We start from the raw sequence: 42,689 nt of genomic DNA, 5'->3' as shown, positions 1-42,689 counted from the left end.
GGCCCGGCCCCGTCCCGGAGCCGCGCGGCCCTGAGCGCCGGGCTCATCCCCGGCGTCCCTTGCGCCGACCGCCGCCCCCGCCGCCGGCGGGCTGCGGGGCGGCGAGGCCGAGTTCGGTGGCGAGGGCCCACATCGCGCGGCGTACCGGGCCCTTGGCGTCCAGGTCCTGGATACGGCCCGCGTCCTGCGCCTCCTGGAGTTCCTTGAAGTTGGCGGGCACCGACTGGCGGGCGACCTGGGTGCCGGTGATCCGCGCGACCAGCTGCGGCTGGATGGCGCTGGAGCGGCTGAGCCGGTTGACGACGGTGACCACGCCCTCGGCCTTGCGGATCTGGAGCCGGTCCCACATGCGCACCATGCGGTTGACGGCGCGGACCGCGATCACGTCGGGGGTGGTGACGAGCAGGGCGGTGTCGGCGAGTTCGACGGCGGCGGCGGTGGCGGCGTTCATCTGGGAGCCGCAGTCGACGATCACCGTGTCGTACCGGGCCCGCACCGCCGCGAGCAGATGCCGGGCCGTGCTGTCGGTGACGTCCTCGCCGCGCTCGCCCTCGGCCGGGGCGATGAGCATCGCCAGTCCGGTGCGGTGGGTGAACACCGCCTCGGCCAGCACCTGCGGGGAGATGTCGCCGATGCCCGCGAGGTCGGCCAGCGAGCGGCGGAACTGCACGTCGAAGAAGGAGCCGACGTCACCGCTGAGCAGATCGAGGTCGACGAGCACCACGCCGCGTCCCTCGGCGGGCGCGGAGGTCTGGGCGGCCAGCGCCAGCTGGGTGGCCAGCAGGGTGGCCCCCACGCCGCCCTTGGCGCCGGAGACGGTGACGAGCCGGCCGCCGGGGCCGGTGCTCGCGCTGTCGCCCAGGCCCAGGTGGCGCCGCATCCCGGCGGCCCACTGGGCGGCGGCGGACAGCCGGGTGGACAGTTCCTCGAACGACAGCGGCAGTCCGGCCAGGCCGCGCGCGCCGGCGTCCATCGCCGCCGAGTACAGTCCGGCGGTCGGGTCGGCGGAGACCAGCACCACGCCGACCGCCGGGAAGCGCAGCGCCACTTCGCGGATCAGCTCCAGCGCGGGCAGCGGCCCGATCCGTTCGTGGATGATCACCACGTCGGGCAGCCCGGCCACCGACTCGTGGGCGAGCGCGGCCAGGGTGTCCAGCAGGGTGACGGAGTCGGGCACCGCGCGCATCGGTTCGCTGCCGGGCAGCTGGCTGAGCAGTGTGATCAGTGAGCGCGCGGTGTCCGGGTCGCCCACCGCCGGGAGAATGCGCGTCGTCATCCAAGCCACCCCAACCCCATGCTCGTCACGGAACCTGCCCCAGCGGGAGGCCGCTGTGCGGGCTGCCGGCCAGGTCGCCCACGATGGTGTACGTGCGCTCCTCCTCGGGGATCTCCTGCTCCTCCCCGGGAGCGACGAGGGCCAATCGCACCTGCTCGGCGAAGGCTTCGGCGAAGGTGACCCGCTCGGCGTCCAGGTGGTCGAGCGCGAAGGTGATCGGCACGGCCTCGGTGGTCCGGCGGTCCTCCTCGACCTCGGTCAGGTCGCCGACCTCGATCACCTCGGCGTTGTTGACCATGAGCCGGACCATCTCGATCTCGTCGCCGTCGTCGGCTCCGGTCTCCCGTACCCGGTACGCCGCGTACAGATTGATCTTCGCCCCGGGGTAGATCTTGCCCGCGACGCCGGTGGAGGCGTCGATGAGCACCGCGATCTCCTGCTGGCCGGGGGCCAGTTCCGGCCGGTCGGCGATCATGTCCCGCTGGAGCAGCGAGCCCTCGCTGAGCGGGGAGAGGGCGACCTTGCCCTCGATCTGCGCCAGGTCGGTGACCGCCGAGTCGGATATGTACCGCTCGGGGATGGAGACTTCGCGCAGCTGCTCGGCGCGCAGCTCGGTGTAGGGCTCGACGTCCTCGCTCAGCTCGTAGGCCGTCACCTCGGGGCCGACCTTCGACTCCACGTCGTTGATCACCGCGACCACTCCGGCGAACGCGCCGAGGGCGAGCAGGGCCGAGACGAGCAGCAGAAGGAAGCCGCGGCGCTGACGAGCATTCATGGAGTCTTTTTACCTTCTGCCTCGGACAGCGCGTCGGCCGTTGGGGATATCGGTGCCAAAATGCCGCTCACCGCGCCAGCGCCTTGCGGTGCCCGCCGCCGATCGCGGGGCGCTCCCGGCCGCTGGACACCGGTGCCGAACAGAAGGCGCAGCGGTCGCCGATGAGGGTGAAACCGCACCAGTGGCAGGGTTCCTGACGCATCGAGGACACCATCTGGTAGAGCAGCGAGGCGTCGTGGATGGCGGCGGCGAACTCCACCAGCTTGTGGGTGTGCCACCAGGCGGGCGACTGGGCGGGCAGCGGCACCGGGTGGACGCCCTGGACCTGCCACTGGCGGGCGAGCTGTCCGGTGACCCAGGCGCTGTCGAACCGTCCGGCGGCGTAGGTGAGGGTGGTGGCGAACTGCGGCCCGGCCAGCCCGGCCGCGCCGGAGCGCTCGCCCGCCCGTACCAGCTGGGCGGTGGGGCGGGCGAGGACGGCGTGCGGTGCGGAGACCACCGAGCGCGGCCCGGTGACCGGCGGCAGGGCGACCGGCAGCCGGTCGGCGCGCGCGGCGGAGCCGAGCAGCGCGCCCGCGTAGATGTAGTGGGACAGCAGCCGGGTGGCGGCACCGAGCACCCCGGGGCCGAAGTCGCACACCGACAACTGCCGCAGCTGGCGCACCAGGACGGCGGCGCCGAGCGGGGGCAGCGAGGTGGACAGCAGTGCGATGCGGTCGCTCTCCAGCATGGCGCGGACGGCGTGCAGCCGCTGGACGTGGGCGCGGGGGGTGGTGGCCGGGTAGACGGCGATCACATGGCCGTGCCGTTCCAGCAGTCCGGCGATCTCCGCCAGGGCGGTGGGGAAGTCCTGTTCGCCCGGCGGGGTGAGGACATGCGCGCCGGGGGTGTGCGGATCGGTGGCCGGCAGCACCAGGTCGGCGCTGGTCACCGCGATGGCAATCGGCATACCACCCCCTGTCGTCGGGGCGAAGCCTATCGGCAGCCGGGCGCGCTCCGGTAGCTGAGGGCGTAGGCCGGCTTGCCCGGCTTGCTGTCGCTCATCGGAGCGGACAGCGCGGCGAACTCCTCGCTGTCGAAGGCGTCGAGGCGTCCGAGTCCGGCGGCGGTGCGTCCGCTGCCGGGCAGGTGGGTTCCGGGGTCGAGGGCGACCATGGCGCGGGCGGTGTCCTCGATGAGGGCGAGGTACGTGCCGAGGTCGGTGCGGTCGTGCCGGGCCGGGTCGAGGGCGGGCTGGGTACGCAGCCACTGGGCCCAGAAGAACTCCAGGTACTCGGGGGCCGGTCCGTCGGCGAGGTCCGGCTTGCGGTAGCCGATGTCGCGGGTGAAGTAGACCAGGGAGCGGTACGGGTCGTCCGCCATGGTGCGCAGGCCGAGCCGGGTGGGCAGCTGGGCAGGGGTGAGGGGCCGGTCGGCGGCGTCGCGCAGCCAGAGGTGACCGCGGTCGTTCATCACGCGCCAGAAGTCGCGCTCGGAGAGCCGGCTGAGGTTGTCGGTGACCCGGACCCGGATCTTCAGGTGCGCGCCGCCGTCGGGCATCTCCAGGAAGCTGGTGAAGGTGTGGTGGCCGTCGGTGAGGTGGAGCCGGCCGCGCGGGCCGACCACGACGGTCTTCATGGCGGCGAGCGATGCGGCGGTCTCCTGGCCGAGCGGGATGGTGCAGGTGAAGCGGTGGGGCTTGTCGAGGCGGGCGCCGGGGCGGACGGTGGCGGCCGCGCCCTGCCCGTTGGCCTCGCACCAGTCGTCGTACTTCTTATTGGGCTTGCCCCGGTCCTCGTCCTTGGTGCTGGTGTAGCGGCCCAGCTTGTAGCGGATCTGGTCGTGGCCGAGCGCGGCCTGGGTGGGCCGCAGTTCGCCCAGGCGCACGGTGATCAGCTCCCCGGCGCGCGGCTTCGCCGCGGAGGCCGCCGCCGGGGTGCCGGCGGTCGCGGTGGCGGCGGTGGCCGTGCCCAGCGTGGTGAGTGCGGTCAGGACGGTGAGCAGCAGCGCGAGGCGCCGCGGGGTCCGGGAGCGGGTCATACCGGACACGGTCACAGGGGCCGGTGACCGCCGGGTGGCGCCCGGGTGGCGTGCCGGGGAAGCGGGGGGGCTCAGAAGAAGGTGCGGATGTAGTCGGTGACGGTGCCGTCGCCCGCGACCAGGGGGATCAGCGGCCACTTCTCGAACACGGTGCAGGGGTGGGAGAGTCCCAGGCCCACCCAGTCGCCGACCTCGGGCAGCCGGGGCTCGGCGCCGTCCCCTCCGGTGTCCGGGGCGGGTACCACGAAGGCGTGCTGGTCGGCGAGGCGGGACACCCGCAGTCCGGTACCGCCGCGGACGGTGCCCCGGGCGTCGCGCACGATCTGCACCTCGGGCAGGCCCAGGTCGTAACTGACGTCCCGCTTTCCGGCGTTGACGAGCGCCAGGCCCGGTTCCGGGCGGGAGACGACCTGGGTCCACAGCCGGAAGGCGGGCAGCAGCGAGCCCTCGTGCGGGGCGCGGCGGAAGGGGGTGGCGGCGCGGTAGCGGCCGTCGTCGTGGCTGATGTACGCGCCGGAGCGCAGCATTTTGCACACCGGCCGGGAGAGATCGGGCAGTTCCCCGAAGGCGTCGGCGACCGCGTCGAACCAGGCGCTGCCGCCGGCGCTGACGATGATCTCGTGGGTGTCGGCGAACCGGCCGGCCTTGTCGAACTCCACCGCCAGCGAGCACAGGGCGGTCAGCCACTCCCGTACGGTGTCGCCGTCCGCGTCCGGCAGTTCGCCCTCGTAGCCGCCGACGCCGACCAGCAGCAGCGATTCGGTGTCCGCCACCGCGTCGGCGACGGCGGCGGCCTGCCGGGCGTCGCGCACGCCGGCGCGGGCGCCGGGCGCGCCGAGTTCGACGACGACCTCCACCGGGCGGGCCCCGCCGGCGGCGCGCAGGGTCTCGTCCATCAGCTCGACGCCGCGCACCGAGTCGACGTAGCAGACGCAGCGGAACTCGGCGTCCTCCTCCAGTTCGCCGGCCAGCCAGGTGAGTGCGGCGGTGTCGACGAGTTCGTTGGCGAGGAAGACGCGGCGGACGCCGAAGGCGCGGGCGACGCGCACCTGGTGCGGTACGGCCAGGGTGATGCCCCAGGCGCCGGCGTCCAGCTGCCGCTGGAAGAGCTGGGGTGCCATGGAGGTCTTGCCGTGCGGGGCGAGGGCCAGTCCGTGCCGGGCGGCGAAGCGGTCCAGGGAGCGCACGTTGTGGTCGACGGCCTCGGCGGACAGGGTCAGGACGGGGGTGGTGAAGCCGCCGGTGTACAGGTCGCGGCGCTGGGCCCGCAGCCGGCCGACGGTGCTCCCGGCCGCGTCGGGCGGCAGGCCCTTGAACCGGTGGTCGACGATCTCGTCCGCGAGCTGTTCCAGGGCGGGGGTGCTCATGGCGACTCCAGGGAGCGGGGCGTGCGTGGGCGGGGGCGGGCGGGGCGGGGCGGGGGCCGTTCTCTTCCCTAGCACCGGGTAGCGCACCGGTCAACGCAGTGCGATCGCCCGAGGCCATGGGCGCTCGCTCCGGTGGGGGAAAACACAAGGCGCCCCGCGGCGGGCGGTCGTAAGGTGGCGGACATGCAGGTGACCCAGTCGGCGAAGCTCGCCAATGTCTGTTACGAAATCCGCGGCCCCGTCCTTGAGGAGGCCATGCGGCTCGAAGCGGCGGGTCACCGCATTCTCAAGCTGAACACGGGCAATCCGGCGGCGTTCGACTTCGAGTGCCCGCCGGAGATCCTGGAGGACATCCTGCGCAATGTCTCCAGCGCCCACGGGTACGGCGACGCGAAGGGGCTGCTGTCGGCGCGGCGCGCGGTGATGCAGCACTACCAGACCAAGGGCATCCAGCTGTCGGTGGAGGACATCTACCTGGGCAACGGGGTCTCCGAGCTGATCCAGATGTCGATGCAGGCGATGCTGGACAACGGCGACGAGGTGCTGGTGCCGGCCCCGGACTATCCGCTGTGGACGGCGTCGGTGTCGCTGGCCGGCGGCACGGCGGTGCACTACCGGTGCGACGAGCAGTCCGAGTGGATGCCGGACATCGCGGACATCGAGCGGAAGATCACCGACCGCACCAAGGCGCTGGTGGTGATCAATCCGAACAATCCGACCGGGGCCGTGTACAGCGACGAGATGCTGCGGCAGCTGGCGGATGTGGCGCGGCGGCACCGGCTGGTGCTGTGCTCGGACGAGATCTACGACCGGATCCTGTACGACGGTGTCACGCACACCCCGCTGGCGGCGATCGCGCCGGATGTGCTGACGCTGACGTTCAACGGTCTGTCGAAGAACTACCGGGTGGCCGGGTTCCGCAGCGGCTGGCTGGCGGTGTGCGGGCCGAAGGAGAACGCGGGCAACTACATCGAGGGGCTGACGATCCTCGCCAACATGCGGCTGTGCGCGAACATGCCGGCGCAGCACGCGGTGGCCGCCGCGCTGTTCGGCCGGCAGTCGATCGAGCAGCTGGTGCTGCCGCAGGGCCGGATCGGGGCGCAGCGGGATGTGACGTACGACCTGCTGACGCAGATCCCCGGGGTGACGTGCGTCAAGCCGAAGGGGGCGCTGTACGCGTTCCCCCGGCTCGACCCGAAGGTGTACAAGATCAAGGACGACCGGCAGATGGTGCTGGATCTGCTGCGCGCCGAGAAGATCATGATCGTGCACGGTACGGGCTTCAACTGGCCGGAGCCGGATCACTTCCGCATCGTGACGCTGCCGTCGGTGACCCAGCTGACGGACGCGATCACCCGGATCGGTTCGTTCCTGGACGGCTACCAGCAGTACTGATCAGGGCCGGCTCTCCTCCTGCTCCCGCTCCTGCTGTTCCTCGGCGGCCGGGTCTTCGAGGTCGGCCCCCGCCTCGGCGGCGGCGTCGGCCTCCCCCTCGGTGAGGTCGTCCGGGTCGTCGAGGGCGGCCAGGCAGAACGGCCAGTCGCGGAAGTCCTCGTGCTGGGCCCAGAGCCGGTAGGCGCTCTGGATGTTCCACTCGGGGTCCAGGGCGTCCCGCTGGGTGCCGCCGAGGTCGCGCAGCCGGGAGTCGGAGATCTGGAACAGGCCCCAGTTGCGGGTGCCGTTCTCGTTGGCGAGGACGTAGAGCGGGTCGAGCAGGGACTGGCAGCCGGAGATGCGGACCGCCTGGTCGCCGGCCTCCCCGGGGAACACGTCGCGGATGCGCTCGACGACCTGCTCCTCGCTCCAGCTGGTCATCGTGACGTCGGATTCGTACAGCGCTTCTTTGGTGCCGTCGCCCACCACTCCGTTGACGGGCAGGCCGGCCAGGACCTGGAAGGCGGTGACCCGGCGCAGGGTTTCGGGGCCGAACTGGGCGTCGATGTCGATGGAGACACCGCGGTCGGCGAGCAGGGTCTGGAGTTCTTCGACGCAGCCGTCGTGCTGGCCCATGGTGATGGGCTCGGCGCAGGGGTCGCGGAAGAGCATGCGGTCGTCCCCGCGGTCGTCGCTCTGGCCTTCGGAGGCGGCGCTGCCGGAGGGGGCGGTCCGGTCCCACAGCAGGAAGGTGACGGTGACGGCGAGCACGGCCGCCGCCGCTCCCGCCGCCAGCCAGCGGCGGGAACGGTGCGGCCCGGCCGGGCCCCGCGCCGGGTCCTGGCCCTGGTCGGGGGCCGGGTCCGGCAGGGGGGCGGCTTCGGAGCTGCCGGCCGGGCCGGGCGCCGGTCCGGCCCCGGTGGCCGGCCCGGGTGACGGGCGCGTGTCCTCCCCCGCCGTCACCTCCGCCGGGCCGGGACCGTCTCCCCGCCGGTACGCCTCGTCGGCCAGCACCCACAACCGGTGCAGCTCGGTCAGCGCGGCCCGGTCGGCCTTGCAGGCCCGCGCGAGGCGTTCCACGGTCGCGAACTCGCCCGGGACCCCCTTGCCCGTGCAGTAGCGGTGCAGTGTGGAACGGCTCACCCCGATGCGGCGGGCCAGTGACTCGAAGCTGTGGCTGGTGCCGTCCTTCAGCTGACGCAGTCGCTCGGCGAATGCCTCGATGGCGACCGCCCCATCGCGCCCTTCGGGCATCTCTCCCCCAGTGATCCACCTGCCTGTCACCGGCAGCTTAGTGACCAGCGGGGGATTCCGCTACCCTCCGTTACGGTTCCGATTACTCTCGGCCAGCATTGGATCGTTCAAGAGCACCCTGTTTGGCTTGTTCGAGGCGTTCCAACTCCAGCCTCGCCTCGGCTCCGATGGATTGTTCGACTTCTTGCTGGGCACGTTCCACCTCCTCGTGCAGCCCCGTCTCCCGCTGGCATCCCAGATCCGTCCGGGCCAGTTCCCGCTCACGCTCCGCGGCGGCCCGCGGGTTCACCCCCTCGGCCAGCAGCTCCCCTATCTCCCGGCGCGGGTCCTCCAGCGACCGGTAGGCGAACCCCCGGTCCGCCATGCAGGCCGCCCAGGCGGCCTCGGCTCCCCGGAAGCCCCCCGACTCCCGGGTCAGCTCGATGACCTCCTGGCTCAGCTCCGCCATCGCGTAGTAGAGATCCGGCCATTCGGGCCCGTACAGCTCGGCCCGCGCGGCACCCACGCAGGACCGCTCGTCGTACCCGGTGACCGGCTGCCCGTCCGACAGCACCTCGTGGTCGTTCTCCTCCTCTCCCAGCAGCGCCCGCCGCCAGATCTCCTCGTCCTCCTCGCTCAGCCCGGCCAGATGGTCCTCGTTGGGATCGGCCGGCGGACCGGCCCGGTACTCCGCGCTCATGCCGTAACCGTCGCTCTCCGCCCGTTCGGGCCGCAGCAGTGCGTACGGACTGGCCGTGGCGGCCGGCGAACCCTCCCGGTGACCGGGAGAGAGATAGCGGTGTCCACGCTCCTGCATGCAGGCCCGCACCCCCGCCTCCTCCGCCTCCCACAGCGCGGCGGCCTGGTCGGCGGAGAAGTACACGGCACCGCGCAGCGGCCGTGGGTCGGGCGGGTCGGGCGGGGCCCCGGGGCCGGACGAGGAACACCCGGCCACGAGGATCACCACCCCGGCGAGAAGAAGCGACGCGGGACGGAGCGGGGTCGGCACCACCGGTCGTGGGCCGGCCCCGCGGACCTCGCCGGGCCCGCGGCCCCCACCGCGCCCCCGGCCCCCGTTCACGGTGTCCTGCTCCGCTTCGTCATTCCGTCACCCTCCACTGTGTGTGGTCACCACGGCCGTTCGCCGCGATCCGGAAGAAGAGTGCCCCCTGCCCTCCCCCCGCGGTCAACGCGCAGCCGCCGCTCCGGGACGATGGGACGCCGGATGGGGTCTGACCTGCGGCTTTCTCCGGCCGTGGGATGCCGGGCGGGACGGCGTGCCGGGCAGCACGAAGCCGGCCCCCGCACGCCGTCGGGCGGGGGCCGGCTTGTCATGGCGGTGACGGAGGGTGTCCGCCTCCGTCACCGGGTCAGGCGCGGTCGGGCGCGGGCAGCTGCCGCAGCCGCTCGACCAGCGCGTGGTACTCGTCCCACAGCGCGCGCGGGGTGTGGTCGCCGAAGGTGTCCAGGTGGGCCGGGATCAGCGCGGCCTCGCGGCGCCACACCTCCCGGTCGACCTCCAGCAGGAACTCCAGGTCGCCGTCCTTCAGGCCGAGCCCTTCCACGTCCAGCGAGCCCGGCGCGGGCAGCACGCCGAGCGGCGAGTCCACCCCGGCCGCCTCGCCGTTGAGCCGCTGCACGATCCACTTCAGGACCCGGCTGTTCTCGCCGAAGCCCGGCCACACGAAGCGGCCCTCGGCGTCCTTCTTGAACCAGTTGACGTAGTAGATCTTCGGCAGCTTCGCCGGATCGGCGGCCTGCTGCCCCATCCGCAGCCAGTGGCCGAAGTAGTCGCCCATGTTGTAGCCGCAGAACGGCAGCATCGCGAACGGGTCGTGCCGCAGTTCGCCGACGGTCCCCTCGGCCGCCGCGGTCTTCTCGGAGGCGACGTTGGCGCCCAGGAAGACACCGTGCTGCCAGTCGAAGGACTCGGTCACCAGCGGAACGGCGGTGGCCCGGCGTCCGCCGAACAGGATCGCGGAGATCGGCACCCCGGCCGGGTCCTCCCACTCCGGGGCGATGGTCGGGCACTGGGCGGCGGGCACGGTGAAGCGGGCGTTGGGGTGCGCGGCCGGGGTGCCGGACTCCGGCGTCCAGTCGTCGCCGCGCCAGTCGGTCAGATGGGCGGGCGGCTCCTCCGTCATCCCCTCCCACCACACATCGCCGTCGTCGGTGAGGGCGACATTGGTGAAGACGGCGTTGCCCCACAGCGTCTTCATGGCGTTGGCGTTGGTCTTCTCGCCGGTGCCGGGCGCGACGCCGAAGAACCCGGCCTCGGGGTTGATGGCGTACAGCCGGCCGTCCGCGCCGAACCGCATCCAGGCGATGTCGTCGCCGATGGTCTCCACGGTCCAGCCCGGGATGGTGGGCTGGAGCATGGCGAGGTTGGTCTTGCCGCAGGCGGAGGGGAAGGCGGCGGCGATGTAGCGCGCCTCGCCGGTGGGCGGGGTGAGCTTGAGGATGAGCATGTGCTCGGCCAGCCAGCCCTCGTCCCTGGCCATGACGGAGGCGATGCGCAGGGCGTAGCACTTCTTGCCGAGCAGCGCGTTGCCGCCGTACCCCGAGCCGAAGGACCAGATCTCGCGGGCCTCGGGGAAGTGCGAGATGTACTTGGTGGTGTTGCACGGCCAGGGCACGTCCTGCTCGCCCGGTCCGAGCGGGGCGCCCACCGAGTGGACGGCGCGGACGAACTCACCGTCCGTGCCCAGCTGTTCCAGGACGGCGCTGCCCATCCGGGTCATGGTGCGCATGGCGACGGCCACGTACGCGGAGTCGGTGATCTCGACGCCGAGGGCGGACAGCGGGGAGCCGAGCGGGCCCATGCAGAACGGGACGACGTACATCGTGCGTCCGCGCATCGAGCCGCGGAAGAGGCCGTTCTCGCCGCTGAAGATCTCCCGCATCTCGGCGGGGTCCTTCCAGTGGTTGGTGGGCCCGGCGTCCACCGCGCGCTCGGAGCAGATGAAGGTGCGGTCCTCGACCCGGGCCACATCGGTGGGGTCGGACGCCGCGTGGTAGGAGTGCGGCCTTTTCACGGGGTCCAGTTCCGTGAACGTGCCCCGCTGGACCAGTTCCGCGCACAGCCGGTCGTACTCGGCCTGGGAGCCGTCGCACCATACGACCCGGTCGGGCTGGGTGAGGTCCGCGATCTCCGTCACCCAGGCGAGCAGCTCGCGGTGACGGGTGGGTGCGGGATCCGCGCTGTCGGTGGTGTCGGGACCGGCTGATGTCAGGGTCACGATCACTCCTGAGGGTGAGAGGTCTGTCGTGAGGGTGGTGGTGACGGGTGAGCGTTCCGGATGAGTACGCCAACTGCTCATCCGGGAGCCATCTCGCTCATCTGTTTCTATGATTCTGCGTCGTCTTCTCGTCTGTGTCCAGGGCAGCTCAAGTGAGCAGGCGCACGCCCCCCGGTACGCCTCACCCGGCCAGCACCCCCCCAATGGCCGAGCGGCCTCGGTAGCATCGGCCCATGACTGCTGCCACGGTTCAGGGCGCCGAGGAGGCCGAAGCGCCCGCATCACCGCCGCCCATGTCCTTCGTCAAGCCCCGGCTGCGCGGCTGGCTGCACGCCATGATGTTCCCGGCGGTGCTGATCGCCGGCGTCTTCCTGACCGCGCTGGCCGGCAGCCCCCGGGGCCGCATCGCCTGCGCCGTGTACACCCTCACCGCGTGCCTGCTCTTCGGCGTCAGTGCGCTCTACCACCGGGGGAACTGGCCTCCGAAGATCGCCGGCGTGCTGCGCCGGCTCGATCACGCCAACATCTTCCTGATCATCGCGGGCACCTACACGCCGCTGACGATCCTGCTGCTGGAGGGCGCCCGCGGCCAGCTGCTGCTGTGGGGCATCTGGGCGGCGGCGGTCGCCGGGATCGCCTTCCGGGTCTTCTGGGTCGGCGCCCCGCGCTGGCTGTACACCCCGTGCTACATCGCGATGGGCTGGGCGGCGGTCTTCTTCCTCCCGGACTTCCTGCGCACCGGCGGCGTCGTGGTGATGTCCCTGGTGGTCCTCGGCGGACTGCTGTACAGCGTGGGCGGCGTCATCTACGGGATGAAGCGCCCCAACCCGTGGCCGCGCTGGTTCGGCTTCCACGAGGTGTTCCACTCGCTGACGCTGGCCGCCTTCGCCGTGCACTACGTGGGCATCTCGATCGTCGCCTACCAGCACGCGTGACCTGACGGCACCGGCCCCCGGAGCCTCACCGCCGGGGGCCGGTACCCCCGGAGCCGGCGGCCGGCAGCCGCCACGAGGACGGCCCGCCCCGCCCGGCCGACCGCCCCCCCGCGCCCCTCCTGAACCGCGCCGCCGGTCAGCGGGTGGCGCGCAGCTGGTGCGCCAGCTCCACCGGGTCCGTCGTCGGCAGCCCGCACACGAAATCGCGGCACACGTACGCCGTCGGCCGCCCGTCCCGCAGCGCACGGTCCCGCAGCAGGGGCGCGTCCGGTGTGTCGGGGGCGCCCACCGAGACGACCGCGCCGGGCGCGGTGGAGCGCAGCGCCGTACGGTGCAGTTCCTCGGTCGCCGGATCCCCCGGCGTCCCGACCACCGCCACCTCGCGCGGGCCGTCCAGCGCCGCCTCCGCCACCGCCAGTCCCCAGCCGATGAAGCGCGGGGCCCGCTCCGCCAGCGCCGTCACGATGCCCAGCGCCCGCCCGGCCGCCTCCCGGTGCCGTCCGCTCCCGGTGTACGCGGCGTACGACAGCAGCGCTCCGGCCGCCGCCGTCCACCCCGCCGGGGTCGCCCCGTCGCTGGGGTCCTGCGGGCGGCGGATCAGCCGCTCGGCGTCGTCCGCCGTGTCGTACAGCGCCCCCTGCGGGCTCGCGAACCGGCTCAGCACCGTCTCCAGCAGCTCCCCCGCCCGGGTCAGCCACTCGGTCTCCCCGGTCACCGCGTACAGCGCCAGGAAGCCCTCGGCCACATCCCCGTAGTCCTCCAGCACCCCCGCGCTCGGCCCGGGCCTGCCGTCCCGCGAGGTGCGCACCAGGCGCACACCGTCCCCCTCGCGCCGGGTGTGCACCCGCGCGAGCAGGCTGGCCGCGTCCCGGGCCGCGTCCACCAGGTCGGGCCGCTCGAAACAGGCCCCGATCTCGGCCAGCGCCGCGACCGCCAGGCCGCACCACGCCGCCACCACCTTGTCGTCCCGGCCCGGCCTGGCCCGCTCCCCGCGCGCCGCCAGCAGCCGCTCCCGCAGCCCCGGATCGTGGTCGGTGCCCGGCAGCAGCCGCAGGACGGAGGTGCCCTCCTCGAAGTTCCCCGCCGGGGTCACCCCGTACAGCCGGGCCGCCCGCGCCCCGTCCTCCTCGCCCAGCGCGGCGCGCAGCTGGTCCGGAGTCCACACGTAGTAGGCGCCCTCCCGGTGCCGGCCGTCCGCGTCGTCGCTGTCGGCGTCAAGACCCGAGGCGAAACCGCCCTCGTCCGTACGCAGCTCCCGCACCAGGAAATCGGCCGTCTCCAGGGCGATCCGGCGGGCCAGCGGGGAGGCCGTGGCCCGCCACCAGTGGGCGTACACCCGGGCCAGCAGCGCGTTGTCATAACACATCTTCTCGAAGTGCGGCACCGCCCAGGCGCCGTCCACCGCGTACCGGGCGAAGCCGCCGCCCAGCTGGTCGTACAGCCCGCCGAGCGCCATCGCCTGCGCAGTGCGCTCCACCATCTCCAGGGCCTCCTCGGCGCCGGTGCGGGCGTGGTGGCGCAGCAGGAACTCCAGCACCATCGACGGCGGGAACTTGGGGGCGCCGCCGAATCCGCCCCGCTCGGCGTCGAAGTCCCCGCGCACGCCGCCGAGCGCCATCGCCAGCTCGGCCTCACCGGGCGCGCGGGGCGCCGCGTACTCCACATCGCGCCCCGCCAGCTCCCGCGCGATGCGGGCGGCCACGTCGGTGACCTCGCCGCGCCGCTCGCTCCACGCGGTGTGCACGCCCACCAGCAGCTGTCTGAACGACGGCAGGCCCTCACGGGGCTCCAGGGGGAAGTAGGTCCCGAAGTAGAACGGCTCCCCGTCAGCCGTCATGAACACCGTCATCGGCCAGCCGCCCTGCCCGGTCGCCGCCTGCACCGCGTCCATGTAGACGGAGTCCACGTCCGGGCGCTCCTCGCGGTCGACCTTGACGGCGACGAAATGCTCATTGAGATAGTCCGCGGTCTCCTGGTCCGCGAAACTCTCGCGCGCCATCACATGGCACCAGTGACAACTCGCGTATCCGACGCTCAGCAGCACGGGGACGTCCCGGCGCCGTGCCTCGGCGAATGCCTCGGGTGACCACGGCCACCACTCCACGGGGTTGTCGGCGTGCTGGAGGAGATACGGCGATGTCTCGTCGGCGAGTCGATTGGCCATATCCCCATCCTGCACCGTCCCGGGCGGCTCGGCGCTGGGGATCACCCGGCGCAGATATGCCCCCGCGCGTCCGGCGCGGAGGCATTCCACGGGTTTCAGCGGGCGGCGGTGGCCGCCGGGTCCTGCTTACGCCTGATAAGGCTTGGCCTCCAGGACGCGCACCGTGGCGACGGTGCCGTTCGGCAGTTCGTAACTCGCGTCCTCACCGACCTTCTTTCCATTGACACCGGCGCCGAGCGGAGACTTCGGCGAATACGTTTCGATGTCGGAGGTGGCGAATTCCCGGGAGGCGAGCAGAAACGTCATCGTGTCGTCCTCGTCGCCGTCGAAGGCGATCGTGACGACCATGCCGGGCGCGACCACTCCGGTGTCCGCCGGAGCCTGCCCGACCTGCGCGCTTTCGAGGAGCTGGGTCAGCTGGCGCACTCGCGCCTCCTGCTTGCCCTGTTCCTCCTTCGCCGCGTGATAACCGGCGTTCTCCTTCAGGTCGCCCTCTTCCCTGGCGGCCTCGATCTTCTTGGCGATCTCGATGCGCGCGGGACCCGACAGATAGTCCAGCTCCGTCTTCAGCTGGTCATACGCCTCCTGGGTCAGCCAGGTGACAGTGTCGCTGGTCTGGGTCACAGGTGCTCCTCGGGTACAGGTGGTGATGGATACAACGTGGGGTCGATACAAAAACAACGCCCGCCCGGAAGGCAGCGCTCCTGGGTGGGCGAATCAGCGATCGAAACGTCGACCCTAACAACGCCGATCGATTTGCGAAAGGATTTACCCCCTGGCGACGTGAGCAAACCCACACCGGCCGGGGGCGGGGCCGCCGCCGGCTCCGTTCGCCGCCGCCGGTCAGCCCTCGGCGCAGCCCATCAGCTCGGCGGACGTGGCGCGCTCGGTGGTCTTCAGCACCACCGTGCGATGGAGCGCGTCGCCGTCCTCGTCGAAGCGGAACTCGGCCCGGCCCACTTCCAGGCCGTCCGCGGCCTGGGACCGCACCGTGCAGACGCCGATGACGGAGGCGGGCTTGCGCACCGCGATATTGACCGAGACCTCGGTGTCGGAGGTGACCGTGAACCCGGTGACCTCGCCGGTGACCTTCTGCCCGCTGATGTAGGAGACGCCCGCCCAGCCCACGAAGGCGAGCAGCAGCACACCCAGCACCAGACCGGTGATCTTCAGCTGCCGGTCCGTGCGCGCGTCGGAGGCGGCACCGGCTCTGCCGTACCGCCCCTCGGGCACGCCGTCACGAACGGTAGCCATGGTGCGTCCTCCGGCGGGTGGGCGTGACGCACGGGAATATCCCGTGCTGGTCCATCAGTCACTATAGAAGGCGACTCCAGGACCGAGACACGAGGACCAGTCTTGACCAAGCACCTGCGGCTCATGGCCGTGCACGCCCACCCCGACGACGAGTCGAGCAAGGGCGCCGCGACGATGGCGAAGTATGTGTCGGAGGGGGTCGACGTCCTCGTCGCCACCTGCACCGGCGGGGAACGGGGCTCCATCCTGAATCCGAAGCTCCAGGGTGACAGCTACATCGAGGAGCACATCCACGAGGTACGGGCGAAGGAGATGGCGGAGGCCCGGGAGATCCTCGGGGTGAAGCAGGAGTGGCTGGGGTTCGTGGACTCCGGGCTGCCCGAGGGCGACCCGCTGCCGCCGCTGCCCGAGGGGTGCTTCGCGCTCCAGGACGTGGAGGCGGCGGCCGAGCCGCTGGTGCGGCTGATCCGGTCGTTCAGGCCGCATGTCATCACGACGTACGACGAGAACGGCGGCTACCCGCACCCCGACCACATCATGACGCACAAGATCTCGATGGTGGCGTACGAGGCGGCCGGCGACCCGGAGCGCTACCCGGGCACCGGCGAGCCGTGGACACCGCTGAAGCTGTACTACAACCAGGGCTTCAACCGGCCGCGCACCGTCGCCCTGCACGAGGCGCTGCTGGCGCGCGGCCTGGAGTCGCCGTACGGGGAGTGGCTGGAGCGCTGGGACGAGACGGAGCGGGAGGGGCGCACCCTGACCACGTTCGTGCCGTGTGCCGAGTTCTTCCCGGTGCGGGACAAGGCGCTGATCGCCCACGCCACCCAGATCGACCCGGAGGGCGGCTGGTTCCGGGTGCCGATGGAGGTGCAGCAGGAGGTGTGGCCGACCGAGGACTACGAGCTGGCGAAGTCGCGGGTGCCGACCTCGATCCCCGAGTCGGACCTGTTCGCGGGCATCCGCGACAATGACGGGTATGAGTGAGCTGCTTCCCCTGGCCGAAGAGGCCGAAAAGAAACTCACCGAGTACACGGTGACGCCCGGAGTGCTGGGCTTCGTCGTGTTCGCGGCCCTGGGGGTCGCCGTCTGGGTGCTGCTGAAGTCGATGAGCCGGCAGCTGGGCAGGATCGACTTCAAGGAGCAGGAGCGCGCCGAGCGGCTGGAGGGCCCGGGCGGGCCGGACGGCGGCTCGGGCCGCGACGGCGGTGACGGCGGCGCGGGGGAGCCGCGGGGCTCGGAGCCGACGGCCGGCGACCGGGACCGCACCTCGTCCCCGGCCTGACCCGCGGGCCCCGCGCGGACCGCGGGGGTGCTCCCCCCGCAGGACCGCACGTCTCCTCCCGCCCCGGGCAGCGCGCCGGGCGGTCAGGCGGGTACGCCCAGCACGTCCCGGGCGCCGCGCCGCGGCACCATGCCCATCCGCCAGGCGGGCCAGCCCGACTCGGGGCCCTGGCCCCGCTCCAGCATCAGGACGTAGCTGGACGCCGCGTCCGTCAGCCGCGGGTCGCGCAGCGGATGCTCCGCCCGCAGCAGCTCGTCCAGCTCCTCCCGCGCCACCGCCTCGCCGATCTCCGAGCCGCCCGGTGAGGCCAGCGGCAGCAGCGTGCAGCGCAGGAACTGCGCCCAGTCCGCGCCGCGCCGGTCGGGGCCGCCGTCCCCGTACCCCTCGGTGAACAGCCGCAGCGCCTCGTCGGCCAGCTCCAGCGCCTGCCCGGCCCGCTCGTTGCCCGCGTCGATCACCGCGAGCTCCAGCGCCGACCAGGCCTCCCCGTGCACCACCCCGGCCCGCTGGAAGTCCCGGCGGGCGTCGGTGAGCAGTTGCCGGGCGAAACCCGAGTTGCGCAGCGAGCCCGTGCTCTGCGCGCGGATGTCGCGGGTCAGCCGCGCGGAGTGGTGCCGCGACCAGGCGAGACCGTAGACGTCACGCATCCGGCTGAACATGGTGCGCGCCTGCTCCAGCGAGCGCAGCGCGCCCTCCGGGTCGCCACCCTCCTCCTGGGCCTGCCCCAGGTAGTACAGGCTCCAGGCCTCCCCGCGGGCGTCCTCGGTCTCCCGGTGCTGGACGAGGGCCGCGCGCAGCTGTTCCTGGGCGGAGGTGGCGTCGCCGTCGTGCAGCCGGGCCAGGCCCAGCTCGGTGGTCGCGAACGCCACCCCGCGCACGTCCTGGGAGCGTTCGTACAGGTCGAGGGCGGTGCGCAGTTCCTGCTCCGCGTCGGCGGTGCGGCCCGCCCACAGCAGGGTCTGGCCGAGCTGGAAGCGGGTCCAGGCCTCACCGTGCACCGAGCCGCTGCTCTGGTGCAGCCGCAGGGCTTCCGCGAGCATGCCGCGGGCGGAGCCGAGCCGGCCGCGTTCGCGTTCGACGGCGGCCAGGGCGTGCAGGGTCCAGCCCCGGTCACCGGCCAGCTCCGGGGCCTGCTGGAGGTCGAGCGCCTCGCGCAGCTTGCTCTGCGCCTCGGGCAGCTGGCCCTGGTGCTGGAGGGTGATGCCGAGGTCGCGCAGGGCGGCGGCGGTGCCGGCGTTGTTCTGCGCCTCCTGGTAGAGGGAGACCACCGAGGAGAGGGTGGAGCGTGCCTTGTCCAGCTCACCGAGCTGGCGGGCGGCGACACCGGTGCGCCACTGCACGGAGCGGGTGAGCAGGCCCTGGTTGACGGCCTGGGTCAGCTCGTTCAGCTCGCCGAGCCGGTACAGGTCACCGCGCAGCAGGCAGTAGTCGCACAGGGCGCCGAGCAGGTGCTGGACGGCCTGCCGGTCCACCCGTTCGTCGGCGTAGCGGAGGGTGGAGGTGATGAAGCTGGTCTCGTCGTCCAGCCAGCGCAGCGCGGAGTCCAGCGAGGAGAAGCCGTGCCCGCCCGCGGCGGCGGGCAGCAGGTCGGCGCGGGTGGAGGTCTTGCCGTCGACGAGCCGGATCACGGTGTCGGCCAGCTCGGCGTAGCTGCGGATGAGGCGTTCCTGGGCGGCCGAGCGCTCCTCGTGGCTCTCCTCGTCGAAGAGCCGGACCCGGGCGAAGCGGCGCACCAGGTCGTGGAGGCGGTAGCGGCTGCCGCGCACGTGGCTGACGAAGCCGGCCTGGTTCAGCTCTTCGAGTTGCTGGGCGCCCTCCTTCTGGCCGACGTCGAGCAGGGCGGCGGCGGCGCGGGCGCCGAGGCTGGCGCGGCCGGCCAGGGCGAGGCGGCGCAGCAGCTTGCGGGCCGGGTCGCTCAGATCGGTGTAGCGGCTGCGCAGGACGCGTTCGGCGGGGTCGCCGCCGGGGCCCTCGGGGGTGGCGGCTTCGAGTGCCTCGACGAGCTGGGCGGGGGTGCGCCGGGTGAGGCTGGGGCCGGCGAGCTGGAGCAGCAGGGGGCGGCCGTCGCACAGGTCGGCCAGGCGGCGCCACTCGTGCTGGGCTTCGGGGCCGGTGGCGAGGGTGGAACCGTCGGTGACGGTGGCGCGCAGCAGTTCTTCGGCGCTGGTGGGGTCGAGCGCTTCGAGGGGCAGCTGGTGGACGGACGCGGGCAGCTCGGGGTCGAGGTCGAGCGGCTCGGCGGCGGTGACCAGGACCAGGGAGTCGGAGCGTTCGGGGATGAGGGTGGCGACCTGCCCGGCGTCGGTGGCGTCGTCGAGGATGATGACGACCGGGAGGCCGGCCAGGTGCTGGTGGTAGCGCTCGGCGAGCCGGCGCAGCTGGCCGGCGTCGGCTTCGCGGCCGGCTCCTTCGCGGAAGAGCAGCTGGTCGCGGGGGGCGCCGAGCCGGTTCATCAGGTGGAGGATGGCGTCGCGGGTGGGCAGCGGGTCGACGCTCTGGCCGCGCAGGTCGACCAGGCAGGCGCCGCGGAAGAGTTCGCGTAGTTCGTGGGCGGCCCAGCGGGCGAGCATGGTGCGTCCGGAGCCGGAGGGGCCGTGGAGCACGACGACGGTGGGGCGGGTGTCGGTGCGGGCCCGGTCGCGGTTGACCCACTGGGTGATCTGGGTGAGGTGGCGACGGCGCCCGATGAAGGGGTGGCCCGGCTCGGGGAGCCGGCCGAAGGACTTGGCGAGGACGGCCCGGGTTCTGGCGGCCGCGCTGCGGTCGGGGCGGCGCTGCTGCTGCGGGGCGCGGCGCGGGTCGCGCTGCTCGGGGACGGCGCTGTCGCGGTGCGGGGCGAGGGCGCGCTGCTGGTCGAGGTAGGGGCGGATACCGCGGACCTCGACGGCGGTGAGCCATTCCAGGCGCAGTGCCTCGACACCGCCGGGCTGGTGCCGGTCGCCGGCGTGCCGCTGGACGGCCCACTGGTGGGCCAGGACGGCGTACAGGGCGTAGCCGAGGATGCCGGCGGCGATGACGACGACGGCGTCGATGAAGGCCACGGAGGTGGCCAGCTCGCTGCCGCCGATCAGGATGAGGACGGCGATGGAGGCGGCGATGGTGGCCGCCAGGGCGCCGCCGAGCGCCTGGAGCCGGAAGCGGTCGCTGAGCTTGCCGGGGGAGGCTTCCTCGGCGGCCCGCCGGTAGACGGCGTACTCCTCCAGGGCGGGCCGGTGGATCTCCTCGATGGTGCTGCGGGCCCGCTGCAGCAGTTGTCTTCCGTCGACGCGGCCGTCGGAGCGGCGTACCTCTTCCTCCGCGGCGCGTACCAGCAGCCGGTCGATCTCCGCCCGGTGCTCCTGGGTCAGTACCAGCTGTGTCGTCATGTGTCCCCCTCCCGTGGTGTCCGCCGTCCAGACACACCCTCAGACGCCTTCCCCGCGCCCGCCGCCTCACGCGGTTCTTGGCCAAACCGTGCCGTTGGGCGGCGGGCGGGGTGTGCGGCAACTGCCCCCGGGCCCGGCGGGTTTCGCCGTGCGATGCGGGCCCGGTGGCGGTCTCAGCCGGTGGCGCGCTGGTATTTGCGGACGGCGAGGGTGCGGAAGATCACAATGATCAGCACGGACCACAGGATGGACGCGACGGCCGGGTGCTGCATGGGCCAGACATCGGGTGCCCGGTAGTCGGGCGGCAGGTTGCCGAACAGGTCGCGTACGGCGAGCACGGTGGCGCTGAACGGGTTCCACTCGGCGACGGGCTGGAGCCAGCCGGGCATGTTCTCGGAGGGGACGAAGGCGACCGAGATGAAGGTCAGCGGGAAGAGCCACACCAGCCCGCCGGAGGTGGCGGCCTCGGGGGTACGCACCGAGAGGCCGATGAGGGCGCCGATCCAGGTGAAGGCGTAGCCGAGCAGGAGCAGCAGTCCGAAGGCGGCCAGGGCCCGCAGCGGCCCCTCGTGGATGCGCCAGCCGACCAGGAAGGCGACGACGGCGAGGACGACGAGGATGACGGCGGTCTGCGCCAGGTCGGCGAAGGTGCGGCCGGTGAGGACGGCGCCGCGGGCCATGGGCAGCGACCGGAACCGGTCGATGATGCCCTTCTGCATGTCCTCGGCGATGCCGGCGGCGGCACCCGCGGTGGCGAAGGTGACGGTCTGGGCGAAGATGCCGCCCATGAGGAACTCGCGGTAGGCGGTGGCGCTGAGCCCGGCCCCGGGGATGCTGATGGAGCCGCCGAAGACGTAGGCGAACAGCACCACGAACATGATCGGCTGGATGAGCCCGAACACGACCGTTTCGGGGATGCGCAGCATGCGCAGGAGATTGCGCTTGGCGACGACCAGGGAGTCGCGGAGGTTCTGCCGGAGGGTGATGCGGCCGCCCGCGGGGGCCGGGGGCGGGGACGGCGCGCGCCGGGTGTCGATGCTCATGCCGCGCCCTCCTGCCGGTCGTCGTTCCGGGCCCGGTCGGAGCCGGTGCGGCCGGGGCGGCCGGGGCGGCCGGGATCAGGGCCGCCCGGGGATTCCGTACCGCCGCCGCCCGGGCCTTGGTCGCCGCCGCCGTCGCGGTTCCCCGCGCCGTTCAGCTCGTCGAACTCGGCGCTGTGCCCGGTCAGCGAGATGAACACGTCGTCCAGGGTGGGCCGGCGCAGTCCGATGTCGTCGATCTCGATGGCGCGGCCGTCGAGTTCCCGGATGACCTCGGCCAGCAGCTTGGCCCCGCCGGTGGCCGGCACGGTCAGCCGCCGGGTGTGCGCCACCAGCCCCGGCTCGCCCTCGCCCAGCCGGCGCAGGATGTCCTGGGCCTCCGGGATACGGGCCCGGTCGTGCACGACCAGCTCGATGACGTCGCCGCCGCTGCGGGTCTTCAGCTCGTCGGAGGTGCCGCGCGCGATGACCCGGCCCTGGTCCACGACGGCGATGGTGTCCGCGAGGTGGTCGGCTTCCTCCAGGTACTGGGTGGTGAGCAGCAGGGTGGTACCGCCCGCCACCAGCTCCTTGATCAGCTCCCACAGTGCCTGCCGGTTGTGCGGGTCGAGGCCGGTGGTCGGCTCGTCCATGAACATCACCGGCGGGCTGACCACCAGCGAGGCGGCCAGGTCGAGCCGGCGCCGCATCCCGCCGGAGTAGGTGCGGGCGGTGCGGTCTCCGGCGTCGGCGAGGTTGAACCGCTCCAGCAGATCCCCGGCGCGGGCCTTCGCCTCGCGGGCCGGCAGCTGGTAGAGCTGCCCCACCATCTGGAGGTTCTCCCGGCCGGTCAGATAGTCGTCCACGGCGGCGAACTGGCCGGAGAGGCCGATCGCGCGGCGTACCTCGTTGGGATGGGTGGCGACATCGAGCCCGGCCACCTCGGCCCGGCCGCTGTCGGCCCGCAGCAGTGTGGTGAGCACCCGGACGGCGGTGGTCTTGCCCGCCCCGTTGGGCCCGAGCAGCCCCAGCACGGTGCCCTCCGGCACGTCGAAGTCGACGCCGTCCAGTGCTCTGACATCGCCGAAGGTCTTCACCAGCCCCTCGGCGTAAATCGCGCCCGGCATTGTGGTCTCCCCGTGTTCGGTGGCCGACGTTCAGCGTCGCCCCGGCCGGGCGACTCCGCCAGTTTTACGGGGAACGCGATATATCGCAAGTCCTTCGCGACATCCTGTGGAAAACTCCCGACACCACGGCTCTGACCTGCTGGAACATCACACCGGCGGACAGTCGCGTCAGATCGCGACCGTCCGCCCGCCCGGCCCGGCTCAGTCGAGGATCCGGTACCCGGCGTCCCGGATCCCCGCCGCCACCGCCGCACAGTGCCGCGGCCCCTGCGTCTCCAGCTGCAGCTCGACCTCGGCCTCGCTCACCCCGAGCCGCGGATCCGTCCTGGTGTGGTTGACCGCCAGCACATTGGCGTCCGCCTCCGACAACTCCCCCAGCAGCCGCGCCAGCACCCCCGGCCGGTCCGGCAGCCGCACCCGCAGCGAGAGATACCGCCCCGCCGCCGCCATCCCGTGCTGAAGCGTCCGCTGCAGCACCAGCGGATCCACGTTCCCGCCCGACAGCACCGCCACCACCGGGCCCTCGAACGCCTCCGGATCCGCCAGCAGCGCCGCCACCGGCGCCGCCCCGGCCGGCTCCACCACCAGCTTCGCCCGCTCCAGACACAGCAGCAGCGCACTGGAGAGCGCGTCCTCGGAGACGGTGCGCACCTCGTCCACCAGCTCCGCGATGATCCGGAACGGCACCTCCCCCGGCCGCCCCACCTTCATCCCGTCCGCCATCGTCGCCACCGACTCCAGCGCCACCGGCCGCCCGGCCGCCAGCGACGGCGGATACGCCGCCGCACCCGCCGCCTGCACCCCCACCACCCGCACATCCGGCCGCACCGACTTCACCGCCAGCGCCACCCCCGCCGCCAGCCCCCCGCCGCCGATCCCCACCACCACGGTGCGCACCTCGGGACACTGCTCCAGGATCTCCAGGCCGATCGTGCCCTGCCCCGCCACCACATCCCGATGGTCGAACGGATGGATGAACACCGCGCCGGTGGCCTCCGCGTACTCCCGCGCCGCCGCCAGCGTCTCGTCCACCACCTGCCCCGCCGTCCGCACCTCGGCCCCGTACTCCCGCGTGGCCGCCACCTTCGGCAGCGGCGCCCCCGCCGGCATGAACACCGTCGAACGCACCCCCAGCAGCGTCGCCGCGAGCGCCACACCCTGCGCGTGGTTCCCGGCGCTCGCCGCCACCACCCCGCGCGCCCGCTCCTCCTCCGACAGCGCCGCGATGCGCACATACGCGCCGCGCACCTTGAACGACCCGGTGCGCTGGAGGTTCTCGCACTTGAAGTGGACGGGGGCGCCCACCAGCTGGGTCAGATAGCGGCTGCCCTCCATCGCCGTCACCCGCGAAACACCCGTGAGCACCTTCTGCGCGGCGCGTATGTCATCCGGACTCGGCGCGCCGGCCGGGGGATTTGTGGCCATAGCGCCAGTCTGGCAGGCGTTTGGCGGCCCGGCGCGCCCGGTGCCGTACCGGATCGGACGACGGGTCTCGGCCACGGGGCCCCGCGCGGCGCGCACGGCCGCGTACGCTGTGCGGCGAGCCATCCCCCGTACCCCATCACCCGGACGCCGTACCGCCGTTGCCCGCCCTACCTCCCGCGAGACATGACGTCTGAATCGACACCACCGACAGCCGACGGCCGCGAACTGTTCGACGGGCTCCAGCACGAGGTGGCCGTCTTCGCCCGCCGCGCCGAGCAGAGCCGCCTCGGCGCCCTCGGCCCCGCCCGCAACTCCATGGACCGCGCCGCCTACCTGCTGCTCAGCCGGCTCGACCAGGAGGGGCCCACCGGAGTGAAGGCCCTCGCCCACGGCATGGGCATCGACTCCTCCACCGTCACCCGGCAGGCGGCACCCCTGGTGGAGGCCGCCCTCGTCCGCCGTACCGCCGACCCCGACGACGGACGGGCCGTGGTCCTCCAGCTCACCCCGCGCGGCAGCGCCCGCCTGGAGGAGATCCGCTCCTCGCGCCGCGAGCTGATGGCGCTGCTCACCCAGGAGTGGAGCGAGGAGGAACGCGCGCAGTTCCACGCGCTGCTGCACCGCTTCAACGCCGCCATGGCGCACTGGCACGGCGGGGGCGGCGGGCCGGCCACCTGACGGTGCGGCGGCCCGCCGCCCGGCACGCGGTTACGCCAGGGCCTGCCGCAGATCCGCCAGCAGGTCCTCGGCCGCCTCGATCCCCACCGACAGCCGCACCAGATCGGCCGGCACCTCCAGCGCGGACCCGGCCACCGAGGCGTGCGTCATCCGCCCCGGGTGCTCGATCAGCGACTCGACGCCGCCCAGCGACTCGCCCAGCGTGAAGACCTTGGTGCGGTCGCACACCGCCACGGCCTCCTCCTCACCGCCCGCGACCCGGAAGGACACCATCCCGCCGAAGTCCCGCATCTGCTTGGCCGCGACCTCGTGCCCCGGGTGCGAAGCCAGACCCGGGTAGTAGACCTGGGTGACCTTCGGGTGCGCCTCCAGCGCCTCCACGATCCGCGCCGCGTTCGCACTGTGCCGGTCCATCCGCACCGCCAGCGTCTTGATGCCGCGCAGCACCAGCCAGGAGTCGAACGGGCCGGCGATCGCGCCCATGGCGTTCTGGTGGTACGCCAGCTCGGCGCCCAGCTCCTCGTCCGCCGTCACCAGCGCGCCGCCGACCACGTCCGAGTGGCCGCCCATGTACTTGGTGGTCGAGTGCACCACCACATCCGCGCCCAGCGCCAGCGGCTGCTGGAGATAAGGGCTCGCGAAGGTGTTGTCCACCGCCAGGCGCGCGCCGGCCGAGCGGGCGATGTCCGCGATCAGCGCGATGTCGGTGATGCCCAGCAGCGGGTTGGACGGCGTCTCCACCCAGATCAGCTTCGTCTCGGGCCGCACCGCCTCCCGCACCGCCGCCGGGTCCGAGGTGTTGGCCACCGACCACGCCACGCCCCAGCGCTCCACGACCTTGGCGATCAGCCGGAACGTGCCGCCGTACGCGTCGTCCGGGATCACCAGGTGATCGCCCGGCTTGAGCAGGGTGCGCAGCAGGCAGTCCTCGGCGGCCAGGCCCGAGGCGAAGGCGAGACCGCGCCGGCCGCCCTCCAGGGCGGCGAGGTTCTCCTCCAGGGCGGTACGGGTCGGGTTGGCCGAACGGCTGTACTCGTAGCCGCCGCGCAGTCCGCCCACCCCGTCCTGCTTGTAGGTGGACACCTGGTGGATGGGCGGCACCACCGCGCCGGTGGCCGCGTCGGGCTCCTGCCCCGCGTGGATGGCGAGCGTCTCGAAGTGCTGCCTGCTCCCGTGCTCAGTCATGAGTACACCGTAATGGGCCGTACGGTGGAGACAGGCCGCCACAACAAGGGCCATAGGCTGTCCGCACCGTCGAAATCCTGTCCGGGGGAGCCGCCCGCCATGGAAGTCCTTCTGTTTCTCGTCGCCATCACCGCCATCTTCGGCGTGGTGGTGATGCCCGCCCTGCGCCGGCGCAAGGAGCGCCAGGAGCTGGAAGCCGCCGCCCGGCGGACGGCGGGCGGCCCCGCCCCGGGCCCCGGCCCCGCCTTCGGCGGCCGCTCCGGGGACGACGAGGCGTACCACGACACGGGCCTCGTCCCCGTCGATCAGCTGGATCTGCGGCTGCCCGGGCCCGACCCGGAGCTGGTGACCACCCTGGAGGAGGTCCGCCGCACCCAGAACTGGCGTCCGGCGGGGCAGCTGCTGGCCATGACGGACGACAGCGAGCTGCGCTGGCAGCGCGTGCAGTCCCTGGCGGGCGCCGCCGCCATGGAGCTGGCGCACTGGCGCGCCTCCGGACAGCCCGCCGAGGACGCCCCGGCGCCCGCCGACGGCCGGCTGTCGCTGTCCAAGGAGGCCCCCCGGCACGACGCGGGCTGGCTGCGCCGCTGGCGGCAGGAGGAGCCGGCGGACGTGGGCGGCGCGCAGGTGTACGCGCAGTTCCTGGTGTGGCAGGCGATGTCCGACACCGGTTCGGCCGACCACCGGATCGTGCTGGAGGAGGCCCGTACGGTCGCGGGCGAGGCGGCGCGGCTGGCGCCGGACGACCCGATCCCGTACATCACGGAGCTGTTCATCGCCCGGGGCCTCAGCTACCGGCGGCCGGATTTCGAGGCCCTGTGGGCGAAGGTCACCCAGCGCGACCGGCAGCACATGGGCGCGCATCTGGCGGCCCTGCCGTACTTCGCGGAGAAGTGGCATGGCTCCCGCCAGGACGCCGAGGGCTTCGCCCGCTCGGCGGCGGGCGCGGCCCCGGCGGGGAGCCTGCTGCCGGCGCTGCCGCTGTTCGCGGTGTACGAGCACCTGCCCGAGGTGCAGCTGTCCTCCGGCATGTACCAGGGCGCGGTGATCGGGGACGCGATCGAGGCGGCGCAGTTCGCGGTGAACCATGTGCGGCCCGGTCACCCGGTGGAGGCGCACGTGCGCCATCTGCTGCTGTGTTTCCTGGTGCGCGCCGAGAGGTACGCGGAGGCGGCGGAACAGGTGCGGGCCGTCGACGGTTATGTGGGGGCGATCCCCTGGGTGGACGGGCCGCACCCGGCACAGGAGTACGCGGCGTACCGCGCGCTGGCGATCACCCGTCAGTAGGAGAGAGAAGACAGATGATGCTGAACGCTTTCAAGACCCGGCTGCCGGGCCCCGAGGACGCCCTCCCCGGCCGCTCCGAGCCGATACTCGCCGACCCGGGCCGGCACACCGTGCTGGACACCCCGCTGGCGCCCCCGTACCCGGAGCACCTGGAGGTGGCGGACTTCGCGCTCGGCTGCTTCTGGGGCGCGGAGCGGCGCTTCTGGCAGACCGAGGGCGTGTGGACGACGCTGGTCGGCTACCAGGGCGGGATCACCCCGAACCCGACGTACGAGGAGGTGTGCAGCGGGCTGACCGGGCACACCGAGACGGTGCGGGTGGTCTTCGACCCGTCGCGGGTGTCGTACGCGGAGCTGCTGAAGGTGTTCTGGGAGTCGCACGACCCGACCCAGGGCTTCCGCCAGGGCAACGACGTGGGCACCCAGTACCGCTCGGCGATCCACACCCACTCCCCCGAGCAGCAGCAGGCGGCGGAGGAGTCGCGGGCGGCGTACCAGAAGGTCCTGGAGTCCTCGGGCTACGGCACGATCACCACCGAGATCCTCCCGGCGGCCGACCGCCCGTTCTACGTGGCGGAGCTGTACCACCAGCAGTACCTGGACAAGAACCCCGCCGGCTACTGCGGCCTGGGCGGCACGGGCCTGTCCTGCCCGATCGGCGTGGCCAAGGCGGGCTGACGCCCCGCCGCTCGCGGGCCGGGGGAACCGTTCGAAACCAACGGGCAGCCCCCGCCCCATGGGCATCACCCCGGCAGTCAGCTGACGGCTCCGTCCCCCGGTACCGGCCCGGGGGACCGCCGGACGTCATCGGTCAACACCACCGTTCCGGCAGCGGCCACGGCGCCACACCTCCGGCACGATGCGGTGATCAGTCCGCGGGCTCCGTGCCTGTACGGTGACCGCCGTCCGGCGCCGGGCGTCCGGAAAGAACGCCGAGAACCTCGCGAAGGCGCCTGAGCCGCCCCCGGTTCTCCTCCAGCCACCCCTCGGCGACATCAACGGGAACACACACCTCGACCCCCGTCGACGGTGCGTCGCGCACGGTCACCCGCACGGGATCATCCGGTATCACGTCCACCCACGCGGTGCGGTCACGGCCGGGCCACTCGATCCCCTCGCCGGCCTCCAACTCACTGAGACAGCGCTCCCACTCGTCCAGATCCGCCCTCGACAGCACCAGACGCACCCGGCCACGGATGAAGTCACTCTCCAGCACGATGGCAGCGTCGTAGAACGCCTCATCGGACACCACCCGCGGTTCCTCACACCGCACCACGACTGCGACGCTCTGACCCTGATCGGCGAACCGGAAGAGTTCCAACCCCTTCCCCACACCGTCCATGTCCCCTCCTCGCACTCGACCGCACCTGGCTCGCAACATACGCCCGGGCACTGACAGCCGAGTGGTCACACAACAACTCGCCGGCACCGGGCTCATGCTCGGTGACCCGTTCGAGACCAACTGGGGCGTCTACTGCCCCACGGGCATCGCCCCGGCAGACGGCTGACAGGCCCGATCAGACAGTTTCGGCCATAGCACCCAGATTTCGCATACCCCCACATGGCGGAGCGCACATTGTGGGCATGGCGAAATCTGGGACTGACAAGTTGGGGGGCTTGGGTCGCTGGTGGGGGCTCCTCACGGGAGCCCTCCTGATCGCAGCCTGGATCAACGAGGCGGCTGGCCCGGCCGTGGTCATCACTCTCTCCGCGGCAACCGCAACGTGGTGCTTCTTCCAAGCACCTGTCACCTGCGGAGCACCTGTCCGCAACCACGACGACGGTTGCCACAACAACGCGTACGGCCTCTTGCTGGGCTGCCACGTCCGTCAACATCGCTGGCAGAAGCTCAAGATGCTCATCTTCCGGCGCCGAGCTCGGGAGTTCTTCTCCGGCCTCTTCTCCGACGGCCCCACGGTCGTCGTGACCTTGGCTGGGCTGGGCAGCGCCGTGTCCGGGCTCGTCGCCCTCTTCCCCGGGGTGGCCGGGTAATCGCGGAGCGGCCAGACACCAGCTCAGGCAGCGGTCTCAGTCTGGGTGCCCCGGCTGGTGCCAACTGGGCATCTCCTGCCCCACAGGACTCGCCCAAGCGCACGGCCGACCGCGACATCTCCCAACGCTCATGTATTCCGTGGGACCATGAATCCGCCATTAAAGAACGCCTCGATATCCGGAAATAGCGGCACCGATTTAAATCTTCCGGAACGCCAGCGAGCATCTTCCCTTGCACTGTGCAGCATTATTGCATCACACTTACAGCCATTTCCCTTGCCGGTGGAGATGTGGGCAGTCAAGCACACCGGGCTCAACCCCTCCCATCGCCAGTTCAAGCTGTTCACCGAGTGGTTCTGGCGGGTCGTTCCCGCGCCCGGCAACCCTTACTACGACCTGGAGCGGGGTGCCGACTCATGAGGGGTCAGTCCGGTCCCCTTGCGAGTGCCATCGCTGACCGGTGATCGCGGGCATCAGGCATCAGCGGGTGGAGCGGCTGCCAGAGTCGGCGTCCCCTGTCTCGATGGGTGGCGGACGCGGCTGACGCCGTAAGGCAGTTATCGGTCGCATTGGGGGCGGCCTTGTGTCCGAGGATGATCTCCGGCTCCGGGCGGTACGGGTGTGGTCCGGCTGACCGACGGCGTCCCCCGGTGCGCATGGTGTATTCGGGGGGCGCTCCGACGGAGCACGGCGGTGTCCGGGCCGGCCGGTCAGTGGCTGTCGGAGCGGTGGGCGTACGGGAGATCGGGGCACCGGCGGCACAGGAAGAGGTAGATGCCTCCGGCGTCGCCGATCATCAGGTCCGGGCCGATGGCGTCGGCGAGGTCGGAGCGGGCCGGTGCGTCCCAGGCCGGCGGTTCCGTACCGGGTTCGTGCTCGTCCAGCGGCAGCCAGCGACCGTAGGCCACCTCGGCGGTGATGCTGAACAGATGCTCCATGCGGTGGCCCGCGCCGCAGTGCGGCCAGTCGGGTTCCTGGGTCCAGGCGGGATAGCCACCGGCCTTGTTCTGCAGGGCGCTCGCCACCTCCGTGTACCAGAACCCGAAGCGCTCCTGCAGCTCTTCGAGACGCGGAGCCAGCGCGGTCAGCAGCGCGTCGGGAAGGTCGTAGCCGGGGTACTCGACCGCCGGGGTCGGGCTGACCGTGCAGGGACGGGGCACCAGATCCGCGTCGTACTCACCCTCGGCGGGGGCGGGAGCGCCGGGCAGTGTCCCGCGTGCGGCGGTCTCGGCTTCGTCACGCCAGTAGAGCCGGGGTACCACGGACCCGCCGGGTTCCTCGTCATGGGCAAGAGGGCACCAGACCAGTTGCGCCAGGTCCTTGCCCTCAGGGAATTCCAGCCAGGGAGCATCCCGGGCGAAGAGCTGGATCACCGGAACCATCGGCACCGCCCCGGGCTTCGACTCCTTCCATGAACCGCCGACATCGCCGCGGGTCCAGTGCCCGGAGCGGGTGCAGTACGGCCAGGGTTCGTCGGCGGGCCAGCACAGCGGGCCGCCCAGGGAACTGTCCCGGGCACCGGGCTCCCCACTCCGGGGGTAGAGCAGGACCGTCTCCATGGCCAGAAGCGCGAACTCCGGTATGAGCCGGGCCAGGTCGTACGGAGGGTCGGGAATCACGCGGGGCACAGGTCGAGTCCTCCGGGCGGGCGATCAGCTCTGATGGCGGGCAATCTACGCCTGGGGACTGACAGAGGGCGACCGGCAGGCGCCCTCTGCCGTCGGCGAATCTGCGGGCGGCAGAGAAGGGTCCCCTCGCCGGGTGCGGCGGCCGATGGTGGGTGGTGGGTGCGGCGAAGGGCGCCGCTTTCCACCGAGGAGGGCCGATGTCCGTGGTGCGTACGAGGGGGCCGTGGGCCGGGGAGGGCGATACCGCGCCGTCCCGGTTCGACGATCAGCTGGCCGACCGGTTGCTGGACCAGCGGATCGTCATGCTGGGGACCCAGGTCGACGAGACGTCCGCGAACCGGGTGTGCGCGCAGTTGCTGCTGCTGGCCGCCGAGGATCCCCGGGCCGGGATCCTGCTGTACATCCACAGCCCGGGCGGCTCGGTGCACGCGGGGCTCGGGATCTACGACACGATGCGGATGATCCCCAATGACGTGGCCACGCTGGCCGTGGGGTTCGCCGCGAGCATGGGGCAGGTGCTGCTGACCGTGGGCACGGCGGGGAAGCGGTACGCCCTGCCGCACACGCGGATCATGATGCACCAGGGGTCGGCGGGTATCGGGGGGACCGCCGCCGATGTCGCGATCCAGGCGGAGAACCTGGAGCACACCCAGCGGACGATGGAGCGGATCATCGCCGAGCACACCGGGCAGAGCGAGGAGACCATCCGCCGGGACGGGGACCGGGACCGGTGGTTCACGGCGCGGGAGGCGCTGGAGTACGGGATGGTGGACCGGGTGGTGGCCTCGCTCGCCGAGGTGCGGCCGGCCGGCGGGTCGCGGAAGGCGGGGTTCTGAGATGGGGCAGTACACGATTCCGACCGTGGTCGAGCGGACGCCGAACGGGGAGCGGGCGTACGACGTGTACAGCCGGTTGCTGTCCGAGCGGGTCATCTTCCTGGGCACCGAGATCGACGACGGGGTCGCCAATGTGGTGATCGCGCAGCTGTTCCATCTGGAGGCGGCGGCGCCGGAGCAGGAGATCTCGCTGTACATCAATTCGCCGGGTGGCTCGTACACCTCGCTGATGGCCCTCTACGACACGATGAGCTTCATCACCGCGCCGGTGTCCACGTTCTGCGTCGGGCAGGCGGCCTCCACGGCGGCGGTGCTGCTGGCGGGCGGGGAGCCGGGTCGGCGGGTGGTGCTGGAGCACGCGCGGGTGCTGCTGGGGCAGCCGGCCAGCGCGGGGCGGCGGGGCACGATCTCCGATCTGAGCCTGGAGGCCAAGGAGATGGTGCGGATCCGCTCGCAGGTGGAGGAGGTGCTGGCCCGCCACACCGGGCACGCGGTGGCGCGGCTGCGGGCGGATCTGGACCGGGACCGGGTGTTCACGGCGCAGGAGGCGGTCGCGTACGGGCTGGCCGACCAGGTGCTGTCCCGGCGCGACGCGGCGGCGATGGTGACCGCCACCTGAGCACCGGAAGGGGTCAGGCGGCCAGCAGCAGCGTCTGGCCGGCCTGCCGTACGGGGGCGGCCGGCCGGGTGAGGGAGGTGACCCGTGGTGGGCCGGCCAGTTCCCGGTGGGCGAGGGCCAGCAGGTCGGCGAGGGTGAGGCCGAGGGCGCGGGCGGCGGCGGCGAGGATCTCGGAGGAGGCTTCCTTGCGGCCGCGTTCCAGCTCGGAGAGGTAGGGCATGGAGATCCGGGCGGCCTCGGCCACGTCCTTGAGGGTGCGCCGCTGGGCCAGCCGCTCGCGGCGCAGGACCTCGCCGATGAGGTGCCGCCACAGGGGCTCGCCGGCCGGGTGGTGCGGGTGGCTGGTCATCTCCTCAGCGTAGGAGGCGAGCGCCGGGCGAGCACCCCCGCGGGGTTCCGCCCGGCGCGAAATCCGCCGCCGCCGGGGGGTGTTACAGCGCGCTGCCGGCCTGCCATTCGTCCCAGGCCATGTTCCAGCCGTTGAGGCCGTTGTCGGGCTGGATGGTCTGGTCGGGGGAGTTGACGACGATGACCACGTCGCCGAGCAGGGACTCGTCGTAGAACCAGGCGGCGTCCTGCCCGGGGTCGCCCGCGCCCTGGACGTCGGCGAGCCCGACGCAGCCGTGGCTGGTGTTGGTGGAGCCGAAGATCTCGGGCGCGCTCCAGTAGTTGCCGTGGATGAAGGTGCCGGAGGTGGAGAGCCGCATGGCGTGCGGCACGTCCGGGATGTCGTACTCGCCCTTGCCGTCGTCGTCGGTGAATCCGACGGTGGCGCCGTTCATGCGGGTCTCGTCGAACTTCTCGGAGATCACCATCGCGCCGTTGTAGGTGGGGTTCTCGTCGCTGCCGGCGGAGATCGGCACGGTGCGCAGGGTCCGGCCGTCGCGGACCACCGTCATCTGGTGGGTCTTGGCGTCGACGGTGCTGATCTGGGAGCGGCCGACGTCGAAGCTGAACGTGCGGTCCTGGACGCCGGTGATGCCGGGGGCGCCTTCGAGGCCGTTGAAGTCCAGGGTGACGGTGACGTGGGTGTCGGCCTGCCAGTAGTTCTGCGGGCGGAAGTCGAGGCGCTTGTCGCCGAACCAGTGTCCGACGACGTCCTGTCCGCTGCTGGTGTTGATGTCGACGGCGGCCTCGACGGCGGCCTTGTTGGTGATCTCCTTGTCGAAGTTCAGCGAGATGGGCATGCCGACGCCGACCGTGGAGTTGTCCTCGGGGGTGAAGTTGCCGATGAAGCTGTTGTCCGGGGAGACGGTGGTGAAGGTGGCGGTTTCGTGCGCCTTGCGGCCCTGGCCGTCGCTGGCCTGGACGACCAGCTCGTAGCGGGTGGCCCGCGAGAGCTGGCCGTCGGGCGTCCAGCCGGTGCCGTCGGCGGATATGGTGCCGGGCACCTCGGTGTCGCTGTCGGTGGCCCTCATGGTGACGGTGTCGAGTGTGCCATCCGTCACACTTACGGCGACACTGTCGGTGATGCCGACGTTGTCCGCCATGTCGCCGGGGGTGATGGAGATGTCCGCCGCCGAGGTGTCGGCCGAGGCGGCGTCGCTCTGCGAGGCCGTCGGCTGGGCGCCCTTCCCGTCGCCCGCCCCGTCGCCGTCGCCGCCGTGCAGACTGCAGGCGCCCAGAGCGAGCACTCCGGACAGCAGCACCGCCGCACCGGCGGCGCCCCTGCGCCGCATGCCGTCCCTCATGGTCAGCTACTCCATCCCCGCCGTGGCCCCTGGTGACGGCGGCCCCTGGCGGCATCGCGTTGCTTTGGTTCGCGCGGAAAAGGACACCTTCGGACTCATACGTCCGGGCATCTCGCGTGACAACGCGGGCGGCGTTCGAACCGTTCCCCCTTTTAGGGAATCTTTGTCCTATTCATCGTCACTGTCCCACGTCTCCTCCGGATCGTACTCCGCCAGCTCACTGCTCCAGGACGCCTGCGCCAGCTCCACCCCCGGCACCTCGGCCACCAGGTCCACCGGGTCGAGCAGGTAGGCGATGGCCTCGGCCGGGTCCTGCGCGACCGCGTCCGCGGCCTGCCGCCGCTCCATCTCCGGCATCTGCTCGTCCCCGTGGATCCGTGCCCAGGCGGCCCGGATCACCTCGTCCGCGTCCGTCAGCTCCAGCACCATGTCCACCCGGACCCGGACGTGGCGCGCCGCCTCGGCCGCGAGCGGGTCCATCTCTTCGCTGCTACTCATGACACGGAGAGTAACCGCCCCCTCGGACAGCTCTTCCCCGCGACCCGCATGGGCGCCTAACATCGCTCTCGGCACCACCCCAGCCACCGCTTCACCCCCCACCCCGCTCTCCCCGCTCCGTCCCCAGGAGGCCCCCATGGCCGAGCACCGTGCCACCTCCACCAACCAGCCGCTGATCACCGGCCTCGTCGCCGCGGCCGTACTGGGCCTGGTCTGGCTGATGCCCACCGCGCACGCCGGGAGCGAGCCCGGCGGCGAGGACGCGGTGGGCAACGACGCCGTCAGCGAGCACCAGGTGTCCGCCGAGGAGTAGACCGTGTCCTGCGGCCGCGGGGCGGGTCAGCCGAGCGGTCCGGTGACCGACTCGGCGGCCGCCACCAGCGAGCCGTCGCGGACGAACTCCTCCGCCGCCGCCAGGTCGGGCGCCAGATAGCGGTCCTCGCCCGCCCCGCCGACCCCGGCCGCGCGGACCGCCTCCAGGACGGCGCGGGCGGCCGGTCCTGCGCGCAGTCCCCGGGCGGCCGACCCCTCGCGCAGTTCCAGGGCGCGGGTCGCCGCGCACAGTTCCACCGCGATCACCCGGGTCAGCCCCGCCACCGCCGTCCGCAGCTTGCGGGCCGCCGACCAGCCCATCGAGACGTGGTCCTCCTGCATCGCGGAGGACGGGATCGAGTCCACCGAGGCGGGTACGGCCAGCCGCTTCAGTTCGCTGACGAGCGCGGCCTGCGTGTACTGGGCGATCATCAGCCCGGAGTCCACGCCCGCGTCGCCGGCGAGGAACGGCGGCAGGCCGTGCGAGCGGTTCTTGTCCAGCAGCCGGTCGGTGCGGCGTTCGGCGATGGAGGCGAGGTCGGCGACGGCGATGGCGAGGAAGTCCAGGACGTAGCCGAGCGGCGCGCCGTGGAAGTTGCCGTTGGACTCCACGCGGGCGGGCCGGCCGCCGGCCGCCGGGACGACGACGGGGTTGTCGACGGCGGCGGCCAGTTCGTACCCGGCGACCCGCTGGGCGTGCTCCAGGGTGTCCCGTCCGGCGCCGGTGACCTGCGGGGCGCAGCGCACCGAGTAGGCGTCCTGGACGCGCGGGGCGTCGTCCTGGTGGTGGCCGGTGAGGCCGGAGCCGGCCAGGACGCGCAACATGTTGGCGGCGCTGACGGCCTGTCCCGGGTGCGGGCGGATGGCGTGCAGTTCGGGGGCGAGCACCCGGTCGGTGCCGAGCAGCGCCTCCAGGGTGAGGGCGGCGGTGATGTCGGCGGCGGTGAAGAGGCCGGCCAGGTCGGCGCAGGCCATCAGCAGCATGCCGAGCATGCCGTCGGTGCCGTTGAGGAGCGCAAGACCTTCCTTCTCGCGCAGGGTGACGGGGCTGATGCCGTGTTCGGCGAGGAGTTCGGCGGCGGGCCGGATCCGGCCGTCGGGGCCCTCGGCCTCGCCCTCGCCCATGAGGGTGAGGGCGCAGTGCGACAGCGGCGCGAGGTCGCCGGAGCAGCCGAGCGATCCGTACTCGTGGACGACGGGGGTGATGCCGGCGTTGAGGACGGCGGCCATGGTGTCGGCGACCTCCGGCCGTACCCCGGTATGGCCGGAGGCGAGGGTCTTGAGCCGCAGGAACATCAGTGCCCTGACCACCTCGCGCTCCACGCGCGGGCCCATCCCGGCGGCGTGCGAGCGGACGATGTTGCGCTGGAGACGGGCGCGCAGTCCGGGGCTGATGTGGCGGACGGCGAGGGCGCCGAAGCCGGTGGAGACGCCGTAGACGGGGTCGGGGCGGGCCGCGAGGTCCTCCACGGCGGCGCGGGCGGTGGCCATCGCGGTCCGGGCGGCGGGGGAGAGTTCGACGCGGGCGCCGTGCCGGGCGACGGCGAGGACGTCGGCGGGGGTGGTGCCGGAGGGGCCGACCACGAGGGAGTGCATAGCCATATTCACAGAGCCTAAAGAGTGAATTGGTAACCGTCACAGAGGGGGCCGGAAGCGGACGTACGGCGCCGGGTCACTCCCGCCCCCGGAACCTGCGCCGTTCGGGCTCACCGGGCACGTCCACCGGCGGCGCGTCCGCCATCCGCAGCGCCGCCCGGCCCTCGGCGCCGCGCCCGGCCACCACCGGGCCCGGCGCGTGGGTGGTCTTGGCCCGGTACTGGGCGGCGTCCGCCAGCCGGAACAGCCGCCGCGCGGTGGGCGGCGGTCCCACGCCCTCACCGGTACCGGCGATGCCGCAGGCCACCCCCTCGCCGAGCGCGAGATCCGCGGCCCCCCGGCACAGCCCCCAGGCCGCCGCCTCCACCTCGGTGTCCGGGTGGCCGGTGACCACCAGGGCGAACTCGTCCCCGCCGAGCCGGGCCGCGAGCGCCCCGGGGAACGCGGCGGCGCACAGCGACAGCAGCCGCCCGAACCGTTCCAGCAGCCGGTCCCCGGCGGCGTGCCCGTAGGTGTCGTTCACCTTCTTCAGGCCGTTGACGTCGCAGACCACCAGCACCAGCGGCTCGCCGCCCGCCCGGTGCGCCGCCACCGCCTCCGCCAGGCGTTCGTCGACCGCCCGGCGGTTGCCGAGCCCGGTCAGCGGATCGGTGAACGCCAGCCGCCGCACCCGCTCCAGCCGCTCGTGCTGGGCGAGCCCGGTGGCCGTGACCGAGGCGAGGACGGCCGCGAACTCCGCCTCGTCCGGTGTGAACACCGCCGCCCCGGCGTCCCGCGCCACATACAGCTCGCCCCAGGCACGGTCGGCCAGCACCACCGGGGCCGCCACACAGCAGCCCCGGCCCTGCCGGCGCAGCGCCGCCCCGCGCCGGGGGCCGCCGGCGTCCTCCACCCAGGCCCGGGGTTCGCGCGGGGAGGCGAGCGCGATCTCCGGGAAGTCCCGCACGGCGTACGACTCGTCCGCCGGGAACTCCTCCTCGCCGGCCACCAGCCGCCCGGTGTTCACCAGCACCCGCAGCCGGCCGCGCTCGCGCTCCCAGACGGACAGCGCCGCGAACGACCCGTCGAGCGCCGTCCGCGCGCCCTCCGCCGCCGCCCGCGCCACCTCCGGCAGGCGCACCGCCCCGGCCATCGCGGCCACCAGCGCGGCGACGGCCCGCACCCTGGAAGCGTCCATGCGCCTCAGGCTATGCGCGCCGCCCGGGCACCGCCCGGCGGCCTGCTCCACCCCGGCGGACGGCGCCGGTGAGGCGGCCGGCGGCCCGCCTCAGCGGGTGACCGCGGCCGGGAAGACCGTCCACGCCGGGTGCGGAAACCGCGGCACCGGGCCGTCGTCCCGCTTGGAGTCACGGACCCCGACGGCGCCGCCCGGGAGCCGGGCCGCTTCCGCGCACCGCGCGTCGCCCTTCAGCGAGTACGCATTCCCGCGCCACCTGACGGCCTGCTGCCGCTCCACGCCCACCGCCCCGCCCTCCGTGTCGGGTCGGGGACAGCTCCGCCCGGCTACTCCCCCGGCCAGTCCGGGGCGCGCTTCTCGTTGAACGCCGCCACGCCCTCCGCCCGGTCGCCCGAGAAGGCCACCGTGCGCCAGGCCGCGTCCTCCACCTCAAGACCGGTGGGCAGGTCGAGACCGAAGCCGGAGCGCAGCGCGCGCTTGGCGGCACGCAGTCCGACCGGGGAGTTGGCCGCGATCCGGGAGGCGAGCGCCAGCGCCTCGGCGCGGTCCTCGCCCTCCCCCGTCAGCCGGTCGATCAGGCCGAGCGACAGCGCCTCCTCGGCCGCCACCCGGCGGCCGGTGAACACCAGCTCCGCCGCCCGCGCCGCACCCACCCGGCGCGGCAGCAGCTGGGTGCCGCCGCCGCCCGGGATCACCCCGACCGTCACCTCCGGCAGCCCGACCACCGCCGTGGGGTCGGCCACGATGAGATCGCAGGAGAGCGCCAGTTCGAAGCCGCCGCCGAGCGCGTAGCCGTGCACCGCCGCGATCACCGGCACCGGCAGGGTGAGCACGCCGGTGTAGGCGGCCCGCGCCAGCGGGCGCTGGCGGCCGAGCTCGGCGTCGCTCAGCGCGTTGCGCTCCTTGAGGTCCGCGCCGACGCAGAACGCCCGCTCGTGGGTGGAGCTGAGCACCACCGCCCGGACCTCCCGGGCGGGTGCCGCCGCCAGCGCGGCGCACGCGTCCGCGATGCCGCGCGCCATCGCCGTCGAGACCGCGTTCATCGCCGGGACGCGGTCCAGGACCAGCTCCGCCACCCCGGTGTCCGCGTCCCGGCGGACCTCCACCCACTCGCCGTACCTCACCGGCTCACTCCCCGCCTCGTCTCGACAGCAGCCACGGTTCCACTATCCCCAGCCCGCGCACCGGCCGCTGGTACAGCGGCTGGAGCGCGAACCGGTAGGCGCGCGCGTCGCGCGCGCTCACCGTCTTCTCCGACTCCGGGGCGAGCCCGGCCGAGGTCAGTTCGTCCCGCAGGGCGCCGTCCACCAGCACCATGTCCTTCGGCGCTATCGAGGTGAGCCGGCTCGCCAGGTTCACCGTGTTGCCGAAGACGTCGCCCATCCGCGTCGTCACGGTGCCGAACGCGATGCCGACCCGCAGCTCCGGCATCATCGGGTCGTCGCCCAGGGTCTCCACCAGCCGCAGCCCGATGTCGGCCGCCGTGCCCGCGTCGTCCGCCGCGAACAGCACCTCGTCGCCCAGTGTCTTGATGAGCCGCCCGCCCTGCGCCGCGACCTGGTCGGCCGCGGTGGTCTCGAACGCCTCCACCAGTTCGCCCAGCTCCTCCTCCTCCAGGCGCCGGGTCAGCCGGGTGAAGCCCACCAGGTCGGCGAAGCCCACCGCGAGACGCCGGTCCACCATCTCGGCGTCGTCCTGCGCCTGGACCACCCGGCCGGTGGCCGCCGCCAGCTGACGGCGCCACACGTACACCAGGAACTCCTCCAGCTCCGGCAGCAGCAGCTCCACCAGCGGGTACGCCACCTCGGTGCGGGTCATGCCCGGCTCGGGGGGCTCGATCAGGCCCTCCAGGAAGGAGTCGATCTGCCAGTCCGCCAGCCGGGCCGTGGTCTGCCCGGTGGACCTGGCCACCTGGATCGCCATCGACTCGCTCAGCAGCCCGGCCTCCACCAGACCGCCGAGCCGGCGCAGCGCCAGCACGTCCGCCTCGGTGAGCACCTTGGCCTGCCCCACGTCGGGGAAGCCCATCGCCCGCCAGAACCGGGTCCCCAGGTCCAGCGAGACCCCGGCGGCACGCGCCGCCTGGAACGGGGTGTACTGCCGTTCCGACCCGATGATCAGCTGCTCGATGCGCAGCGCGATGGTATCGTCGCCGGTCCCGTCGGGCGGGGCGCCCTCCGCATCAGCCACGGTCACTGCCCGCCCTCGCCCAGGCCCACGCGAACGCCACCGGGATGGGGTTCCCTCCGCTGCGCACTGCCGCCGCCCTACCGTTCCTGCTCACTCACGCCCATCGCGTGCTGTCCATCGCACAACCCTACGGCAGGTGTGCCCTAAGTCACGCGGGGCGTTGCCGGGCGATCACCGCAGGTGCACGATGTCGGCCGCATCGACGGGGCGCTGTACGCCGTCGGCGTCGGCGATCACCAGCCGGCCGGTGCCGTCCAGGGCCACCGCCTCGCCGCGCACCTCGGCGCCGCCGGGCAGCAGGGCGCGCACCGTACGGCCGAGCGTCGCGCAGCAGGCCGCGTACGCCGGGAGGAGTCCGGCGGCGCTCGCGTCGCCCCCGGCCGCCGTCCAGCGGCCGTACCAGTCGGCGAGGGAGCGCAGCAGGGCGCGCAGCAGCGGATCGCGGTCGGTGGTGCGGGCGCCCGCCAGCAGCAGTGAGCCGGCGGTCGGGACCGGCAGCTCGTCGGCGCGCAGCGAGACGTTCACGCCCATGCCGAGGACGACGGCGGGCGTGCCGTCCGGCAGGGTCACCCGTTCGGCGAGGATGCCGCCGAGCTTGCGTTCCGCGCCGTCCACCGTCACCAGCAGGTCGTTGGGCCACTTCAGGGCGGTCTCCACCTCGGTGACCGGGCTGAGCGCGGTGACGGCGGCGACGCCGGCCAGCAGCGGCAGCCAGCCCCAGCGTTCGGCCGGGACGTCGTGGCCGGGGGTGAGCAGCACGGAGGTGAACAGGCCGGAGCGGGCCGGGGCGTTCCATCGCCGGTCGAGGCGGCCGCGGCCGCGCACCTGCTCCTCGGCGACGAGGACGGTGCCGGGCGCCGCCGCGCCGGAGGCCGCCGCCGCAGCGAGATCGGCGTTGGTGGAGCCGGTGGACTCGACCACCGTGAGGCCGGTCCACAGGGAGGTGGGGCGGACGAGGGCGGTGCGCAGGGCCCTGGCGTCGAGCGGGGGCCGGTCCAGATCGGACCAGCGGCCGGGGGGAGGGGTCATGGGCTCACCCTAGGCCGCCCGGCGGGGCGCGCGATCTTTGGCCGGTTCGCGCTGTGATCCACGCCGCACCACCGGCCCGGCCGCGCCCTGGATACGCTACTTTCCGGTAGCCCACCCGAGGACGAGTAGGAGCCGTGCACCGTGCCCGAATTGCCGCCCCAGGACACCAGCCCCGACCTGCACACCACGGCGGGCAAGATCGAGGACTTCCGGCTGCGGGTGGCGGAGGCGGTGCGCGCCGGCTCCGACCGGGCGGTGGCCAAGCAGCACGCCAAGGGGAAGGGCACCGCGCGCGAGCGGGTGCTCGCGCTGCTGGACGAGGGGTCGTTCACCGAGCTGGACGAGTTCGCCCGGCACCGCTCCACCTCCTTCGGCATCGAACGCAACCGCCCGTACGGGGACGGCGTGGTGACCGGCTACGGGACGGTCGACGGCCGCCCGGTGGCCGTCTACTCGCAGGACTTCACGGTCTTCGGCGGCTCGCTGGGCGAGGTGTACGGCGAGAAGATCGTCAAGGTCATGGACTGGGCGCTGAAGACCGGCTGCCCGATCATCGGCATCAACGACGGCGGCGGGGCCCGCATCCAGGAGGGCGTCACCGCGCTCGGCCTGTTCGCCGAGATCTTCCGCCGCAACGTGCACGGCTCCGGTGTCGTCCCGCAGATCTCGCTCATCATGGGCCCGTGCGCGGGCGGCGCCGTCTACTCCCCCGCGATCACCGACTTCACGGTGATGGTCGACCAGACCTCGCACATGTTCATCACAGGGCCCGATGTGATCAAGACGGTCACCGGGGAGGACGTCGGCTTCGAGGAACTGGGCGGCGCCCGCACCCACAACGCCGTCTCCGGTGTCGCCCACCACCTGGCGGGTGACGAGAAGGACGCCATCGAGTACGTCAAGGCGCTGCTGTCGTACCTGCCGTCCAACAACCTCGCCGAGCCGCCCGCCTTCCCCGAGGAGGAGGCGGACCTGGAGCCGGACGAGGACGACCGGCAGCTCAACACGCTCGTCCCGGACTCCGCCAACCAGCCCTACGACATGCACCAGGTCATCGAAGGGGTGCTGGACGAGCGGGAGTTCCTGGAGACGCAGCCGCTCTTCGCGCCCAACATCATCACCGGCTTCGGCCGCGTCGAGGGCCGGCCGGTCGGGGTCGTCGCCAACCAGCCGCTCCAGTTCGCCGGCTGCCTGGACATCAACGCCTCCGAGAAGGCCGCCCGCTTCGTCCGCACCTGCGACGCGTTCAACATCCCGGTGCTGACCTTCGTGGACGTGCCCGGCTTCCTGCCCGGCACCGACCAGGAGTACGGCGGCATCATCCGGCGCGGCGCCAAGCTGATCTACGCCTACGCCGAGGCCACCGTCCCGCTGATCACCGTGATCACCCGCAAGGCGTTCGGCGGCGCCTACGACGTCATGGGTTCCAAGCACCTGGGCGCCGACCTCAACCTGGCCTGGCCCACCGCGCAGGTGGCGGTGATGGGCGCGCAGGGCGCGGTGAACATCCTGTACCGGCGCACGCTGGCCGCGCTGGAGGACGAGGACGAGCGGGAGGCGGAACGGGCCCGGCTGACCGCCGAGTACGAGGACACGCTGCTGAACCCGTACGTCGCCGCCGAACGCGGCTACGTGGACGCGGTGATCATGCCGGCCGACACCCGGCGGCACATCGTGCGGGGCCTGCGGGCGCTGCGGACCAAGCGGGAGCAGCTGCCGCCGAAGAAGCACGGCAACATCCCGCTGTAGACCGGGAAACGGCGGAACCGAAGGAGGAGTCGCTCATGATCCGTGTCGTCCGGGGCAATCCCACCCCCGAGGAACTGGCCGCGGCGGTCGCCGTGATGCAGGCGCGGGCCACCGCGGCGGCCGGTGCCACCGCCGCCGAGGCACCGCGCCAGCGGTGGGCGGGCCCGGCCCAGGCGGTGCGCCGCCCGCTTCCGGCGCCCGGGCCCGGCGCGTGGCAGGCCGCGTTCGGGCCGCGCGGGTGACGATCTGAGTAGCCGTACTCAGGCGGCCGGGCCGCGCGTGCGGGACCATCGAAGGATGCTGTGGTCCGACATGCGCCGCGAGGAGCCGTCCCGGGAGGCCCGGACCACCCGCGCGATGCTGCGC

General features: G+C 72.8%; 41 protein-coding genes. 14 read left to right on the top strand and 27 right to left on the bottom strand.

Going from position 1 to position 42,689, the window contains the following annotated elements; genetic code table 11:
* Positions 1–43: 43 nt before the first annotated feature.
* The 5 genes from ACFV5N_RS01635 to ACFV5N_RS01615 all read right to left on the bottom strand — a co-directional run bounded on the left by ACFV5N_RS01635 (position 44) and on the right by ACFV5N_RS01615 (position 5,437).
* Entirely contained in the window at positions 44–1,276 is a 1,233-nt protein-coding gene (locus tag ACFV5N_RS01635) for a CpaE family protein (protein WP_385592555.1), read from the bottom strand.
* A gap of 25 nt (positions 1,277–1,301) precedes the next feature.
* Entirely contained in the window at positions 1,302–2,051 is a 750-nt protein-coding gene (gene cpaB / locus ACFV5N_RS01630; RefSeq protein ID WP_385592553.1) for a Flp pilus assembly protein CpaB, read from the bottom strand.
* Between the two features lie 67 nt (positions 2,052–2,118).
* Positions 2,119–3,000 (bottom strand): hypothetical protein, encoded by an 882-nt coding sequence (locus ACFV5N_RS01625; protein WP_385592552.1) that lies wholly within the window; start codon positions 2,998–3,000, stop codon positions 2,119–2,121.
* A gap of 26 nt (positions 3,001–3,026) precedes the next feature.
* Positions 3,027–4,070 (bottom strand): ParB/Srx family N-terminal domain-containing protein, encoded by a 1,044-nt coding sequence (locus ACFV5N_RS01620; protein ID WP_385592550.1) that lies wholly within the window; start codon positions 4,068–4,070, stop codon positions 3,027–3,029.
* Positions 4,071–4,141: 71 nt separating this feature from the next.
* Positions 4,142–5,437 (bottom strand): amino acid deaminase, encoded by a 1,296-nt coding sequence (locus ACFV5N_RS01615; protein ID WP_385592548.1) that lies wholly within the window; start codon positions 5,435–5,437, stop codon positions 4,142–4,144.
* Between the two features lie 183 nt (positions 5,438–5,620).
* Here ACFV5N_RS01615 and ACFV5N_RS01610 point away from each other — a divergent pair, with 183 nt between their 5' ends.
* On the top strand, positions 5,621–6,832 hold the full coding sequence (locus ACFV5N_RS01610) for a pyridoxal phosphate-dependent aminotransferase (protein WP_385592546.1): 1,212 nt from the start codon (positions 5,621–5,623) through the stop codon (positions 6,830–6,832).
* Here the strand turns inward: ACFV5N_RS01610 and ACFV5N_RS01605 are convergent, their stop codons facing one another.
* From ACFV5N_RS01605 to ACFV5N_RS01595, 3 genes are all read right to left on the bottom strand, one after another.
* Positions 6,833–8,065, bottom strand: a complete 1,233-nt coding sequence (locus tag ACFV5N_RS01605) for a helix-turn-helix domain-containing protein (protein ID WP_385592544.1) — start codon at positions 8,063–8,065, stop codon at positions 6,833–6,835.
* 82 nt (positions 8,066–8,147) lie between these two features.
* Positions 8,148–9,011: a hypothetical protein gene (locus tag ACFV5N_RS01600; RefSeq protein WP_385592542.1), complete on the bottom strand. Its 864-nt coding sequence runs from the start codon at positions 9,009–9,011 to the stop codon at positions 8,148–8,150.
* Positions 9,012–9,414: 403 nt separating this feature from the next.
* Positions 9,415–11,283: a phosphoenolpyruvate carboxykinase (GTP) gene (locus tag ACFV5N_RS01595; protein WP_385592540.1), complete on the bottom strand. Its 1,869-nt coding sequence runs from the start codon at positions 11,281–11,283 to the stop codon at positions 9,415–9,417.
* A gap of 293 nt (positions 11,284–11,576) precedes the next feature.
* On the opposite strand from ACFV5N_RS01595, the gene ACFV5N_RS01590 reads away from it, so the two are divergent.
* On the top strand, positions 11,577–12,218 hold the full coding sequence (locus ACFV5N_RS01590; RefSeq protein WP_385592561.1) for a hemolysin III family protein: 642 nt from the start codon (positions 11,577–11,579) through the stop codon (positions 12,216–12,218).
* Between the two features lie 136 nt (positions 12,219–12,354).
* Here ACFV5N_RS01590 and ACFV5N_RS01585 read toward each other — a convergent pair whose 3' ends face one another.
* The 3 genes from ACFV5N_RS01585 to ACFV5N_RS01575 form a co-directional block, all read right to left on the bottom strand.
* On the bottom strand, positions 12,355–14,382 hold the full coding sequence (locus ACFV5N_RS01585) for a thioredoxin domain-containing protein (protein WP_385592538.1): 2,028 nt from the start codon (positions 14,380–14,382) through the stop codon (positions 12,355–12,357).
* 126 nt (positions 14,383–14,508) lie between these two features.
* Positions 14,509–15,006, bottom strand: coding sequence for a transcription elongation factor GreA (gene greA / locus ACFV5N_RS01580; RefSeq protein WP_385592536.1), 498 nt, complete (start codon positions 15,004–15,006; stop codon positions 14,509–14,511).
* Positions 15,007–15,225: 219 nt separating this feature from the next.
* Positions 15,226–15,636, bottom strand: coding sequence for a DUF4307 domain-containing protein (locus ACFV5N_RS01575; protein ID WP_385592534.1), 411 nt, complete (start codon positions 15,634–15,636; stop codon positions 15,226–15,228).
* Between the two features lie 102 nt (positions 15,637–15,738).
* Here ACFV5N_RS01575 and mca point away from each other — a divergent pair, with 102 nt between their 5' ends.
* Together mca and ACFV5N_RS01565 are read left to right on the top strand one after the other, a co-directional pair.
* Positions 15,739–16,623: a mycothiol conjugate amidase Mca gene (gene mca / locus ACFV5N_RS01570; RefSeq protein WP_385592532.1), complete on the top strand. Its 885-nt coding sequence runs from the start codon at positions 15,739–15,741 to the stop codon at positions 16,621–16,623.
* Positions 16,616–16,921 (top strand): hypothetical protein, encoded by a 306-nt coding sequence (locus tag ACFV5N_RS01565; protein WP_385592531.1) that lies wholly within the window; start codon positions 16,616–16,618, stop codon positions 16,919–16,921. Before mca ends, ACFV5N_RS01565 begins: the two co-directional genes overlap by 8 nt.
* Before the next feature lie 83 nt (positions 16,922–17,004).
* Here ACFV5N_RS01565 and ACFV5N_RS01560 read toward each other — a convergent pair whose 3' ends face one another.
* The 4 genes from ACFV5N_RS01560 to ilvA form a co-directional block, all read right to left on the bottom strand.
* Positions 17,005–20,286, bottom strand: coding sequence for a tetratricopeptide repeat protein (locus ACFV5N_RS01560; RefSeq protein WP_385592529.1), 3,282 nt, complete (start codon positions 20,284–20,286; stop codon positions 17,005–17,007).
* Between the two features lie 173 nt (positions 20,287–20,459).
* Positions 20,460–21,329 (bottom strand): ABC transporter permease, encoded by an 870-nt coding sequence (locus ACFV5N_RS01555; protein ID WP_385592527.1) that lies wholly within the window; start codon positions 21,327–21,329, stop codon positions 20,460–20,462.
* Positions 21,326–22,432, bottom strand: a complete 1,107-nt coding sequence (locus ACFV5N_RS01550; RefSeq protein ID WP_385592525.1) for an ATP-binding cassette domain-containing protein — start codon at positions 22,430–22,432, stop codon at positions 21,326–21,328. The genes ACFV5N_RS01555 and ACFV5N_RS01550 overlap by 4 nt, the downstream gene beginning before the upstream one ends.
* A 201-nt stretch (positions 22,433–22,633) precedes the next feature.
* Positions 22,634–23,857 carry a threonine ammonia-lyase gene (ilvA, locus tag ACFV5N_RS01545; RefSeq protein WP_385592524.1) on the bottom strand — a complete coding sequence of 408 codons (1,224 nt, stop codon included), beginning with the start codon at positions 23,855–23,857 and terminating at the stop codon, positions 22,634–22,636.
* Positions 23,858–24,040: 183 nt separating this feature from the next.
* Here ilvA and ACFV5N_RS01540 point away from each other — a divergent pair, with 183 nt between their 5' ends.
* Positions 24,041–24,535, top strand: a complete 495-nt coding sequence (locus ACFV5N_RS01540) for a MarR family winged helix-turn-helix transcriptional regulator (protein ID WP_385592522.1) — start codon at positions 24,041–24,043, stop codon at positions 24,533–24,535.
* 30 nt (positions 24,536–24,565) lie between these two features.
* Here the strand turns inward: ACFV5N_RS01540 and ACFV5N_RS01535 are convergent, their stop codons facing one another.
* The gene (locus tag ACFV5N_RS01535) at positions 24,566–25,720 is read right to left on the bottom strand and encodes a cystathionine gamma-synthase (protein WP_385592520.1); all 1,155 of its coding nucleotides are present in this window, start codon (positions 25,718–25,720) and stop codon (positions 24,566–24,568) included.
* A 99-nt stretch (positions 25,721–25,819) separates the two neighbouring features.
* On the opposite strand from ACFV5N_RS01535, the gene ACFV5N_RS01530 reads away from it, so the two are divergent.
* Positions 25,820–27,007 carry a hypothetical protein gene (locus tag ACFV5N_RS01530; protein ID WP_385592518.1) on the top strand — a complete coding sequence of 396 codons (1,188 nt, stop codon included), beginning with the start codon at positions 25,820–25,822 and terminating at the stop codon, positions 27,005–27,007.
* Between the two features lie 14 nt (positions 27,008–27,021).
* A complete protein-coding gene (msrA, locus tag ACFV5N_RS01525; protein ID WP_385592516.1) occupies positions 27,022–27,684 on the top strand; it encodes a peptide-methionine (S)-S-oxide reductase MsrA in 663 nt (220 codons plus the stop codon).
* Between the two features lie 190 nt (positions 27,685–27,874).
* Here msrA and ACFV5N_RS01520 read toward each other — a convergent pair whose 3' ends face one another.
* Positions 27,875–28,348 carry a DUF5959 family protein gene (locus tag ACFV5N_RS01520; protein ID WP_385592514.1) on the bottom strand — a complete coding sequence of 158 codons (474 nt, stop codon included), beginning with the start codon at positions 28,346–28,348 and terminating at the stop codon, positions 27,875–27,877.
* Between the two features lie 242 nt (positions 28,349–28,590).
* Between ACFV5N_RS01520 and ACFV5N_RS01515 the strand changes: the two genes are divergently transcribed.
* Positions 28,591–28,998, top strand: coding sequence for a hypothetical protein (locus tag ACFV5N_RS01515; RefSeq protein WP_385592512.1), 408 nt, complete (start codon positions 28,591–28,593; stop codon positions 28,996–28,998).
* A 288-nt stretch (positions 28,999–29,286) separates the two neighbouring features.
* Positions 29,287–29,418 carry a hypothetical protein gene (locus ACFV5N_RS01510; protein WP_385592510.1) on the top strand — a complete coding sequence of 44 codons (132 nt, stop codon included), beginning with the start codon at positions 29,287–29,289 and terminating at the stop codon, positions 29,416–29,418.
* Positions 29,419–29,708: 290 nt separating this feature from the next.
* Here ACFV5N_RS01510 and ACFV5N_RS01505 read toward each other — a convergent pair whose 3' ends face one another.
* Complete coding sequence (locus ACFV5N_RS01505) at positions 29,709–30,626, bottom strand: hypothetical protein (protein ID WP_385592508.1); 918 nt, start codon at positions 30,624–30,626, stop codon at positions 29,709–29,711.
* A gap of 197 nt (positions 30,627–30,823) precedes the next feature.
* Between ACFV5N_RS01505 and ACFV5N_RS01500 the strand changes: the two genes are divergently transcribed.
* Positions 30,824–31,462, top strand: coding sequence for a ClpP family protease (locus ACFV5N_RS01500; protein ID WP_385592507.1), 639 nt, complete (start codon positions 30,824–30,826; stop codon positions 31,460–31,462).
* A gap of 1 nt (position 31,463) precedes the next feature.
* Positions 31,464–32,081 carry a ClpP family protease gene (locus tag ACFV5N_RS01495; RefSeq protein WP_385592505.1) on the top strand — a complete coding sequence of 206 codons (618 nt, stop codon included), beginning with the start codon at positions 31,464–31,466 and terminating at the stop codon, positions 32,079–32,081.
* A gap of 13 nt (positions 32,082–32,094) precedes the next feature.
* On the opposite strand, the gene ACFV5N_RS01490 is transcribed toward ACFV5N_RS01495, so the two are convergent.
* From ACFV5N_RS01490 to ACFV5N_RS01480, 3 genes are all read right to left on the bottom strand, one after another.
* A complete protein-coding gene (locus ACFV5N_RS01490) occupies positions 32,095–32,430 on the bottom strand; it encodes a helix-turn-helix domain-containing protein (protein ID WP_385592503.1) in 336 nt (111 codons plus the stop codon).
* 82 nt (positions 32,431–32,512) lie between these two features.
* On the bottom strand, positions 32,513–33,772 hold the full coding sequence (locus tag ACFV5N_RS01485; RefSeq protein WP_385592501.1) for an Ig-like domain-containing protein: 1,260 nt from the start codon (positions 33,770–33,772) through the stop codon (positions 32,513–32,515).
* A 168-nt stretch (positions 33,773–33,940) separates the two neighbouring features.
* The gene (locus ACFV5N_RS01480; protein ID WP_385592499.1) at positions 33,941–34,270 is read right to left on the bottom strand and encodes a hypothetical protein; all 330 of its coding nucleotides are present in this window, start codon (positions 34,268–34,270) and stop codon (positions 33,941–33,943) included.
* Between the two features lie 136 nt (positions 34,271–34,406).
* Between ACFV5N_RS01480 and ACFV5N_RS01475 the strand changes: the two genes are divergently transcribed.
* Entirely contained in the window at positions 34,407–34,583 is a 177-nt protein-coding gene (locus ACFV5N_RS01475) for a hypothetical protein (RefSeq protein ID WP_385592498.1), read from the top strand.
* Between the two features lie 26 nt (positions 34,584–34,609).
* Here ACFV5N_RS01475 and hutH read toward each other — a convergent pair whose 3' ends face one another.
* The 6 genes from hutH to ACFV5N_RS01445 all read right to left on the bottom strand — a co-directional run bounded on the left by hutH (position 34,610) and on the right by ACFV5N_RS01445 (position 40,574).
* Positions 34,610–36,184, bottom strand: a complete 1,575-nt coding sequence (gene hutH / locus ACFV5N_RS01470) for a histidine ammonia-lyase (RefSeq protein ID WP_385592496.1) — start codon at positions 36,182–36,184, stop codon at positions 34,610–34,612.
* A gap of 70 nt (positions 36,185–36,254) precedes the next feature.
* Positions 36,255–37,355: a diguanylate cyclase domain-containing protein gene (locus ACFV5N_RS01465; protein ID WP_385592494.1), complete on the bottom strand. Its 1,101-nt coding sequence runs from the start codon at positions 37,353–37,355 to the stop codon at positions 36,255–36,257.
* 90 nt (positions 37,356–37,445) lie between these two features.
* Positions 37,446–37,634: a DUF397 domain-containing protein gene (locus tag ACFV5N_RS01460; protein WP_385592559.1), complete on the bottom strand. Its 189-nt coding sequence runs from the start codon at positions 37,632–37,634 to the stop codon at positions 37,446–37,448.
* A gap of 47 nt (positions 37,635–37,681) precedes the next feature.
* Positions 37,682–38,479 carry an enoyl-CoA hydratase/isomerase family protein gene (locus ACFV5N_RS01455; protein ID WP_385592492.1) on the bottom strand — a complete coding sequence of 266 codons (798 nt, stop codon included), beginning with the start codon at positions 38,477–38,479 and terminating at the stop codon, positions 37,682–37,684.
* A gap of 4 nt (positions 38,480–38,483) precedes the next feature.
* Complete coding sequence (locus ACFV5N_RS01450; protein ID WP_385592490.1) at positions 38,484–39,551, bottom strand: adenylate/guanylate cyclase domain-containing protein; 1,068 nt, start codon at positions 39,549–39,551, stop codon at positions 38,484–38,486.
* Between the two features lie 165 nt (positions 39,552–39,716).
* Positions 39,717–40,574: a biotin--[acetyl-CoA-carboxylase] ligase gene (locus tag ACFV5N_RS01445; protein WP_385592488.1), complete on the bottom strand. Its 858-nt coding sequence runs from the start codon at positions 40,572–40,574 to the stop codon at positions 39,717–39,719.
* Positions 40,575–40,724: 150 nt separating this feature from the next.
* Here ACFV5N_RS01445 and ACFV5N_RS01440 point away from each other — a divergent pair, with 150 nt between their 5' ends.
* Positions 40,725–42,323, top strand: a complete 1,599-nt coding sequence (locus ACFV5N_RS01440) for an acyl-CoA carboxylase subunit beta (RefSeq protein ID WP_385592557.1) — start codon at positions 40,725–40,727, stop codon at positions 42,321–42,323.
* 35 nt (positions 42,324–42,358) lie between these two features.
* Positions 42,359–42,565, top strand: coding sequence for an acyl-CoA carboxylase subunit epsilon (locus tag ACFV5N_RS01435; protein ID WP_385592486.1), 207 nt, complete (start codon positions 42,359–42,361; stop codon positions 42,563–42,565).
* Positions 42,566–42,689 lie beyond the last annotated feature (124 nt).

The organism is Streptomyces sp. NPDC059853, from assembly GCF_042731495.1.
Classification (GTDB): domain Bacteria; phylum Actinomycetota; class Actinomycetes; order Streptomycetales; family Streptomycetaceae; genus Streptomyces.
Note: the sequence above shows the minus strand (reverse complement) of the source record. Positions and strands in the feature narration are given on the sequence as shown.

Bases quoted from the DNA above. Each gene is read 5' to 3' on its own strand.
- ACFV5N_RS01635 (WP_385592555.1), bottom strand. From the start codon at position 1,276: ATGACGACGCGCATTCTCCCGGCGGTGGGCGACCCGGACACCGCGCGC.
- cpaB (WP_385592553.1), bottom strand. From the start codon at position 2,051: ATGAATGCTCGTCAGCGCCGCGGCTTCCTTCTGCTGCTCGTCTCGGCC.
- ACFV5N_RS01625 (WP_385592552.1), bottom strand. From the start codon at position 3,000: ATGCCGATTGCCATCGCGGTGACCAGCGCCGACCTGGTGCTGCCGGCC.
- ACFV5N_RS01620 (WP_385592550.1), bottom strand. From the start codon at position 4,070: ATGACCCGCTCCCGGACCCCGCGGCGCCTCGCGCTGCTGCTCACCGTC.
- ACFV5N_RS01615 (WP_385592548.1), bottom strand. From the start codon at position 5,437: ATGAGCACCCCCGCCCTGGAACAGCTCGCGGACGAGATCGTCGACCAC.
- ACFV5N_RS01610 (WP_385592546.1), top strand. From the start codon at position 5,621: ATGCAGGTGACCCAGTCGGCGAAGCTCGCCAATGTCTGTTACGAAATC.
- ACFV5N_RS01605 (WP_385592544.1), bottom strand. From the start codon at position 8,065: ATGCCCGAAGGGCGCGATGGGGCGGTCGCCATCGAGGCATTCGCCGAG.
- ACFV5N_RS01590 (WP_385592561.1), top strand. From the start codon at position 11,577: ATGTCCTTCGTCAAGCCCCGGCTGCGCGGCTGGCTGCACGCCATGATG.
- ACFV5N_RS01585 (WP_385592538.1), bottom strand. From the start codon at position 14,382: ATGGCCAATCGACTCGCCGACGAGACATCGCCGTATCTCCTCCAGCAC.
- ACFV5N_RS01575 (WP_385592534.1), bottom strand. From the start codon at position 15,636: ATGGCTACCGTTCGTGACGGCGTGCCCGAGGGGCGGTACGGCAGAGCC.
- ACFV5N_RS01565 (WP_385592531.1), top strand. From the start codon at position 16,616: ATGAGTGAGCTGCTTCCCCTGGCCGAAGAGGCCGAAAAGAAACTCACC.
- ACFV5N_RS01560 (WP_385592529.1), bottom strand. From the start codon at position 20,286: ATGACGACACAGCTGGTACTGACCCAGGAGCACCGGGCGGAGATCGAC.
- ACFV5N_RS01555 (WP_385592527.1), bottom strand. From the start codon at position 21,329: ATGAGCATCGACACCCGGCGCGCGCCGTCCCCGCCCCCGGCCCCCGCG.
- ACFV5N_RS01550 (WP_385592525.1), bottom strand. From the start codon at position 22,432: ATGCCGGGCGCGATTTACGCCGAGGGGCTGGTGAAGACCTTCGGCGAT.
- ilvA (WP_385592524.1), bottom strand. From the start codon at position 23,857: ATGGCCACAAATCCCCCGGCCGGCGCGCCGAGTCCGGATGACATACGC.
- ACFV5N_RS01540 (WP_385592522.1), top strand. From the start codon at position 24,041: ATGACGTCTGAATCGACACCACCGACAGCCGACGGCCGCGAACTGTTC.
- ACFV5N_RS01535 (WP_385592520.1), bottom strand. From the start codon at position 25,720: ATGACTGAGCACGGGAGCAGGCAGCACTTCGAGACGCTCGCCATCCAC.
- ACFV5N_RS01530 (WP_385592518.1), top strand. From the start codon at position 25,820: ATGGAAGTCCTTCTGTTTCTCGTCGCCATCACCGCCATCTTCGGCGTG.
- msrA (WP_385592516.1), top strand. From the start codon at position 27,022: ATGATGCTGAACGCTTTCAAGACCCGGCTGCCGGGCCCCGAGGACGCC.
- ACFV5N_RS01520 (WP_385592514.1), bottom strand. From the start codon at position 28,348: ATGGACGGTGTGGGGAAGGGGTTGGAACTCTTCCGGTTCGCCGATCAG.
- ACFV5N_RS01515 (WP_385592512.1), top strand. From the start codon at position 28,591: ATGGCGAAATCTGGGACTGACAAGTTGGGGGGCTTGGGTCGCTGGTGG.
- ACFV5N_RS01510 (WP_385592510.1), top strand. From the start codon at position 29,287: ATGTGGGCAGTCAAGCACACCGGGCTCAACCCCTCCCATCGCCAGTTC.
- ACFV5N_RS01500 (WP_385592507.1), top strand. From the start codon at position 30,824: ATGTCCGTGGTGCGTACGAGGGGGCCGTGGGCCGGGGAGGGCGATACC.
- ACFV5N_RS01495 (WP_385592505.1), top strand. From the start codon at position 31,464: ATGGGGCAGTACACGATTCCGACCGTGGTCGAGCGGACGCCGAACGGG.
- ACFV5N_RS01490 (WP_385592503.1), bottom strand. From the start codon at position 32,430: ATGACCAGCCACCCGCACCACCCGGCCGGCGAGCCCCTGTGGCGGCAC.
- ACFV5N_RS01485 (WP_385592501.1), bottom strand. From the start codon at position 33,772: ATGAGGGACGGCATGCGGCGCAGGGGCGCCGCCGGTGCGGCGGTGCTG.
- ACFV5N_RS01480 (WP_385592499.1), bottom strand. From the start codon at position 34,270: ATGAGTAGCAGCGAAGAGATGGACCCGCTCGCGGCCGAGGCGGCGCGC.
- ACFV5N_RS01475 (WP_385592498.1), top strand. From the start codon at position 34,407: ATGGCCGAGCACCGTGCCACCTCCACCAACCAGCCGCTGATCACCGGC.
- hutH (WP_385592496.1), bottom strand. From the start codon at position 36,184: ATGGCTATGCACTCCCTCGTGGTCGGCCCCTCCGGCACCACCCCCGCC.
- ACFV5N_RS01465 (WP_385592494.1), bottom strand. From the start codon at position 37,355: ATGGACGCTTCCAGGGTGCGGGCCGTCGCCGCGCTGGTGGCCGCGATG.
- ACFV5N_RS01445 (WP_385592488.1), bottom strand. From the start codon at position 40,574: ATGACCCCTCCCCCCGGCCGCTGGTCCGATCTGGACCGGCCCCCGCTC.
- ACFV5N_RS01435 (WP_385592486.1), top strand. From the start codon at position 42,359: ATGATCCGTGTCGTCCGGGGCAATCCCACCCCCGAGGAACTGGCCGCG.